General features: G+C 68.3%; 48 protein-coding genes, 1 tRNA gene, 17 pseudogenes and 1 other annotated feature (1 of these 67 only partly in view). Of the genes and pseudogenes, 39 read left to right on the top strand and 27 right to left on the bottom strand.

What is annotated here, in order from left to right:
- From ACQ86J_RS08460 to ACQ86J_RS08420, 9 genes and pseudogenes are all read left to right on the top strand, one after another.
- Window positions 1-1,234, top strand: a pseudogene (locus tag ACQ86J_RS08460) (ABC transporter substrate-binding protein) (it extends 352 nt beyond the left edge of the window).
- 211 nt (window positions 1,235-1,445) lie between these two features.
- Window positions 1,446-3,029, top strand: a complete 1,584-nt coding sequence (locus tag ACQ86J_RS08455; RefSeq protein ID WP_431270770.1) for a Na+/H+ antiporter — start codon at window positions 1,446-1,448, stop codon at window positions 3,027-3,029.
- A gap of 128 nt (window positions 3,030-3,157) precedes the next feature.
- A complete protein-coding gene (locus ACQ86J_RS08450) occupies window positions 3,158-3,451 on the top strand; it encodes a hypothetical protein (protein ID WP_431270769.1) in 294 nt (97 codons plus the stop codon).
- Window positions 3,448-3,942, top strand: coding sequence for an NAD(P)-dependent oxidoreductase (locus ACQ86J_RS08445; protein ID WP_431270768.1), 495 nt, complete (start codon window positions 3,448-3,450; stop codon window positions 3,940-3,942). Before ACQ86J_RS08450 ends, ACQ86J_RS08445 begins: the two co-directional genes overlap by 4 nt.
- Window positions 3,929-4,096 (top strand): hypothetical protein, encoded by a 168-nt coding sequence (locus tag ACQ86J_RS08440; protein ID WP_431270767.1) that lies wholly within the window; start codon window positions 3,929-3,931, stop codon window positions 4,094-4,096. The genes ACQ86J_RS08445 and ACQ86J_RS08440 overlap by 14 nt, the downstream gene beginning before the upstream one ends.
- Before the next feature lie 469 nt (window positions 4,097-4,565).
- On the top strand, window positions 4,566-6,179 hold the full coding sequence (locus ACQ86J_RS08435) for a Na+/H+ antiporter (protein WP_431270766.1): 1,614 nt from the start codon (window positions 4,566-4,568) through the stop codon (window positions 6,177-6,179).
- A gap of 173 nt (window positions 6,180-6,352) precedes the next feature.
- Window positions 6,353-7,581, top strand: a protein-coding gene (locus ACQ86J_RS08430; protein ID WP_431270273.1) for an IS3 family transposase whose coding sequence is annotated in 2 segments (ribosomal slippage) — window positions 6,353-6,644 and window positions 6,644-7,581 — 1,230 coding nt in all. Because the reading frame shifts where the segments join, the coding sequence is not laid out codon by codon here.
- Window positions 6,637-6,753: a sequence feature (AL1L pseudoknot), on the top strand. Its footprint overlaps the gene before it by 117 nt.
- A 185-nt stretch (window positions 7,582-7,766) precedes the next feature.
- Complete coding sequence (locus ACQ86J_RS08425; RefSeq protein ID WP_431270765.1) at window positions 7,767-7,973, top strand: hypothetical protein; 207 nt, start codon at window positions 7,767-7,769, stop codon at window positions 7,971-7,973.
- Between the two features lie 17 nt (window positions 7,974-7,990).
- Window positions 7,991-8,530 (top strand): septal ring lytic transglycosylase RlpA family protein, encoded by a 540-nt coding sequence (locus tag ACQ86J_RS08420; RefSeq protein ID WP_431270764.1) that lies wholly within the window; start codon window positions 7,991-7,993, stop codon window positions 8,528-8,530.
- 815 nt (window positions 8,531-9,345) lie between these two features.
- On the opposite strand, the gene ACQ86J_RS08415 is transcribed toward ACQ86J_RS08420, so the two are convergent.
- On the bottom strand, window positions 9,346-9,837 hold the full coding sequence (locus tag ACQ86J_RS08415; protein WP_431270763.1) for a hypothetical protein: 492 nt from the start codon (window positions 9,835-9,837) through the stop codon (window positions 9,346-9,348).
- A gap of 1,198 nt (window positions 9,838-11,035) precedes the next feature.
- Between ACQ86J_RS08415 and ACQ86J_RS08410 the strand changes: the two are divergent.
- Window positions 11,036-12,185 (top strand): annotated as a pseudogene (locus tag ACQ86J_RS08410) (IS3 family transposase).
- A 43-nt stretch (window positions 12,186-12,228) separates the two neighbouring features.
- Here the strand turns inward: ACQ86J_RS08410 and ACQ86J_RS08405 are convergent.
- Window positions 12,229-12,351: pseudogene (locus tag ACQ86J_RS08405) on the bottom strand (UvrD-helicase domain-containing protein); the annotation flags it as partial.
- 374 nt (window positions 12,352-12,725) lie between these two features.
- On the opposite strand from ACQ86J_RS08405, the pseudogene ACQ86J_RS08400 reads away from it, so the two are divergent.
- From ACQ86J_RS08400 to lpdA, 6 genes and pseudogenes are all read left to right on the top strand, one after another.
- A pseudogene (locus ACQ86J_RS08400) lies at window positions 12,726-12,902 on the top strand (hypothetical protein); the annotation flags it as partial.
- A 43-nt stretch (window positions 12,903-12,945) separates the two neighbouring features.
- Window positions 12,946-14,070 carry a thiamine pyrophosphate-dependent dehydrogenase E1 component subunit alpha gene (locus ACQ86J_RS08395; RefSeq protein WP_431270762.1) on the top strand — a complete coding sequence of 375 codons (1,125 nt, stop codon included), beginning with the start codon at window positions 12,946-12,948 and terminating at the stop codon, window positions 14,068-14,070.
- 2 nt (window positions 14,071-14,072) lie between these two features.
- Window positions 14,073-15,086 (top strand): alpha-ketoacid dehydrogenase subunit beta, encoded by a 1,014-nt coding sequence (locus tag ACQ86J_RS08390; protein ID WP_431270761.1) that lies wholly within the window; start codon window positions 14,073-14,075, stop codon window positions 15,084-15,086.
- 1 nt (window position 15,087) lies between these two features.
- Window positions 15,088-15,258, top strand: a pseudogene (locus ACQ86J_RS08385) (biotin/lipoyl-containing protein); the annotation flags it as partial.
- Window positions 15,259-15,454: 196 nt separating this feature from the next.
- The gene (locus ACQ86J_RS08380) at window positions 15,455-16,348 is read left to right on the top strand and encodes a dihydrolipoamide acetyltransferase family protein (protein WP_431270760.1); all 894 of its coding nucleotides are present in this window, start codon (window positions 15,455-15,457) and stop codon (window positions 16,346-16,348) included.
- A gap of 1 nt (window position 16,349) precedes the next feature.
- Window positions 16,350-17,747, top strand: coding sequence for a dihydrolipoyl dehydrogenase (lpdA, locus tag ACQ86J_RS08375; RefSeq protein ID WP_431270759.1), 1,398 nt, complete (start codon window positions 16,350-16,352; stop codon window positions 17,745-17,747).
- 170 nt (window positions 17,748-17,917) lie between these two features.
- Here lpdA and ACQ86J_RS08370 read toward each other — a convergent pair whose 3' ends face one another.
- Entirely contained in the window at window positions 17,918-18,550 is a 633-nt protein-coding gene (locus ACQ86J_RS08370) for a TetR/AcrR family transcriptional regulator (RefSeq protein WP_431270758.1), read from the bottom strand.
- Window positions 18,551-18,745: 195 nt separating this feature from the next.
- On the opposite strand from ACQ86J_RS08370, the gene ACQ86J_RS08365 reads away from it, so the two are divergent.
- From ACQ86J_RS08365 to ACQ86J_RS08350, 4 genes and pseudogenes are all read left to right on the top strand, one after another.
- Window positions 18,746-19,243 (top strand): (2Fe-2S)-binding protein, encoded by a 498-nt coding sequence (locus tag ACQ86J_RS08365; protein WP_431270757.1) that lies wholly within the window; start codon window positions 18,746-18,748, stop codon window positions 19,241-19,243.
- Window positions 19,240-20,295 (top strand): FAD binding domain-containing protein, encoded by a 1,056-nt coding sequence (locus ACQ86J_RS08360; protein ID WP_431270756.1) that lies wholly within the window; start codon window positions 19,240-19,242, stop codon window positions 20,293-20,295. Before ACQ86J_RS08365 ends, ACQ86J_RS08360 begins: the two co-directional genes overlap by 4 nt.
- A pseudogene (locus ACQ86J_RS08355) lies at window positions 20,288-21,715 on the top strand (xanthine dehydrogenase family protein molybdopterin-binding subunit); the annotation flags it as partial. The gene ACQ86J_RS08360 and the pseudogene ACQ86J_RS08355, both read left to right, overlap by 8 nt.
- Window positions 21,709-22,521 (top strand): xanthine dehydrogenase family protein molybdopterin-binding subunit, encoded by an 813-nt coding sequence (locus ACQ86J_RS08350; protein WP_431272336.1) that lies wholly within the window; start codon window positions 21,709-21,711, stop codon window positions 22,519-22,521. The pseudogene ACQ86J_RS08355 and the gene ACQ86J_RS08350, both read left to right, overlap by 7 nt.
- A 252-nt stretch (window positions 22,522-22,773) precedes the next feature.
- Here ACQ86J_RS08350 and ACQ86J_RS08345 read toward each other — a convergent pair.
- The 8 genes and pseudogenes from ACQ86J_RS08345 to ACQ86J_RS08310 form a co-directional block, all read right to left on the bottom strand.
- Window positions 22,774-23,922: pseudogene (locus ACQ86J_RS08345) on the bottom strand (IS3 family transposase).
- Between the two features lie 546 nt (window positions 23,923-24,468).
- Window positions 24,469-25,032: a Gfo/Idh/MocA family protein gene (locus ACQ86J_RS08340; protein ID WP_431270755.1), complete on the bottom strand. Its 564-nt coding sequence runs from the start codon at window positions 25,030-25,032 to the stop codon at window positions 24,469-24,471.
- Between the two features lie 119 nt (window positions 25,033-25,151).
- Window positions 25,152-25,400: pseudogene (locus ACQ86J_RS08335) on the bottom strand (Gfo/Idh/MocA family oxidoreductase); the annotation flags it as partial.
- Between the two features lie 92 nt (window positions 25,401-25,492).
- Entirely contained in the window at window positions 25,493-25,690 is a 198-nt protein-coding gene (locus ACQ86J_RS08330) for a hypothetical protein (protein ID WP_431270754.1), read from the bottom strand.
- Window positions 25,687-26,085: a zinc-binding dehydrogenase gene (locus ACQ86J_RS08325; RefSeq protein WP_431270753.1), complete on the bottom strand. Its 399-nt coding sequence runs from the start codon at window positions 26,083-26,085 to the stop codon at window positions 25,687-25,689. Before ACQ86J_RS08325 ends, ACQ86J_RS08330 begins: the two co-directional genes overlap by 4 nt.
- Window positions 26,086-26,139: 54 nt before the next feature.
- Window positions 26,140-26,304, bottom strand: a complete 165-nt coding sequence (locus ACQ86J_RS08320) for an alcohol dehydrogenase catalytic domain-containing protein (protein WP_431270752.1) — start codon at window positions 26,302-26,304, stop codon at window positions 26,140-26,142.
- 328 nt (window positions 26,305-26,632) lie between these two features.
- A complete protein-coding gene (locus ACQ86J_RS08315) occupies window positions 26,633-27,085 on the bottom strand; it encodes a DUF1206 domain-containing protein (RefSeq protein ID WP_431270751.1) in 453 nt (150 codons plus the stop codon).
- The gene (locus tag ACQ86J_RS08310) at window positions 27,082-27,426 is read right to left on the bottom strand and encodes a DUF1206 domain-containing protein (RefSeq protein ID WP_431270750.1); all 345 of its coding nucleotides are present in this window, start codon (window positions 27,424-27,426) and stop codon (window positions 27,082-27,084) included. Before ACQ86J_RS08310 ends, ACQ86J_RS08315 begins: the two co-directional genes overlap by 4 nt.
- Before the next feature lie 282 nt (window positions 27,427-27,708).
- On the opposite strand from ACQ86J_RS08310, the gene ACQ86J_RS08305 reads away from it, so the two are divergent.
- Window positions 27,709-28,134, top strand: coding sequence for a hypothetical protein (locus tag ACQ86J_RS08305; protein WP_431270749.1), 426 nt, complete (start codon window positions 27,709-27,711; stop codon window positions 28,132-28,134).
- On the opposite strand, the gene ACQ86J_RS08300 is transcribed toward ACQ86J_RS08305, so the two are convergent.
- The gene (locus ACQ86J_RS08300; protein ID WP_431270748.1) at window positions 28,131-28,367 is read right to left on the bottom strand and encodes a hypothetical protein; all 237 of its coding nucleotides are present in this window, start codon (window positions 28,365-28,367) and stop codon (window positions 28,131-28,133) included. The genes ACQ86J_RS08305 and ACQ86J_RS08300 overlap by 4 nt on opposite strands.
- Window positions 28,368-28,549: 182 nt before the next feature.
- Between ACQ86J_RS08300 and ACQ86J_RS08295 the strand changes: the two genes are divergently transcribed.
- The 3 genes from ACQ86J_RS08295 (at window position 28,550) to ACQ86J_RS08285 (ending at window position 29,609) form a co-directional block, all read left to right on the top strand.
- Complete coding sequence (locus ACQ86J_RS08295; RefSeq protein ID WP_431270747.1) at window positions 28,550-28,759, top strand: hypothetical protein; 210 nt, start codon at window positions 28,550-28,552, stop codon at window positions 28,757-28,759.
- 385 nt (window positions 28,760-29,144) lie between these two features.
- Window positions 29,145-29,303, top strand: a complete 159-nt coding sequence (locus ACQ86J_RS08290; protein WP_431270746.1) for a hypothetical protein — start codon at window positions 29,145-29,147, stop codon at window positions 29,301-29,303.
- Between the two features lie 57 nt (window positions 29,304-29,360).
- The gene (locus ACQ86J_RS08285; protein WP_431270745.1) at window positions 29,361-29,609 is read left to right on the top strand and encodes a dihydrofolate reductase family protein; all 249 of its coding nucleotides are present in this window, start codon (window positions 29,361-29,363) and stop codon (window positions 29,607-29,609) included.
- A gap of 392 nt (window positions 29,610-30,001) precedes the next feature.
- Here ACQ86J_RS08285 and ACQ86J_RS08280 read toward each other — a convergent pair whose 3' ends face one another.
- Window positions 30,002-31,090, bottom strand: a complete 1,089-nt coding sequence (locus ACQ86J_RS08280) for a methyltransferase (protein WP_431270744.1) — start codon at window positions 31,088-31,090, stop codon at window positions 30,002-30,004.
- Window positions 31,091-31,640: 550 nt separating this feature from the next.
- Here ACQ86J_RS08280 and ACQ86J_RS08275 point away from each other — a divergent pair.
- The gene (locus ACQ86J_RS08275; protein ID WP_431270743.1) at window positions 31,641-32,054 is read left to right on the top strand and encodes a cupin domain-containing protein; all 414 of its coding nucleotides are present in this window, start codon (window positions 31,641-31,643) and stop codon (window positions 32,052-32,054) included.
- Here ACQ86J_RS08275 and ACQ86J_RS08270 read toward each other — a convergent pair.
- Together ACQ86J_RS08270 and ACQ86J_RS08265 are read right to left on the bottom strand one after the other, a co-directional pair.
- Entirely contained in the window at window positions 31,946-32,554 is a 609-nt protein-coding gene (locus ACQ86J_RS08270; protein WP_431270742.1) for a DDE-type integrase/transposase/recombinase, read from the bottom strand. The genes ACQ86J_RS08275 and ACQ86J_RS08270 overlap by 109 nt on opposite strands.
- Before the next feature lie 1,125 nt (window positions 32,555-33,679).
- The gene (locus ACQ86J_RS08265) at window positions 33,680-33,961 is read right to left on the bottom strand and encodes an HU family DNA-binding protein (protein ID WP_431270741.1); all 282 of its coding nucleotides are present in this window, start codon (window positions 33,959-33,961) and stop codon (window positions 33,680-33,682) included.
- A gap of 236 nt (window positions 33,962-34,197) precedes the next feature.
- Between ACQ86J_RS08265 and ACQ86J_RS08260 the strand changes: the two genes are divergently transcribed.
- Entirely contained in the window at window positions 34,198-34,548 is a 351-nt protein-coding gene (locus tag ACQ86J_RS08260) for a helix-turn-helix domain-containing protein (RefSeq protein WP_431270740.1), read from the top strand.
- 62 nt (window positions 34,549-34,610) lie between these two features.
- Here the strand turns inward: ACQ86J_RS08260 and ACQ86J_RS08255 are convergent, their stop codons facing one another.
- From ACQ86J_RS08255 to ACQ86J_RS08230, 6 genes and pseudogenes are all read right to left on the bottom strand, one after another.
- A complete protein-coding gene (locus tag ACQ86J_RS08255; protein ID WP_431270739.1) occupies window positions 34,611-34,997 on the bottom strand; it encodes a hypothetical protein in 387 nt (128 codons plus the stop codon).
- Window positions 34,972-36,008, bottom strand: a pseudogene (dinB, locus tag ACQ86J_RS08250) (DNA polymerase IV). Before dinB ends, ACQ86J_RS08255 begins: the two are co-directional and overlap by 26 nt.
- Before the next feature lie 238 nt (window positions 36,009-36,246).
- A pseudogene (locus ACQ86J_RS08245) lies at window positions 36,247-36,612 on the bottom strand (SOS response-associated peptidase family protein); the annotation flags it as partial.
- 327 nt (window positions 36,613-36,939) lie between these two features.
- A pseudogene (locus tag ACQ86J_RS08240) lies at window positions 36,940-37,782 on the bottom strand (IS3 family transposase); the annotation flags it as partial.
- Window positions 37,758-37,979 carry a DUF6538 domain-containing protein gene (locus ACQ86J_RS08235; protein ID WP_431272335.1) on the bottom strand — a complete coding sequence of 74 codons (222 nt, stop codon included), beginning with the start codon at window positions 37,977-37,979 and terminating at the stop codon, window positions 37,758-37,760. The pseudogene ACQ86J_RS08240 and the gene ACQ86J_RS08235, both read right to left, overlap by 25 nt.
- 74 nt (window positions 37,980-38,053) lie before the next feature.
- Window positions 38,054-38,127 (bottom strand) — tRNA-Gln (locus tag ACQ86J_RS08230).
- Between the two features lie 214 nt (window positions 38,128-38,341).
- Between ACQ86J_RS08230 and ACQ86J_RS08225 the strand changes: the two genes are divergently transcribed.
- The 4 genes and pseudogenes from ACQ86J_RS08225 to guaB all read left to right on the top strand — a co-directional run bounded on the left by ACQ86J_RS08225 (window position 38,342) and on the right by guaB (window position 41,955).
- On the top strand, window positions 38,342-38,983 hold the full coding sequence (locus tag ACQ86J_RS08225; RefSeq protein WP_431270738.1) for a Ppx/GppA phosphatase family protein: 642 nt from the start codon (window positions 38,342-38,344) through the stop codon (window positions 38,981-38,983).
- Window positions 38,935-39,483: a Ppx/GppA phosphatase family protein gene (locus ACQ86J_RS08220; RefSeq protein ID WP_431270737.1), complete on the top strand. Its 549-nt coding sequence runs from the start codon at window positions 38,935-38,937 to the stop codon at window positions 39,481-39,483. Before ACQ86J_RS08225 ends, ACQ86J_RS08220 begins: the two co-directional genes overlap by 49 nt.
- A gap of 86 nt (window positions 39,484-39,569) precedes the next feature.
- Window positions 39,570-40,261 (top strand): annotated as a pseudogene (locus ACQ86J_RS08215) (RlmE family RNA methyltransferase).
- A gap of 207 nt (window positions 40,262-40,468) precedes the next feature.
- A pseudogene (gene guaB, locus ACQ86J_RS08210) lies at window positions 40,469-41,955 on the top strand (IMP dehydrogenase).
- A 37-nt stretch (window positions 41,956-41,992) separates the two neighbouring features.
- On the opposite strand, the gene ACQ86J_RS08205 reads toward guaB, so the two are convergent.
- From ACQ86J_RS08205 to ACQ86J_RS08190, 4 genes are all read right to left on the bottom strand, one after another.
- On the bottom strand, window positions 41,993-42,220 hold the full coding sequence (locus tag ACQ86J_RS08205) for a response regulator (protein WP_431270736.1): 228 nt from the start codon (window positions 42,218-42,220) through the stop codon (window positions 41,993-41,995).
- 5 nt (window positions 42,221-42,225) lie between these two features.
- Window positions 42,226-44,325, bottom strand: a complete 2,100-nt coding sequence (locus tag ACQ86J_RS08200) for an ATP-binding protein (protein ID WP_431270735.1) — start codon at window positions 44,323-44,325, stop codon at window positions 42,226-42,228.
- Window positions 44,325-44,693, bottom strand: a complete 369-nt coding sequence (locus ACQ86J_RS08195; protein WP_431270734.1) for a hypothetical protein — start codon at window positions 44,691-44,693, stop codon at window positions 44,325-44,327. Before ACQ86J_RS08195 ends, ACQ86J_RS08200 begins: the two co-directional genes overlap by 1 nt.
- Before the next feature lie 431 nt (window positions 44,694-45,124).
- On the bottom strand, window positions 45,125-45,910 hold the full coding sequence (locus tag ACQ86J_RS08190) for an SDR family NAD(P)-dependent oxidoreductase (protein ID WP_431270733.1): 786 nt from the start codon (window positions 45,908-45,910) through the stop codon (window positions 45,125-45,127).
- Window positions 45,911-46,125: 215 nt separating this feature from the next.
- On the opposite strand from ACQ86J_RS08190, the gene ACQ86J_RS08185 reads away from it, so the two are divergent.
- From ACQ86J_RS08185 to ACQ86J_RS08165, 5 genes and pseudogenes are all read left to right on the top strand, one after another.
- Window positions 46,126-46,704 (top strand): haloacid dehalogenase type II, encoded by a 579-nt coding sequence (locus tag ACQ86J_RS08185; RefSeq protein WP_431270732.1) that lies wholly within the window; start codon window positions 46,126-46,128, stop codon window positions 46,702-46,704.
- Window positions 46,701-48,034: pseudogene (locus ACQ86J_RS08180) on the top strand (RsmB/NOP family class I SAM-dependent RNA methyltransferase). Before ACQ86J_RS08185 ends, ACQ86J_RS08180 begins: the two are co-directional and overlap by 4 nt.
- A 122-nt stretch (window positions 48,035-48,156) precedes the next feature.
- The gene (locus tag ACQ86J_RS08175) at window positions 48,157-48,714 is read left to right on the top strand and encodes a GNAT family N-acetyltransferase (protein ID WP_431272334.1); all 558 of its coding nucleotides are present in this window, start codon (window positions 48,157-48,159) and stop codon (window positions 48,712-48,714) included.
- Window positions 48,711-50,286, top strand: a pseudogene (guaA, locus tag ACQ86J_RS08170) (glutamine-hydrolyzing GMP synthase). Before ACQ86J_RS08175 ends, guaA begins: the two are co-directional and overlap by 4 nt.
- Before the next feature lie 5 nt (window positions 50,287-50,291).
- Window positions 50,292-50,642, top strand: a complete 351-nt coding sequence (locus tag ACQ86J_RS08165; protein ID WP_431270731.1) for an ArsC family reductase — start codon at window positions 50,292-50,294, stop codon at window positions 50,640-50,642.
- A 258-nt stretch (window positions 50,643-50,900) separates the two neighbouring features.
- Here the strand turns inward: ACQ86J_RS08165 and ACQ86J_RS08160 are convergent, their stop codons facing one another.
- Window positions 50,901-51,422, bottom strand: coding sequence for a family 16 glycosylhydrolase (locus ACQ86J_RS08160; RefSeq protein WP_431270730.1), 522 nt, complete (start codon window positions 51,420-51,422; stop codon window positions 50,901-50,903).
- The gene (locus tag ACQ86J_RS08155; protein ID WP_431270729.1) at window positions 51,419-51,652 is read right to left on the bottom strand and encodes a hypothetical protein; all 234 of its coding nucleotides are present in this window, start codon (window positions 51,650-51,652) and stop codon (window positions 51,419-51,421) included. Before ACQ86J_RS08155 ends, ACQ86J_RS08160 begins: the two co-directional genes overlap by 4 nt.
- A gap of 485 nt (window positions 51,653-52,137) precedes the next feature.
- Here ACQ86J_RS08155 and ACQ86J_RS08150 point away from each other — a divergent pair, with 485 nt between their 5' ends.
- The 4 genes and pseudogenes from ACQ86J_RS08150 to ACQ86J_RS08135 form a co-directional block, all read left to right on the top strand.
- Window positions 52,138-52,383, top strand: a complete 246-nt coding sequence (locus ACQ86J_RS08150) for a transporter substrate-binding domain-containing protein (protein WP_431270728.1) — start codon at window positions 52,138-52,140, stop codon at window positions 52,381-52,383.
- A gap of 159 nt (window positions 52,384-52,542) precedes the next feature.
- The gene (locus tag ACQ86J_RS08145; RefSeq protein WP_431270727.1) at window positions 52,543-53,034 is read left to right on the top strand and encodes a hypothetical protein; all 492 of its coding nucleotides are present in this window, start codon (window positions 52,543-52,545) and stop codon (window positions 53,032-53,034) included.
- Window positions 53,035-53,224: 190 nt separating this feature from the next.
- Window positions 53,225-53,988 (top strand): annotated as a pseudogene (locus tag ACQ86J_RS08140) (ABC transporter substrate-binding protein); the annotation flags it as partial.
- A 68-nt stretch (window positions 53,989-54,056) separates the two neighbouring features.
- A pseudogene (locus tag ACQ86J_RS08135) lies at window positions 54,057-54,212 on the top strand (ABC transporter substrate-binding protein); the annotation flags it as partial.
- Window positions 54,213-54,473 lie beyond the last annotated feature (261 nt).

Genomic DNA, 54,473 nt, shown 5'->3' with positions numbered 1-54,473 from the left:
GCGACGCGTTCGGTGCATCGCTATTGGCTGCGACCGACGAGTTGTCCGCACCGGACGACCGCCAGATCCGCTTCCGGCTCAACAAGCCTTTTCCCACCTTGCCTCTGGCACTCGGCCGCGGCAGCAACACGATGTTGCCGGTCATGCCGGAACGGCTGGCCCGAACCCCAGGCTCGCAGCAGGTCACGGAGATGATCGGCAGCGGGCCCTACCGCTTCCTCGCTGATGAGCGGGTCGCCGGCTCCCGTGCCGTGTACCGGCGCAATGACTCCTATGTGCCGCGCGGCAACGGCGTGGCCAGTTTCACTGCCGGGCCGAAGCTGGCCCATCTTGACCGCATCGAGTGGCACATCATCCCTGATGCGGCCACCGCCGCTGCCGCGCTGCAGGCGGGGAGGTGGACTGGTGGGAACAGCCGACCTCTGACCTGCTGCCCATCCTCAAGCGCAACCGCGGCATCACTACGGAGATCATCGACCGTGCCGGCAATATCGGCTTCCTGCGTCTGAATAGCCTCCACCCGCCCTTTGACCGACCGGGCGTCAAGGCGGCGTTGCTCGGTGCGGTCGACCAGGCCGATTTCATGCAGGCCGTGGTTGGCACCGACCCCGGGATGTGGAAGCAGCCTGCGGGCGTCTTTACCCCGGGCACCCCATTGGCCACCTCGGCTGGGCTCGAAGTGTTCACCCGGCCGCGCGACTATGACCAAGTGAAGCGCGACCTCGCATCCGCCGGCTATCGCGGGGAGAAGGTGACCTTCATCGCGGCCACCGACTTCCCGGCGGTGAACGCGCTCTGCGAGGTCAGCGCCGACATGCTGCGCAAGTCGGGCATCAACCTGGATTACCAGGCGCTGGACTGGGGCAGCGTAACCACGCGGCGCAACAACCAGGAAACGCCTGACAAGGGCGGCTGGAACGCGCACTGCACCTATACGGCCGGCTACGACCTGCTGAACCCCGGCTCCAACCCGTCGCTGAACGCCGTCGGTCGCGGCGGCTTCGTCGGATGGCCGACTAATCCCAAGCTAGCATCGCTGCGGTCGGCCTGGTTCGACGCGACGGACCTCGCCGCCCAGCAGCACATCTGCGCCGAGATCCAAGGCGAGTTCCTGCGCGATCCACCCTACATCCCTCTCGGGCAGTTCTTCCAGGCGACCGCGTATCGCAGCATTGTCACCAGCATCCCGCGCGGTGCCTTCTCCCTATTCTGGGGCATTCGAAAAGCGGCGTAGTCCGGCGTCCGGCGAAGACCCACGGCCGTGACAGAATGCCGCTCGCTCGCCATGGCAGCCGATGCCGCCTGCACAGGCTGAGAGAAACCCGCATTCAACCCCGGCCTAATTTTTGTTCGGCACACAACCTTCGCATGCAAGACATGATGATTGACGGGGCACCGATCCTCGAGAAGATCCTGTCATCATTGGTCAAGCGGTTCGGCAAGGCATGCACCCGGTAGAGGTCTTCGAACTGGTCGTCGGCATGTTCCTGGCGGTCCTGGTCCTGCAATACGTGGCCCTCCGCTTGCGGCTTCCACCGGCAGTCGCCCTTCTGCTGGGCGGCGGCGCGCTGGCCTTCGTTCCGGGCCTGCCGACCGTCGAGCTCGACCCGGAACTGGTGCTGGTCATCTTCCTGCCGCCGCTCCTGATGGATGGCGCCTGGTTCACGGCACTGGCTCCGTTCCGCCGCCATCTCGGCGGCATCACCTCGCTCGCAGTCGGTGCAGTGCTGTTCACGGCAGCCGTCGTCGCCATGGCCGCAAAGCTGATCCTGCCGGAGCTTCCCTGGGCGGCCTGCGTCGCCTTGGGCGCCATTGTCTCACCGCCCGATGCCGTGTCGGCCAGGGCGGTCCTGCAACGCGTCAAGCTGCCGCGCCGGCTCGGCACCCTGCTGGAAGGCGAAAGCCTCCTCAACGACGCGACCGGGCTCGTGCTGTTCCGCTTCGCCGTGGCGGCCGCGGCTACCGGCACATTCAGCCTCGGCGAGGCGGTCGGCAGCTTCGCCGTTCTGGTCGGCGGCGGCGTCGCGGTCGGCGGCGCGATCGGCGCGGCCTGGGTCCTGCTGCTCCGCCGGCTTGGTGACGACCAGCTGATGATCGCCGCCTCCGTGCTGGTATGCTGGGCAAGCTATCTCGCCGGCGAGACACTGCACGGGTCGGGCGTCATCGCCACGGTGACGGCGGGGCTGGTCTGCGGCTGGTACCAGCACGTCATCCTGACGGCGAGCGTGCGGATCCGCGCGCTGTCGTTCTGGCAGGTGATGATCTCCCTGCTCGAGGCAGCCGTATTCATCCTGATCGGCCTGTCGCTGCGGGGCGTAATCGACCGTGTCGGCGGGTTCGGCGTCGTCATGGAGGACATGGCCTGGTCGGTCGCGGCGATCATCGCGGCCGTGACGCTCGCCCGCTTCGCCTGGATCTTCGGCTCGGACGCCGTCCTGGCTTTGCTGCGCCGGGCTGGCTGGCGAGGGGCGGAGCCACTCGGCCCGAGGGCCGCCTGCGTGATGAGCTGGGCGGGCATGCGCGGCGTGGTGACGCTCGCAGTGGCATTAAGCCTGCCCGAGACCATGCCGGGGCGCGACCTGATGCTGGTGACGGCCTTCGCCGTCATCTTGCTGACGGTGCTCGTGCAGGGCATGACGCTCGGTCTCGTCATACGCCTTGCCGGGCTGCGGGAGGACGAGCGCAGCAGGCCGTCGCTCGACCTCTTCGCCGCAGAGGTCGCCATGCTCAGGGCCCAGTTCGCCGCGGTCGAGCGGATGGCCTATGCCGCCGACGGTTCGCTGCTCCATCCCCGCCTGCTCGACAGCTATCGGCGGCGGGCGACGCTCTCGGCGGACTTCCTCGGCAGCCCGGAGGAACGCGCCCAGAGCATCGCATCCCACTACGATGTCATCCTGGGCGCGGTCGCGGCCGGGCGCGCCGAGCTCGTCCGCCTGCATCGGGCGCAGCAGATCGACGACGAGACGCTGCACGACCTGGAGCGTGACCTCGACCTCGAGGAGCTCATTGCCATTGCCGCGAAGGGCTGATCCATGTCCGTCGGATTGAGCGGCCGCTTGCTGCCGGACCAGCCCGCCGGAAGCTCCGTACGGCGCCCATTTTTGGTCAATGCCGACGGCAACGCGCTCAACTGCCGATGTGAGAAGGGGAAATTAGCATGGCGTTGCTGATCTACGGGCTTGATACGGACGAGATCGGCACAGGGCGGAGCTGGCGCGATACGCTCGCTGAGCTGCTGCCAGACCTGGAGGTCCGCGTTTTTCCCGAGGTCGGAGAGACGTCAGAGATCACCTATCTCGCCTTCATGCGGCCCGACTTCGACGCCATCCCGCCACTGCCCAATCTCCGGGCAATGTTCAGCCGCTCCGCCGGGGTCGAGTCCTTCATCAATCACCCCAATTGCCGAAGGCGCCGCTCGGCAAAATCGAGCCTGCGGGCGGCGACCCGATGATGACCGAGTATGTTGTCATGCACGTGCTCCGCCTTCATCGCGAGATGCCTCGCTACCAGGAGGCGCAAGCTACACGCGAATGGCTGCGCCGACCCATTGTCCGACCCGATCAGCGCCGCATCGGTTTTCTCGGCCTTGGGCTGATGGCCAAGGCGCCGGCGCTGGTGCTGAAGTCGCTCGGCTTCCCAGTGTCGGCGTGGACGCGAAATCCAAAGTCGGAGCCAGAGATCCCGATCTTCCATGGCCCGGACCAGCTGGAGCCATTCCTGCGCCAGACCGACATCGCCGTGTGCCTGTTGCCGCTGACGCGCGAGACCGAGGGCATCCTGTGTGCCCGCACCTTCGCCATGATGCCAAGGGGCGGAATGGTGATCAACATCGGTCGCGGCAGGCACGTCGTCGACGCCGACCTGATAGCCGCGCTCGATCTCGGGTCAGCTCTCCTACGCTGCGCTCGACGCGCTGCATCCGGAGCCTTTGCCGCCGGATAGCCTATTGTGGGCGCATCCGAGGGTGACCGTGATGCCGCATGTCGCCCGACGTCCGACAGTGCGCCAGCTCGTGGCCGAGATCGCCGCGAACATCAGCAGCCTCGAGACCGGCGGTGGGCTGCTCCAGGAGATCGACAAGACGCTGGGGTATTGACAGGGGCGGAACAATGGAGTCGCCCGCGCGATTACCCACCTCACTGTGGTCTGGGCCCAGCCACCGCTGCCACGTAGTGTCATGATGCCCTGCTTAGTTAAAGCCCATGCTATTGCCACTTAGCCGGTGATGCCCTCGGCCAGCGGCCCTGCTTGGTGGTCGAAATCCGGTTGGGCCCGAATGCAATCCACGTGGCGTCGTGTAGCGCCGGCCGCATCAGCCCGCCTTGGCTGATCGCGTTGGAGGTCCAGCTTCCCCCGGCACCAGCCTTGTCAGAGCCAACTTGGCGGATGCGCCTCGGCACGCTGACCACGCGCCTCACTTTCCCAGACCGACGAGCGTCGTCAGGCCCTGCGACCACCTGTCAGGGTGTTGCGAGGTCTAGTCGGGCCAGACAGGGGTCATTAGGGTCAGGGCTGGAACACAGCCATGGGTGCGCGGGCCATTGGAGACAATTACGATCGTTCTGGTGCTGCTGCTCGCGGTCGTCGTGAGTGGCTGGGTTTCCAGGGCCATCCCTTGGTCCATCCCGCGACCACTGGTGCAGATCGCGCTCGGCGGGATCGTAGGGCTGGTGTCCAACCTGCGAGTCGAGCTCGACCCAGAGGTCTTTTTCCTGCTGTTCCTGCCGCCGCTGCTCTTCCTGGACGGTTGGCGCATTCCCAAGGAGGAGATGCTGCGCGACGCGGCCGCCATCCTCGAACTCGCCTTGGGGCTTGTGGTCTTCACGGTGCTCGGGGTCGGCTTCTTCATCCATTGGATGGTGCCGGCCATGCCCCTGCCGGTGGCCTTCGCGCTGGCCGCGGTGCTGTCGCCGACCGACCCTATCGCGGTGTCCTCCATCGCCGCCCGGGTGCCGATCCCGAAGCGGCTGATGCACATCCTGGAAGGCGAGTCGCTCCTCAATGATGCGTCGGGGCTCGTGTGCCTGCGATTTGCGGTCGCCGCGGTGCTGACTGGCGGATTTTCGCTCTATGACGCGGCGCTGAGCTTCCTGTGGGTCGCGCTAGGCGGCATCGCGGTCGGGTTCGTCGCTACGTTGGTCATCTCCCGCCTTAAGCGATGGGTTGCGCAGCAGGTTGGCGAGGAGAGCGGAACGCAGATCATCATCAGCCTGCTCATCCCCTTCGGCTCCTACCTGCTGGCGGAGCATCTGCATTGTTCCGGCATCCTCGCCGCCGTCGCGGCGGGTGTCACCATGAGCTACGCCGACGCGCAGGCGCCCACCCTCGCCTCTACTCGCATAGAGCGGCACACGGTCTGGGACACGATCCAGTTCGCCGCCAACGGCATCATCTTTGTCCTGCTCGGCGAGCAGCTTCCGGGGATCCTGGCAAATGCGGCAAGGACGGTGCAGGTGACAGGGCACCACGAGCCGGAGTGGTTGGTCGTCTATGTCCTGGCGATCACCGTCGCCCTGGCGGCGCTGCGCCTAGCCTGGGTCTACGTCTCGCTCAACTTCACTATCTACCGGGCGAGCCTGCAAGGGCGGACGATGCAGCATCCGCCTTGGCAATTGGTGGTCGCGACCTCACTGGCGGGGGTGCGTGGTGCGATCACCCTGGCGGGTGTGCTGACCCTGCCGCTGACCCTATCCGACGGCACTCCCTTTCCTGCGCGCGATTTGGCCATCCTGCTTGCCATGGGCGTGATCATTCTCTCGCTGGTCGCGGCCAGCATCGGACTGCCGCTGCTTCTGCAGGGGCTGCAGATGCCGGCAGACCACAGCTATGCGGAAGAGGAGGACCGCGGGCGTGTTGCAGCCGCTCAGGCGGCGATCACGGCGGTCGAACGCGTGCAGCACGCGCTCGCCATGGGACGGACCGATGCGGACGTGACCGTCGCCGCAGCCGCGCGGATCATGGAGTTCTACCGCTCCCGCATAGACCATCGGAGCGGCGACGGCGAGGCTGCGGCGCTAGCCCGACGAAGCGAGACGGCAGAGCGGGACATGATGCTCGCGGCGCTGAAGGCCGAGCGGGGCGCTATCGCCGGGCTGCTGCGCCAGAAAAGGATTGGCAGCGAGACGGCGAAGCGACTGATGCGCGAAGCCGATCTCCTCGAGCTTCGCTTCGGTGGCTGAGAGCCTCGTTAGACTTGCGCCGGGCGAATACCTTCGCGCTCAGGCATCCTCGGCGACGCGGTAGACCGTGCAGGAGCCCCTGTCACCCTGCTTGTGCGGTCAACTTGCGCCAGCACGCTGAACTGAACCGTCCCGGGTTTGCCGGAGGCCTCAATCGTTGAGAGGATGGGGCAATGACCAAGAAGACGTCGAACCGCTATTCGCCTGAAGTCCGGCAGCGTGCGGTGCGGATGGTGCTGGACCATGGGGGCGACCACGCCTCTCAGTGGGCCGCGATTGGGTCGATCGCGGCCAAGATCGGCTGCACGGCCGAGGCGCTGCGGAAGTGGGTGCGGCAGGCCGAGCGCGATGCGGGCCAGAGGTCCGGAGCGTCGACGGAGGAGCGAGAGCGCATCAAGGGGCTGGAGCGCGAGGTCCGCGAGCTGCGGCAGGCCAATGAGATCCTACGCAAGGCTTCGGCGTATTTTGCGATGGCGGAGCTCGACCGCCGGTCGAAGCCATGATCACCTTCATCGACGATCACCGCGAGGTCTACGGTGTCGAGCCGATCTGCAGGATGCTGCGGATCGCTCCGTCGACCTACCATGCCCATGTCGCGCAGCGTGCTGATCCGACGCGGGCCTCGCCTCGAGCTCGGCAGGACCTGGTGCTCATGGCGCAGATCCGGCGGGTGCATGCGGCCAACTTCGGGGTCTACGGCGCCCGCAAGGTCTGGCGGCAGTTAGGCCGGGATGGCACCGCGATAGCCCGCTGCACGGTGGAACGCCTGATGCGGCGGATGGGGCTCTGTGGCGTTGTCCGCGGCAAAGAGACCAGGACCACGATCGCCGACAAGGCCTCGCCTTGCCCAGCGGACAAGGTGAACCGCCAGTTCCGGGCGCCGCACCCGAACGCCCTATGGGTGTCGGATTTCACCTACGTGGCGATCTGGCAGGGCTTCGTTTATGTGGCCTTCGTCATCGATGTGTTCGCCCGCCGCATCGTCGGCTGGCGGGTGTCGAGGACGGCACATGCGGACTTCGTCCTCGATGCCCTTGAGCAGGCGCTGCACGACCGCCGGCCGCTGAAGGGCGGGCTCATTCATCACAGCGACAGGGGCAGCCAATACGTTGCGATCCGCTACACCGAGCGCCTGCTCGAGGCCGGTATTGAACCCTCCGTCGGCAGCGTCGGCGACAGCTACGACAACGCGCTCGCCGAGACCGTCATCGGCCTGTTCAAGGCCGAGGTGATCCGCCGACGCGGCCCGTGGCACAACCTGGAGGCCGTCGAGTACGCCACCCTCGAGTGGGTGGACTGGTTCAACCACCGCCGTCTCCTCGAGCCGATCGGCAACATCCCGCCCGCCGAGGCCGAGGCGCGTTACTATGCCCGCCAGCAGGAGATTGCGGTGGCGGCCTGACTCAAGCTCATCGGCCTCCGGCAAACCCGGGACGGTTCAGTTCAAACCCCAATGCCGCAACTCTTGAGACCAGCAAAAGAATCCGCGGACGTTGTGTATGGCCCAGCCGGTACCGTCAGCTACCTGTGCGACGGTGTCGTCCTTGGGCTTGTACAGCGAGGTGGGCACCTGCTGCGCGCGCGCCCTTGCGGAAGGACTTCGAGGCCGAGCTGCTGACACTCCCGGCGGGCAAGCACGACGACCAAGTCGATGCGCTGGGGCTGGTTGGGCAGCTGCTGGACAAGATGACCAGGGGAACCGCGCGCAAGCCCGAGGCGAAGGAGCCGCGGGCCAGCTGGACGCGGCTGTTCGATCAGGAGGACCTCGGCGTCGCCGATTGGCGCATTGTCTGACGACAGGGGTGTTCACCATGGACCAACGACCGATGCTCGATGGTGAACAGGCAGGCTCACGACATTGCGGGGCGTTGCAGCCAACTTGGCCCCATCGCGTCTGGCGCCACGATCAGCGATTACGGAGGCGAGACATGCGGCGCATGCCGAAGCATGTGGTGGTGATAGTCACTGTGCTGCTGGCGGGTTCAGGACTGGTGTCGGTGGTGCAAGCGGAACCTGACGTGCAGCGTGGGAAGGGGTCATTCTACGACGCCGACCGGTTTGAAGGCCGCCCTATGGCCAATGGTGACCGCTTTGACCCGCAATCCAATGCAGCAGCCAGCAAGACCCTGCCGCTCGGCACCGTGGCCGATGTGACGAACCGCGAGACGGGCGAGACCCGCCGCGTGGTGATCGAGGACCGCGGGCCCTACGTGCAGGGGCGGTTCATCGACCTCTCGCCGAGGACGGCCGACGAGCTTGGCATGCGCCGCGACGGCGTGGCGCCGGTGGAGGTGAAGCCTGTCGGCCAGCTGCCGAACAAGGCGCGCGATGGCAAGGCGGGGACCGGGTAGCCAGCTTCCGCCATGCGCGACTAACCGGGTGACTACGCCATTGCCGCCACCGCCGCCGATGGACTGCATCACGATGCCGGAGGAGTGCAGACCAGAGGTCGCAATGCTGCCCGTGCTTGCCACCTCGACGCTGCCGCCGTTGCCGCCACCAGCGCCTGAGCCGCCGACGACGATGTTCAGGAGCGCGTTCGTTCGGCTCTTGCCAGTCGCATTGCCGCCGCCTCCAACGATGCTCTGCGCCAGGATGCCGGGGGAGTTGCTTCCGGTTGTAGTGATGGAGGAGACCGCAGCGCCGACGAGCCCGACGGGACCGCCGGTGCCACCGTTGCCGCCGCCGGCGTCCCACCCCCCGCTCTGGCCGCCCGTGCCGAAGGACTGCGCGAGGACGCCGGGGGAGTCCGCGCTGGTGGTGCTGACGCTTCCCCAATTCTCCACGTACACGCGTCCCGCCTCGGCGCACGTACCTGCTTGGCCGCCGCTGCCGCCGTTGCCAGCGCCGCCGCCATCGTTATTGGAGCCGCTAGCGTTGCTGCTGGTGCCCTGCTCGCTGGCGCCGCCCGTGGTGTTGGTGTAGAGCCCCACCGACAGCAGGGCTCCACTGTTCGGCACCCATGTCTGTGCCGCGTTCGGGTTGTTGGGCCCGCCGGTCATCGGGGTGTCCCGTGTGCCCGCCACGACGGTGCCGGCCGCCCTGCCGTCGCCGGAAGTGGTCACCGTCTTCTGATGGCCGCTGTAGCCGCCGACGCCGCCGGCACCGCCATCGGCCTGGATCACGGTGATCCCGCTGGCCGAGGTGCCGGGCTGCGTCGTGACGGTCAGGGTGCTGCCGTCGCCCCCCTACCGCCTTCGGCACCCGAATGGTCGGTGCCCGTGTAGGTCCAACCGGTTCCGCCCGCGCCGTCGGTGGTCTGGATGACGATCCCCCTGGCCGCGTAGGTGACGCCGGGGATGTTCACGTTCGCTGTCCCAACGGGGGTGCCGGGCGCGCCGGGGTACTGGTTGTTTGGGGCCGCGGGCGGCTGCACGACGTAGTCGCAAGCATCGCCTTCATAGGAGGCGCAGTCGTCCGCAGTCGCATCGCCTGCGGTGGAGAGCAGGACAAGCGGTACCGCGACGACCGTTGCGAGCGCCGTGCCAGCGCAGGAGGAGACCAGCCCTGCGCGAAGCGAAACCGCCGTGGACGAAAAGCTTGGCTGAACATCCTGCGCGGACCGCTCCGGCTCGTGCCTCCCGGCACAGGCCGAAGAGGAGGATCCGGAGATCATCCGGGAGGAGGCCCTGCGGGCTGAGCGGTTCAGGCGAAGCATGATGCGGTTCCCGAGATCGGTGTGGAACCGGGTATGCCTCCTGCCCCGACGGGTGGTCCTGAAAGAGCGCACAACAAGGACCGATCGTTCTCCGACACCGCACTCGGGCTATTTTTCGGAGCGGCACGCTGAGCTTGGCTATGCGCCAATCCTGCTGCAGGCGGTTTCGCCCTGGTGGTCGACAGGCGATGCGCAACAATCGCTTTATAAGATCTCGCCGGATGGCAGAGAACTGAGAACTCTACCGCCACAAGGTCGCACCGCGGCCCATGGGCCGTGGCCGCACTTAGCTACGCGGAGGAGCATCCCGGCCCACGCTCATTGCCTCCGCCATCACTGGGCGTGGCAGAGCGTCAGGGATCAAATCTCGGAGCTCGGCGCCTCCATAAGGCCGCCCATTCTGGCCGCCGTTGCGAGGCGTATCGCCATGTCGAAAGCTCGCTGGTGACGCTCGCGGTCTTGCTCTCGCCGGAGAAGCCAGAAGATCGGCTCCGTCCCACTGCCCCATCCGGGCCGGAGCTTTCCGACCTGACGCAATGCCTCGCGCGCGTCCTCAATCGGGCCGGCCTCTATCGCGGCGACGACCATTGTGCGGAAGCACAGCGCATAGTCGGGCACTTGTGCCGCGCACTGACGTAGTTCGTGTACGGCCTCCTCGGCCCGACCGCGCAGGAGGAGGACACGCCCGAGTACGGCATGGGCCAAAGGATGGCCGTGCCGATTCCGGGCGAGGGTCTCCCCGCAAAACGTCTTCGGCCTCCTTTGGGTAACTCGCCGACGTCAGCACCTCGGCGACGGTAATCCGTGCGCCCTTGCCCGCGACACGGTCCCCGTTCAATGCGAGACGGGCGGCGCTCACCTCCTCTTTCCACCGCTCCCCCAAGCCGAGCGTCAGGGAGAGCACGGCGAGAAAGAAGGGCGATTCCGGCCCCAATCTGATGGCGCGGCGCGCAAGCCGGATCGCCCGCTCGGCCAGTTCCGACGATGTGGGCCCGTCCCAACCGTGCACCATGGCCCGCGTCAGCGCGAGGGCGTGCCAGGCAGGAACTGGTGAGTACTCTGGATCGAGCGCTGCCGCGCGGATGAACGGCTCCCGTGCCGTTTCCAAGTCGACCCCGTTTCGGCACTGGAAGAGTGACCTTCCCCCGTAGAAGTAGTCCGTTGGTAAGGTAGTCCGGCGGCTACGGAGGAGGTTTGGATGGCGCCGAGGAAGGCGCACACGCCGGAGGAGATCGTCGCCAAGCTGCGGCAGGTCGAGGTTCTGGTAGGTCAGGGCAAGTCGGTGGCCGAGGCGGTCCGATCGATCGGGGTCACGGAGCCGAACTACTACCGCTGGCAGTCGGAGTACGGCGGCCTGAAGGTGGACCAGGTGAAGCGGTTGAAGGAGTTGGAACGCGAGAACGTCCGGCGGCGGTTGGAAGTCTCGGACCTGACGCTGGAGAAGGTCATTCTGAAGGAAGCCGCTTCAGGAGAATGGTGAGCCCTGCGCGGCGGTGGGCCTGTGTCGACCATGTGGTGCGCGAGCTCGGGGTGTCCGAGCGGCGGGCGTGCAAGGTGCTGGGGCAGCAGCGCTCGACGCAGCGGAAGGCGCCGCGCGGGGCAGGTGATGAGGCCCTGCTGACAGCTGACATCGTCGAACTGGCGACGCGCTACGGCCGGTATGGCTATTGCCGGATCACGGCGCTGCTGCGGGATGCGGGCTGGTCGGTGAACCGCAAGCGCGTCGAGCGGATCTGGCGACGCGAGGGGGTGAGGTGCCGCAGCGGCCGCCAAAGCGCGGCAGGCTGTGGCTGGCGGACGGCTCCTGCATCCGGCTGCGGCCGGAGCGGCCGAACCACGTCTGGGCCTGCGATTTTGTCGAGGACCGAACCCGGGACGGGCGGAAGTTCCGGATGCTATGCGTAGTCGACGAGTTCACCCGCGAGGCGCTGGCGATCCGCGTCGCACGCAAGCTCAGCGCACCGGACGTGATCGACATGCTGGCCGACCTGTTCCTGGCGCATGGGACGCCTGCGCATATCCGCTCAAACCAAGGGCCGGAGTTCATCGCCGAGGCGGTAGAGGTCTGGATCACCGCCATTGGCGCGAATGCGGCGTAGATCGAGAAGGCAAGCCGCTGGGAGAATGGCTAGGTTGAATTCTTCAACGGCAAGCTGCGCGACGAGCTGCTGAACGGCGAGCTGTTCAACACGCTCAGGGAAGCCCAGGTGCTGATTGAGGAATGACGGCAGCATTACAACCGGGTCAGGCCGCACGCGTCGCTGGGGTATCGCCCGCCCGCGCCGGAGACAGCGTCCATGACCAGGTCGCACCTCAGCTCGGGAGCGGCTGCAGCGGCGGTCCACTAGAATTCCACCCCGACCACTCAATGGGGGCCGGTCAGTCACGGGCGGCGACCCGCCGGGTCAGCGTCTCGGTCTTGCCGGAGCCGGCGCCGGCCAGCACCAGCAGCGGGGCCGGCGTGGTCGCGTCGGCGCGCTGCGCCGGGTTCAGGCAGGCAAGGTGGATGGACATTGGGGATACCGGAGCTTGGCTACAGCCGCGTGGCCTGGAGCGGTGTGGGCCGCTGGCAATCTTCTGGCTAGGGCAGGCGCGTCGAGCGCCTCAAAGGTTTTGGCAGTCCCGCCATGGCCCTCGCAGGCCATTAGGCGCGGTCGCACCGCGTGGTCCTCGCTCGGCAACCCGAGGAGGACGATCCGTTCGACCCGGCCAGCCCGCCGGTCTCGATAGCGAGGCAGAAGGCCAGAAGCTCAGCCGCCGCTTCAACAGGACTAGGGACAGCCGCATTGGCCAGGGCCAAGGCAAGATCGAGCGGGCCCATCGCGCCACTGCGCGGGCGTGACAAGCTGAACCCGTGACGTTTGGTCATTGCGGCGCATCTCGTTCCAATGCCGCTTACTGGTAGGGAACTCAAAACGGTCCGGCATGCTTTTCGTCGTTGCGGGCAGGGTCGGGCTTGGCAATTGGCGCTTCCAAAGCGCCGGAGACGGGAGCATGCGATGATCGGGCAAAAACCTCTGTCCCTGCATGTTCCGGAACCCGCGGTTCGGCCGGGCGACAAACCCGACTTCCACCACCTGTCGATTCCCCGGGCCGGCGCGGTCCGCCGTGCCGCCGATCGATGTTCCGGCGCACGAGATCCACGACCTCGCCTACTCCATCATTCGCGTGCTCGACCGCCAGGGCCAAGCGGTCGGACCATGGGCGCCTGCGCTGGATGCGGAGGCGCTGAAAGCCGGGCTGCGCGCCATGATGAAGACCCGCGCCTATGACGCGCGGATGATGATGGCGCAGCGTCAGGGCAAGACATCATTCTACATGCCCTGCACCGGCGAGGAGGCGGTGGCCTGCGGCTCCCAGACCGCACTCGAGAAGGGCGACATGGATTTTCCGACGTACCGCCAGCAAGGACTGCTGATCGCGCAGGACTGGTCCCTGGTCGATATGATGTGCCAAGTCTTCTCCAACGCGCAGGACCGCCTGCTTGGGCGGCAGCTGCCGGTACTCTATTCCGTGCGAGACGCCGGGTTCTTCTCCATCTCCGGCAACCTCGCCACGCAATACGTGCAGGCCGTGGGCTGGGCCATGGCCTCGGCGATCAGCGGCGACACCCGTGTCGCCGCGGCCTGGGTCGGCGAGGGCTCGACCGCCGAGAGCGACTTCCACGCGGCCCTGGTCTTCGCCTCGGTCTATCGGCCGCCGGTGATCCTCAACGTGGTCAACAACCAGTGGGCCATTTCCACCTTCCAGGGGGTGGCGGGCGGCGAGAACGCGCCCTTCGCGGCCCGCGCGCATGGCTATGGCATCCCCTCGCTGCGGGTCGACGGCAACGATTATCTCGCGGTGCACGCCGCGACCACCTGGGCGGTAGAGCGGGCGCGCCGCAACCTCGGCGCCACGCTGATCGAGTGGGTGACCTACCGGGCCGGCGCGCATTCCAGCTCGGACGATCCCTCCCGCTACCGGCCGAAGGAGGAGTCCGACGCTTGGCCGCTCGGTGACCCGATCGAGCGGCTAAAGAACCATTTGGTGGCGCTCGGCGCCTGGAGCGAGGCGCGGCAGACCCAGTTGCGCGCCGAGATCGAGGAGGAGGTGCTGGAGGCGGCGCGCGAGGCGGAGCGCCATGGCACCCTGCATGACGGCCCGAAACCCAGCGCCGCCACCATGTTCGAGGGCGTCTACAAGGAGATGCCTCGCCACCTGCGCGAGCAGCGCCAGGCGATGGGGATCTGAGCATGCCGCGCCGGACCATGGTGGAAGCGATCCGCGACGCGCTCGACGTGATGATGGGCCGCGACAGCCGCGTCGTCGTCTTCGGCGAGGACGTCGGCTATTTCGGCGGTGTGTTCCGCGCGACGGAGGGGCTGCAGCGCAAGTACGGGACGTCCCGCTGCTTCGATGCGCCAATCTCCGAAGGCGGCATCATCGGCGTCGCCGTCGGCATGGGCGCCTACGGCCTGCGTCCCGTCGCCGAGATCCAGTTCGCCGACTACATGTATCCCGGCTACGACCAGATCGTCTCCGAGGCGGCGCGGCTGCGCTACCGCTCGGCCGGCGAGTTCACCGCGCCCATGGTGGTGCGGATGCCCTGTGGCGGCGGCATCTTCGGCGGCCAGACCCACAGCCAGAGTCCCGAGGCGCTGTTCACCCATGTCTGCGGCCTGAAGACCGTCATCCCCTCCAATCCCCATGACGCCAAGGGCCTGCTGATCGCGGCGATCGAGGACGACGACCCGGTCATCTTCCTGGAGCCGAAGCGGGTCTACAATGGCCCCTTCAACGGGCATCACGACCAGCCCGTGGTGCCCTGGGCGCGGCATCCGCTCGGCGAGACGCCGGACGGGCACTACACCGTCCCGCTCGGCCAGGCCGCAGTGCGGCGGGAAGGCACGGCGGTCACGGTGCTCGCCTACGGCACCATGGTGCATGTGGCCGAGGCGGCGGCGGCCGAGACCGGCGTTGATGCAGAGATCATCGACCTGCGCACGCTGGTCCCGCTGGATGTCGAGGCAATCGAGCGGTCGGTGCGGAAGACCGGCCGCTGCGTGATCCTGCACGAGGCGACGCGCACCTCGGGCTTCGGCGCCGAGCTTTCGGCGCAGGTGCAGGAGCGCTGTTTCTACCACCTGGAGGCACCGATCCTGCGCGTCACCGGCTGGGACACGCCCTATCCGCACGCGCAGGAATGGGACTACTTCCCCGGCCCCGACCGCGTCGGCCGGGCGCTGCACGCCGTGCTGGAGGCCTGAGATGGGCACCCGCATGGTCAAGCTGCCAGATATTGGCGAGGGCGTCGCCGAGGCCGAACTGGTCGGCTGGCACGTCAAGGTCGGCGACGTGGTGCGGGAGGAACAGCCACTGGCCGAAGTGATGACTGACAAGGCAACGGTCGAGATTCCCTCCCCGGTCGCCGGCACCATCCTCGCTCTAGGCGGCGAGGTGGGCAGCACGCTGGCAGTGGGCGGGAAGCTCGTGCGGATCGAGATGCCCGGCCAGGAGGACGGCGCGGCGCCGCCGGTCCCGCGCCCGGCGGCGCCACCCCTGCGGCGCAGGAGCCGCCCGCGGCGGCACCCTCGCACCCGCCCCGCCGGAGCCCGCGCCGCCGCCGCGGCAGGGCGTGGCGCCGCGTCCGCCGGGCGAGCGGCCGATCGCCTCGCCGGCGGTGCGGCTGCGGGCGCGGGAGGCGGGGATCGACCTGCGCCAGCTGCGCGGCAGCGGCCCGGCCAGGCGCATCCGGCACGAGGATCTCGACGCGCTGCTGCGCGGTGGCGACGGCGGCGCCGCGCCGGCCCCGGCCGCGCGCGGCGCCGATACACGGGTTGAGGAGATCAAGGTGACCGGCCTGCGCCGCCGCATCGCCGAGCGGATGGCGGAGGCGACGCGGCGGGTCGCGCATTTCTCCTATGTCGAGGAGATCGACCTGACCGCGCTCGAGGAATTGCGCGCCGCGCTGAACGCCGGGGCGGCGGCGCGGCCCAAGCTGACACTGCTGCCCTTCCTGATGCTGGCCGTGGTCCGCGCCATCGCCGACTTCCCGCAGATGAACGCGCTCTACGACGATGAGGCCGGCATCATCCGGCGGCATGGCGGCGTGCATCTCGGCATCGCCACGCAGACGCCCTCCGGCCTGGTCGTGCCTGTCGTGCGCCATGCCGAGGCGCGCGACCTGTGGGACTGCGCGGCGGAGCTGAAGCGCCTGTCGGAGGCCGCGCGGACCGGGCAGGCGGCACGGGACGAGCTCGGCGGCTCGACCATCACCATCACCAGCCTCGGTGCGCTGGGCGGCATTGCCAGCACGCCGGTGGTCAACTGGCCGGAAGTGGCGATCATCGGCGTCAACCGGATGGCGGTGCGGCCGATGTGGATCGGCGGCGGCGTGGTGCCGCGCAAGATGATGAACCTGTCCTGCTCCTTCGACCACCGGGTCATCGACGGCTATGACGCGGCGGTCTTCGTCCAGCGCATCAAGGGCCTGCTGGAGCAGCCCGCGCGGATCTTCCTGGAGGGATGAGATGGGCGACCTGACCACCGGGCTTCTCGTCCTCGGCGGCGGCCCCGGCGGCTACAGTGCCGCGGCCCGGGCCGGGGAGCTCGGGATCGGCACCGTGCTGGTCGAGCAGGCCAGCCTCGGCGGCACCTGCCTGAATGTCGGCTGCATCCCGTCGAAGGCGCTGATCCACGTGGCCGCGGGATTCGGCCGCGCCGCCGAGCTGGCCCATGCCTCCCCCTTCGGCCTGCGGGCCGGGGCGCCGAGCCTCGACCTCGCCCAGGCGGTCGCCTGGAAGGACGGCATCGTCGGCCGGCTGAATGCGGGCGTCGCCACGCTGCTGAAGCAGGGCAGGGTGCGCACGGTGCAGGGGCGCGGCACCATGCTCGACGGCAAGACCTGCCGGGTCGAGACCGATACCGGGCCGCAGACCATCCGCGCCCGGCACGTGCTGTTGGCGACCGGCTCCGCGCCGATGCCGTTGCCGGCGCTGCCCTTCGGCGGCCGGGTGATCTCCTCGACCGAGGCGCTGTCGCTGCCGCGCGTGCCGGAGCGCTTGGCGGTGGTGGGCGCCGGCTATATCGGGCTCGAGCTCGGCATGGCCTTCGCCCGGCTCGGGGCCGCGGTCACGGTGGTGGAGGCCGCCGACCGCATCCTGCCTGGCTGGGATGCCGATCTCACGCGCCCCGTCCTGCGCGGGATGCAGCGCCTGGGGATCGAGGTGCTGACCGCCACCGAGGCGCGCGGCTTGGCCCCGGACGGCGCGGCGCTGCGGGTCGCCGCGGCCGACGGGGCGGAGCGCACGATCCCGGCCGAGGCCATCCTGGTCGCGGTCGGCCGCCGGCCCTGCACGACGGGCTTCGGGCTGGAAGCGCTGGATCTCGCGATGGACGGGCTGTTCATCCGCGTCGACGCGGGCTGCGCGACCTCGATGCGGGATGTCTGGGCGGTGGGCGACGTCGCGGGCGGGCCGATGCTGGCGCATCGCGCCATGGCGCAGGGCCGGATGGTGGCGGAGCTGGTGGCCGGACGGCGCCGCCGCTTCGAGCCGATGGCGATCCCGGCGATCTGCTTCACCAGCCCGGAGGTCGTCTCGGTCGGCCTGTCGCCGGCCGAGGCGCGCCAGGCCGGGCTGGCAATCCGGGTCGGCCAGTACCCCTTTTCCGCCAATGGCCGGGCGCTGACCGAAGCGGCGGAGGAGGGCTTCGTGCGCATCGTCGCGCGCACCGACACCCATCTGGTGCTCGGCATCCAGGCGGTCGGCGCCGGGGTCACAGAGTTGGTCGCGGGCTTTAGCTTGGCACTAGAGATGGGGGCCCGGCTGGAGGACATCGCCGGCACGATCCACGCGCACCCGACGCGGGGCGAGGCGTTCCACGAAGCCGCGCTCCGCGCCATTGGCCAGGCGCAACATACGGCATGAATGCCATATGCCCGTTCTTCCGGAGGTAGCCTTTGCGTGGTGCGGCCGCTGACCGGGTAAGGCGAGGTTATGGAGCGCGGCCGGCTGTCATCTCCTTCCAAGCCGATCCGATGGTTTGGAAGAAGATGACAGCCGACCGTGGGATGTTGGCCTAGGCACCAACGCCCGCGTCACTCGCACGAGCGATCTCCCGCCTCAAGTGGTTGGTGGTCGGGTGTCCCGCGCGACCGGGGTCGCAGCCCGTCTAGGAATATATCGACCAAGCGCATGACCTGCGTCTGCCAGCCCGGCCCGTCCTGCAAGTAGGAGAGCCCGACCACCGCGCGAAGCAGATCGTCGGGGCTGATGTCGGTACGGACCGCGCCGGCTTCCGCCGCCGGGCGGAGCAGCGTGCCAATCGCTTCCTGCAACCGGCCGCTGGTGTAACTCATGAGCTCCGGCGGCTTGTGCGCGGCCAGCGCCAGCGCTGCCGCCATGCCCTTCTTTGTCGCCACAAACTCCACCAGTGACCGCATCCAGCGTCGCAGGCCCTCGAGCGGAGGCGCCACGCCGACGAGCTGCACGGCATGGTCCGCAAGCTGTTCCACCTCCCGCCGGTAAACCGCCTCGTAGAGCGCCTCTCGCGTCGGGAAGTGGCGGTAAAGCGTCCCGATGCCCACGCCTGCCTGCCGGGCGACGGCCTCCAGCCCGGTCTCGGTGCCGCCCTGGCTAAACAGGGCCTTCGCCGCCTCCAACACGCGTTCACGATTCCGGATAGCGTCCGCCCTGGGCTTACGCTGGCTTCTGCCCTGCTCCTCGGTCATCGCCGGACACGGTCTCCCCACACAAAAAAACGGAGAAGGCCTCCGCTTGCTCCTTGTAAGCGGAGGTCAGCTCCGTATATCACACCGCGACGGCGCAACGGCCAGTCCCGCCGCCACCCGTATCCCGCCGCCGGCCAGCCTAGGGACCCTTGGCCGCGCAGCTTATCCGCACACCGCTGCCATCGGAGGCTCCGCATGAGCTTGTCGATTACCCTCACGATCAATCGCGTCCCGAAGACCCTTTGCCTCGACGATCCGCGCGTCACCCTGCTCGACCTGCTGCGAGAGCGGCTCGACCTCACCGGCACCAAGAAGGGCTGCGACCGAGGCCAGTGCGGCGCCTGCACCATCTTGGTGGACGGCCGCAGGGTGAACGCCTGCCTGGCGCTTGCGATCAGCCATGATGGGGCAGAGATCCTGACCATCGAGGGCCTCTCTGAGGGCGGGGTGCTGCACCCTGTGCAAGCCGCCTTCATCGCGCATGACGCCCTCCAGTGCGGCTTTTGTACGCCTGGCCAAATCATGAGCGCGGTCGGCCTGATTGAAGAGGGTCATGCCGGCGATGATCCGGAGCGCGTGCGGGAAGGGATGAGCGGCAATCTATGCCGCTGCGCTGCCTATCGCGGAATCACCGAGGCGGTGGTGGAAGCCACGCGCGCCATGGCCGGCACGAAGACGCAGGAGGCCGCATGAACCGCTTTGACTATGTTCGCCCCCGCACGGTCGCCGAAGCCGTTGCTGCGGGCGCTCAGCCCGGCAGCGCGTATCTCGCGGCCGGCACCAACCTACTAGACCTGATGAAGATCGGCGTGGCGCGCCCGGCGCGGCTGGTGGACCTGAACCACCTGCCGGGGCTGGCGGCCATCGAACACGCGCCGGACGGCGGCGTCAGGATCGGCGCGCAGGTGCGCAACGCCGACCTCGCCCACGAGCCGGACTTCGCGCGCCGCTTCCCGGCAGTGGCGGAAGCGTTGCTCTCCGGCGCCTCGGCGCAGCTCCGCAACGCTGCGACGGTGGGCGGTAATCTGCTGCAGCGGACCCGCTGCACCTATTTCCAGGACACCGCCAGCGCCTGTAACAAACGCGCCCCTGGAAGCGGCTGCGACGCGCGCGACGGCGAGAACCGGTTGCACGCCGTGCTCGGCTGGAGCGACGCCTGCATCGCCACCCATCCCTCTGATTTCTGCGTGCCGCTCGCAGCCTTCGAGGCGGTGGTGGAGATCGAGGGACCGGCCGGTCGCCGCGAGGTTCCGCTGCAAGACTTTCATCTGCTGCCCGGCAGCACTCCGGAGCGCGAAACGGTGCTCGCGCCAGGCGAGCTGATCGTCGCGCTACGCTTGCCGGCCGAGGCGGCGGGTTTCGCCGCGCATAGCCGTTACGTGAAGCTGCGGGAGCGCACCTCTTACGCCTTCGCCGTGGTCTCCGCGGCGGCTGGGCTGCGGATTGAGGACGGCCGGATCGCTGCGGCGCGGCTCGCGCTGGGCGGCGTCGCCGCCAAACCCTGGCGCGCGGAGGCAGCCGAGACGGCGCTGCTCGGCGCCGCACCCGAGGCAGACGCCTTCCGCCGCGCAGCAGAACTTGCCCTCGCGGAGGCGCGGCCCTCGGGTGAAAACATCTTCAAGATCGAGCTAGCGCGGCGCATCGTGGTGCGCGCCCTGACGCTCGCCGCGGCCGGCACGCCGGCGCGGCTGCCAGCGCTGCCGGCATCCTCCTTTGCCCCAATCCCGAGAGGCCTGCATGGTTGAGGTCAACCGCATGCGGCACGGCTCCAATGCCGGCCAGCCGATCACGCGCCGCGACGGCGTGCTGAAGGTGACGGGCACGGCCCGTTACGCTGCCGATAATCATCCGCCAGGGATGCTCTACGCCGTAGCCGCCGCGGCTCGCATTGCCCGCGGCCGCGTCGCCGCGCTAGACTTGGCGGCGGCCCGGGCGCATCCAGGCGTGGTCGAGGTGATGACGCCGGCCAACCGCCCCGCGCTCACCCTTCACCCGGACGATAAATCCGTCCCCTTCTCCTTCCGCATGGACCTGCTGCAGGACGACCGGGTGCGCTACGCCGGCCAGCCCGTCGCGGTGGTGATCGCCGATACGCTGGAGGCCGCGACGGAAGGCGCAGCGCTGCTCGCGCCCCGCTACGAGGCCGAGCCCGTCAATGTCACGCTCGACGCCCCCGGCGCCTTCGTGCCGGAGATGGTCGGTGTCGGCGACCCGGGCGAGCAGCATCATGGCGACGTGGAGGCCGGGCTGGCCGCGGCGGCGCGGCAGATCGAGGCGACCTACGAGACGCCGACGCAGTTCCACAACGCGATGGAGCCGCATGGAGTCGTCGCGGTCTGGGACGGCGACGCGCTCTCACTCGACATGCCGACGCAGGGCTTCGCGTTGACGCAGATGCGGCTCGCGGCCTTGTTCGGCGTCCGAGCGGAGGACATTCACATCCGCAGTCCCTTCATTGGCGGCGGCTTCGGCTCGAAGCTGCTGACAGGGCCGCAGGTGCTGGGCATCCTTGCGGCGCGCCTGGTCGGTCGGCCGGTAAAGCTCGTGCTGACGCGGGCGCAGATGTACGGCCCGGTGACCCACCGAGCACCGACGCGGCAAACGCTGCGCCTTGGTGCCGCGTCGGACGGGGCACTAACCGCACTGCATCACCATGTCCGCACCGCGACGAGCCGCTTCGACGACTTTCTCGAACCCTCGGCCGGCGTCAGCCACACGCTCTACGCCGCGCCGGCAATCGCGACGACCTACGACGCGGTGCGGCAGGACACCGGGACGCCCGGCTTCATGCGCGCCCCCGGCGAGGCGAGCGGCAGCCTGGCGTTGGAGAGCGCGATCGACGAGCTGGCGTCAGCCTGCGGCATGGATCCGTTGGAGTTCCGCCTGCGCAACTACGCCGAGGCGGAGCCGATCTCGGGTAAGCCTTTCTCCTCCAAGGCGCTGCGGGAGTGCTACGCGCAGGGCGCGGCGCGCTTCGGCTGGTCCGGCCGCCCGCTCACGCCGCGCAGCTTGAGAGATGCGGAGGGCAAGCTGGTCGGCTGGGGCCTCGGCACTGCGACTTTCCCGGCGATGATGTTCCAGGCCGAGGCGCGCGCGGTGATCCGGCGTGACGGCACCGGCGTGGTCGAGACCGGTGCACACGACATGGGGCAGGGCGCTTGGACGGCCTTCGCCCAAATCGCGGCGGAAAGCCTCGGCCTGGATGTAGGGCAGGTCGATTCCGCTCCGGCAGCTCCAACCTGCCGAATGCCGGCATCGCGGGCGGCTCCACGCATACCGCGACGGCCGGCAGCGCGATCCAAGCGGCGGGCGAGCAGGCAGTGGCGCGGCTGGCGGAACTCGCGCTGGCAGATCCACGCTCACCGCTCTTCGGTGCCGACAATGTCGGCGTCGTCGCGCGCAACGGCAGGCTGGTGCGGTGGGACGACGAGAGGCGCAGCGACAGTTTCGTCGAGATTCTTGACCGTGCCGGGCGGGAGATGGTGGAAGGCCGCGGCAGCGCCGCCGCGGATGCCGCGGCTGCGGAGCGCTACGCGATGCACGCGCATGGCGCGGTATTCGCGGAGGTCAAGGTGGACCCAGAGCTCGGTCAGGTCCGCGTCACGCGGCTGGTCGGCGCCTTCGCCGCAGGCCGGATCATCAACCCGCGCCTGGTGGAGAGCCAGTATTATGGCGGCATGATCTGGGGCGTGTCCTTCGCCCTGCACGAACGCGCCGTGCTGGACCGCCGCACCGGGCGCGTGATGAACGCCGATCTGGCCGAGTACCACGTGCCGGTGAACGCCGACATTCCCTCGGTCGAGGCCATCCTCATTGAGGAGGAGGATCCGCATGTGAATGCGCTCGGCGTGAAGGGCGTCGGCGAGATCGGCATCACCGGCACCGCCGGCGCGGTGGCGAATGCAGTCTGGCACGCGACCGGCGTGCGGGTCCGCCGCTTTCCGATCGCCATCGAGGAACTCCTCGGCTGAGCCGAGGGCGGGCCGAACCGGGGCATCCCGGTTCGGCCCGCTTCTGGGAGTGTTCCGCGTCCGTTGGCGCAGGCGAGCTGTCCATGCCCGGCCACAGGTCCGCTCCCCGCCTTTATGCGACCATGAGGTTGCGCTGCATCGGTGCATCTGAGCTGCGCCGTTCAGCAAACGCGGCGATCTCCAGAATTCCTCGCGTAGGCCCAGCCCATCACGCACGCCTGACCGGCCCCATTGAGTGGTCGGGGTGGGATTCTAGTGGACCGCCGCTGCAGCCGCTCCCGAGCTGAGGTGCGACCTGGTCATGGACGCTGTCTCCGGCGCGGGCGGGCGATACCCCAGCGACGCGTGCGGCCTGACCCGGTTGTAATGCTGCCGTCATTCCTCAATCAGCACCTGGGCTTCCCTGAGCGTGTTGAACAGCTCGCCGTTCAGCAGCTCGTCGCGCAGCTTGCCGTTGAAGAATTCAACCTAGCCATTCTCCCAGCGGCTTGCCTTCTCGATCTACGCCGCATTCGCGCCAATGGCGGTGATCCAGACCTCTACCGCCTCGGCGATGAACTCCGGCCCTTGGTTTGAGCGGATATGCGCAGGCGTCCCATGCGCCAGGAACAGGTCGGCCAGCATGTCGATCACGTCCGGTGCGCTGAGCTTGCGTGCGACGCGGATCGCCAGCGCCTCGCGGGTGAACTCGTCGACTACGCATAGCATCCGGAACTTCCGCCCGTCCCGGGTTCGGTCCTCGACAAAATCGCAGGCCCAGACGTGGTTCGGCCGCTCCGGCCGCAGCCGGATGCAGGAGCCGTCCGCCAGCCACAGCCTGCCGCGCTTTGGCGGCCGCTGCGGCACCTCACCCCTCGCGTCGCCAGATCCGCTCGACGCGCTTGCGGTTCACCGACCAGCCCGCATCCCGCAGCAGCGCCGTGATCCGGCAATAGCCATACCGGCCGTAGCGCGTCGCCAGTTCGACGATGTCAGCTGTCAGCAGGGCCTCATCACCTGCCCCGCGCGGCGCCTTCCGCTGCGTCGAGCGCTGCTGCCCCAGCACCTTGCACGCCCGCCGCTCGGACACCCCGAGCTCGCGCACCACATGGTCGACACAGGCCCACCGCCGCGCAGGGCTCACCATTCTCCTGAAGCGGCTTCCTTCAGAATGACCTTCTCCAGCGTCAGGTCCGAGACTTCCAACCGCCGCCGGACGTTCTCGCGTTCCAACTCCTTCAACCGCTTCACCTGGTCCACCTTCAGGCCGCCGTACTCCGACTGCCAGCGGTAGTAGTTCGGCTCCGTGACCCCGATCGATCGGACCGCCTCGGCCACCGACTTGCCCTGACCTACCAGAACCTCGACCTGCCGCAGCTTGGCGACGATCTCCTCCGGCGTGTGCGCCTTCCTCGGCGCCATCCAAACCTCCTCCGTAGCCGCCGGACTACCTTACCAACGGACTACTTCTACGGGGGAAGGTCAGCTGGAACCATGACATATCTGATCCGGCCGTCCTGCCGCGCCGGCTGTTTCGCTTTGCAACCGCACAGCGACTACCCCGTGTGCTTGAGCGTCCGTTCATGCCGGCCGATAGAAGTCGACTTGTTAGAACAAAGCGTCATCGAGCTTGAGACGGACTCCGTCGTGGACCCAGATTCGCCGGCCGAACGGTCCATGCAGCGCCACTGCCACATACCGATCGACGCTGACGCTCTCCAACTTGAGATCCAGCGTCGCGGCACTCGTTGATCACCGCCTTGATAGAATGGAAGGCGTTGTCCGGAGACTGATGCCGAAGCTCCACGCGCAGAGGCTCTGGCTTAGCCGTGCGGAGTGCGCAGGCGATTCGAAACGCGAGCTCCCGTAGCTCAGGCCTGATGAAGTGAGCCTCCGGGTATGCATCGCATCTTACATCAGGGCCGATGTGCCAGCCTGTTCCCGGTCGCCAAGCGGAAGTGTCATAGGCTAGCGCCCGTATAGGCGGTCCAACACGCCAGCAATCTCCACAAGCCGCTCCGCCGCGATGTCAAACCGGTCTCCATTGGCGAGCCGCCTCGCCCAGTCCGCTGCCGCACGTCCGCCCCACTCGTCTGGCGGTTCCGCCAGTCCGTCGCGCGCGGTGCCACGGTATCGCTCAGCGACAAAGTCATAGAAGGACCCATTCACATTACGCAACGCCGCGCCACCCTCTGTTCCAAAAAAGGACGCGGAGATGACCGCATCACACCCCGCTTGGAGGTGCCAGGAGCAGGCGAGCCGCACAACGGCGCCCGTGGACAGCTCCAGCGTCGCCACGGCGTAGTCCTCTACGCGGTCTGGTTCGAGACCGAGCGGTTCGCCGTCCCTGAACAATTTACTTGTGACATTACTGACGCTCGGGAAGTCCAGCGTCCATAGCGCGAGGTCGACCAGGTGAACACCAAGGTCCATGACGCAGCCGCCACCCGAAAGCGCGGGATCATAGAACCAGGGCTTGTCGGGGCCATAGGCGTTGTGGAAGACAAGGTCGACCGCATAGATGCGTCCCAACCCCCGGACTGAACGACCTCGCGGATGCGCTGCATCCCTTCCGTGAAGCGGTAAGAGAGATCGACAGCCAAGAGCCGGTCCGCCTTGCGGGCCGCATTGACCACGGCTCGTGCTTCCGCCGCTGTCCGCCCAAGTGGCTTCTGGCAGAACACTCCGGCGCCGCGCTCGAGCGCCCGGACGGACTGCTCCGCATGCAACGCGCTCGGTGTGGCGATCACGACTCCGTCTACCTGCTCGTCCAGGAGATCGTCCAGTGTAGCGACCAGCTTCGCTTCAGGCGCCAGCCGGTGAGCCTCTTTGGCCATCTCAAGCGAAGGTTCAGCGACGGCTGCGACCTCGATCGCGTTCGTCTCGAGAATAGCCTTCATCCTATGGCGGCCAATCCAGCCGACACCGAGAAAGCCGAGGCGCGGGCGCGCGAGGGCTGGCCGCTCCGGTAGCCTGTCGGTCGGGATCTGTGTCATTTAGGAATGACCAGCGCTTTGAGGAAGCCGTCCGGTCTGTCGCGCGTGGCGTCGAGAGCCTCCCCCAGCCGCTCTAGCGGGAAGCGGTGCGTGTAAAGCGGCGATGGATCGAGCCGGCCGGACGCGACGGCGTCTACAGCTTCGCGGATTCCTTGCACATAGACCTTCAGATCGCGCTCATGCGCATTGATCACGTCCAGGCCGCGCCAATTCCAAAGCCACATGTTGACCTGCCGCGGTCCGTCCTGGTGGTAGCCGGCGACAATGAGACGGCCGCGTTCCCGTGTCCAGCTCTCGCAGCGAGATCTAGAGGCCATTGCTTGCCAACGGCCTCGATAACGCGATCGCAAAGGCTGCCGCCGGTCAGCGCCTTCACCTGCCCGATGATTGCGTGATGGTCGTCCATCGGGATGGTCTCGGCCGCACCCATTTGCCTGGCCAGGTCGAGCGAGAACGGGCGCCGCGAGATGGCGATCACCCGCGCGCCGGCATCGGTGGCCAGTCGGGTGAGGATAGCGCCGAGGAAACCGATCCCAACGATGGCGACGGTCTGCCCCGCCTTGATCTCGCTTCTTCGAAAAATGTTCATGGCGCAGCCGAGGGGCTCGCCGGGGAAGGGGGACTCAGCCATTGAGCGCGGAAGTCAGATCACCGCCCCAGCGTCGGCTACATCATACTCTGCATAGCTGTTGTAGGAGAGGGCAGCGACCCGATCACCGACCGACAGCGCCCCCACAGCCTCCCCAACAGCGTCCACCACCCCCCAGCCCTCATGCCCGAGCGAGCCAGGTGCAGTGGGAAACTGCATCCACTCCGGTCCAGCCCAGGGGTGAGATTGGATGCACAGACGCCGCAGCCTTCCAGCCGGATGCGGACCTGCCCGGCCGCAGGCTGCGGGATCGCGACCTCCTCCATCCGCACTCGTCCTGGCCCGGTCAGGACCGCGGCCCGCATTGTCCCCACAGCACGCATCCTGCTCACCTCCTGCTCAACCACTCGTTCTGCACGATCGTCGCCCCGCGTAGCGGGACCTCATCTCCTGGGCCCAGAAGGAACACCGCAAGCCTTTCCGGGCTCCGCGAGAATACCGAAGGTTGCGAGGCACTTGCTGCCCGTGTCCTCTCATCGGCGATGCATCACGCCATGCGGGCTCTGGCTGCGCCGAGGACGCCGCGTTCGTCGGGCGTGTCGATACACCGGCATAGCGCCTTGGCGAATTCAAAGGTGCCGAAGGCTGCGAGGGTGGACGCCGCCAGTGCGCCACCAAGGCCGTGCGCCTCGCTAGGGTCTACTTCGTAGGCGGCGCGCATGAGGAAGCCACCGATGACCAGGAACACGACGGCGCGGGCGGCATGGCCCAGCCGGCCGAGAGGTATCACGCAGGTCGCTGTGGCTCGGTCGCAAGCAAGGTGCCGCGCGAAGGAGCCAGACCATGCCTTGTGCCCCATGCCGAGGTCTGCGCCGATGATCGCCAGACCGATGGCGGTGGCGAGCCAACGACCGGAGGGCTGCGCGAGCAACCACCGCGTCCAGCCGCGCGCCGACTGCGCCTCCCCGCCACCGGTTCCCAAGCCGAAAGGGAGGCTCATGGCGGACACACCAAGCCCAGTATTGGCAAGGGCGAAGACCATCTGACCAAAGCGGACGACCTAGCGCGCGGTGTGCGGCCAAGCCCGTCGGCGTCCAGGAGCGACTGAAAGACGCGCCAGAGAGCAAAACCGGACAGCCCAAGCGCCACGAGCAGGAGGAGAGCAGCGCCAAGGGGCTGGAAAAGCAGTGTCTGCAACGCGCCTTTCGTGCCCATCGCGCCGCCAACCTGACCACAGGTCGCGAGTAGGGCCAAGAAGCCGGTCAGTAGGTTCACAACACCACGGGCCACATATTCGAGGCGAGCGAACGGCTCCAGGCGGCTGCGGCGGGCGCCCAACATCGAACCAGATCCATCTGTGTACCGGCGAAGCCGAAACGGGGATGGTCCGGTTCGGTTCCGAGAGGTCAGGAGCTTTGGTCGAGCGAGGCGCCGTATGCTGCTGCCCTCACGAGCCTCTGTCATGCGGCTGGTCGAGGCAAAGCGGGCAGAGCACACCAGTCTTGGCTGACCGGCCTTCGTGGAGAGTGACCTCCAGCGGGGCTCGGCGCCAACGAGGGAGTGTTCAGTATCGCCTGGGACTCATCCGAATGAGCATGAGCAACTTCGTCGTCGCTGGAGGGAATGAAGCGGCTGGACCAGGATGGCGAGATGACGCCCGAGGTGCGGCATCGCACCAGTCGCTATCCTAACAAACGCGCCGAGTGGAATCGGCCGACACGGCGGCGAGAGCGGTACCTGCAGCGGTTCATGTCACCCGAACAGGCCCAGCGGTTCTTGTCATCCCACGCCATGATCTACGGCCATTTTCGTGCGCGGCGGCACCTGATGGCCGCAACACGGTACCGGCGCCCTCCGGGTGTGGCGGCAGAAGACGTGCGTTCAGACGGCAGCTTGAGGGCGAGGACAACTGCCCAGCCCGCTTCGGCGCGCACTCTGACCCAACAACTTGGCAAGGCCCGCTCAGCCATTCTCGGCTACGCGGTCGACCATATAGGAGCCCTTGGCACCCTGCTTGTGCGTCCGATCTGCTCCAGCACGCTGACCTAAAGGCCTGCGATTCTCGAGCGCAGCAAAAAGGCGCCGACGGCGTGTATGGCCCAGCCGGCACCGTCATCTACCTGTGCAACGATGGCGTCCTCGGGCCGGCCCAGCAAGGTGGGCACCTGCTGCGGCACGCGCCGTGGCGGAAGGATTTCGAGGCCGGGCTGCTGACCTCTCCGGCCGGCAACCATGACGATATGGTCGATACGCGGGCGCTGGTCGGACAGCTTGCTGGACAAGATGATTTGGCGGAGCGCGCGCAGATCCGAGGCCAAGGAGCCGACAGAAAGCTGGGCGAGGCTATTCGATCGGCAAGAATTCGGCGTCGCCGACTGGCGCATCGCCGACCACAAAGCTGCTCACCACCGACTAGAAGCCGTTGCTCGGTGGTGAACAGGTCGGGTTCGGCGCCGAGCCAGGAATGGTACTGCTCGGCGCCGATCAAACCTACATCTTTGAAGCGCTCAGTAGCGCGATCCGTACTGGTATGGCCGGCTGTGGCGCCAGGAGTGGCGGGGCGGTGGTGCATAGCGATGCCAGTGATGTCGCGGTGGCGGCACATAGTGCTGGTAATGATAACCTTGACCGGCATAACCACGTTGGTAGTGCACCGGCGTCACTTCCTGAGTGAAGCTCGCTGGCGACCTGTCGCGGAACGATGCCGCGGCCGCAGTGTCGGTCGTGGTACCGACCGTGAAGTATTCCGAGACCGAGAGCGGCTGCAACGAGAAGGCTACGCACCGTGTCCTCCTACTGGATGTCCGAGGAGGCATGGTGGCACCCAGGTGACGGCGTGATCGGGGCCGGATTGCCGCTGCATCAGGGCAGAATGTAACGCTGCGTACAGCCGCTTGGACGCCGCCTTTGTTGCCGTTGACGAAGGTGGGCTTGGTTCGCACAGGCGGCGCGAGGCGGGGACATTCGTCGTCGGTCAGTGCATAGCGGGACATTGGAGCGCTCTGCGGTGCTTGTTGACGGAATCGTCGAACAAGGGGGCGCTCGTAGGAGCGGAAAGCATGGGTTACACAGCCTGGCACTGCCACGTCGCCGGCTCGCCAGACGGCAAAATCACCCGCCCGGACGGGTCTGTCGATGACTGGTTGGCGACGGATGACCCAGCTGAAGACCTTGGGTTCGATGCCTTCCTCACCGGTGTCGACGCGATCCTGATGTGACCTGGGACGTACGACGCGGTTCGGCGCCTTGGCGATTGGCCGTATTCCGGCAAGCACATGGTAGTCCTGACGACCCGGTCGCTGGACGACCCGCCACCGACCGGGCTGGAAGCCCGCGCCGGCGACATATCCGAGATCGCCGCTGAACTCGAGGCCCAAGGATACTGCCGCATTTGGATCGAGGGCGGAGGCCGAGTGGTTCAGTCCCAAGTCGCGATCGGCAAGCTCGACGTGCACGAGCTAGCGATGATCTCTGTCATTCTGGGCAAGGGCATCCTGCTTTTCCAGTACGCGGGGGCGAGCTGAAGCTTCGGCTCGTCAAGGGTGAGGCCAATACAAAGGGCGCGGTACATCTCGTCTATGAGGGCATGGCCTGACCCGACCCAACACCGAGCCGACGTTGAAGACGGATGCTAATCGCCGGTCGACCGCGCCGTCACCCTCGCCACAGTTGCGTGGGTCCACGCACCCGAGCCCCTTGGCATCGACGCTTCTTGCTCGGTCAGCGCCCGGACGATCGCCGCGCAGTTCTGAGTATGAGCGATGTCCGGCTGTACCTCCATCGGCCTGCACCGGGCGCTGTTGTACAGGGACCGCGGAAGCTGCTCTTCGTTGGATGGATGGCGGAAAAGGAGGCCGAAAGAGTCCAAGGTCGACCCGTTGCAACACTTCGCAGCCCCGGACAGGGCTCCTCGTCGTCACGCGGCCGGCGCCGGCCGCCCAACGATGATACTTAGTGGCGAGTGGGTTGGGATGACCTCGACAAGGTCGAAGCCGCTGCTGTTCAGGAGCGCCTGAAACTCCTGAGCCGTGCGCTCCGAGGCGCCGTACTGCACGAGCATGTTCAGGTCGAAGGAATTGCCGCTCGGGTCCTGGTTGGGCGGCCCAACGACCCGTTCGATCGCGAGTAGCATCGCTGTCGCTGGCATGGCGCGGCGGCAACTGCGCAGGATCTCGGTCGCCTCGCATTCGCCCCAGTCGTGCAGGACGGACTTCATGATGTAGGCGTCCCCCGCACCGGGAACGGCTTGGAAGAAATCGCCCGCGGCGACTTGGCAGCGTTGCGCCAAGCCGGCCGAGGCAAAGACCCCCGCCGCCGTGGCGGTAACCTGCGGCTGGTCGAACAGGATGCCACGGGCTTCGGGACAGGCGAGCAAGATGGCTTTCAGCAGGTAGCCCTCGCCGCCGCCGACATCAACGATGCAGCCGAACCTGCCGAAGTCGTAGGCCTCCGTCACCGCCTGCGCCTCGGTGCGCGAGAGGGCCGTCATCGCGGCGTCGAACAGAGCCCGCTCCTCAGGATGTTGGTCGCGGTAGGTCCAGGCGTCCACCCCGCAGGTGAACCGGGTCACGCCTTCTCCGGTAAGAACGCCGTGCAGCAGGTTGCCCCACGACTGCCACATGCCGGGCGTCCCGATCCAGCGCGCGTAGTCGCGCCGCGAGCCCAGGGCATCGTCGGTGAGGCAGGTGCCGAACGGTGTGAGCGAGAAGCGCCGGCCCTCAGCCTCGTGGAAGACGCCGATCGCGGCCAGGGCTCGCAGCAGCCGGTAAAGCGACGCCGGATGTGCGCTGCAGGCCTGGGCCAAGGCGTCGCTCGGCTGCGGGCCATCCTTCAGGTGGTCCGCCACGCCGAGCGTGGCAGCGACGTGCAGAGCTTGAGAAACCTGATACCCGTTGATCAGTCGCATCAACTCGGCCGAGTGAGCGGTCGTGGTCCTGGCGTCCTTCAACGCAACCCCGCCGGAAATCCCGGTCGCGGCCGTCTCGTGGGACTGGTTGCCAACCATGGATCGTGCACTCCCTGGCGCGCCAGCGAAAGATGACGAAAGGCGCCTCGGTGGTCGACCCCCACATTGGGGTGCGGCAACTGCCCAGAAGGGTCGCCATCCTTGCACCCGGATCGTTCATACCGCATGCCGTCGCCAGGAGTCCGCTTTCCTCGCCTCGACAGGAGAGGTCAAAACGCCGCCCGCACCAGCACCCGCGCGACCGTCGTGTGAGTCCACGCACCCGCCCGTCCCTCGGCCCCCCTGTGCTCGGCCAGCGCCCGCGGAAGATGTGGTGTGCGGGTGCGAAGAGATGCCCTTTGTTTGGTGGGTAGTGCAGGAGGAGCGCGAAAGAAGTCGAGTTTGACCCAGAGCCAACCTTGCGTCCTTACGGCTCCGGCCAGCGGCGATTCCACAGCCGAAGGTCTACTTCCCAAGCCGCTGGGTCCGATGCCACACATGGTGTTGCAAAAAAAGAGGCGATCTCATACTTCGTTTGAAGCATCGCTTGTGCGGCGGGCCTTGAACCTTCCCAATGCATCGCCGGGAGAAGGTCAAGGGAGGAACAACGATGCTGACGCGACGGCTGTTCTCCGCGTGCTGGATTTGCAGCGCAGCAAGTCTGATAGCGTCCGAGGTCGAGGCGCAGCAAGCGCCGCAGGTCCAGAGCAAGGGGCTAACCCGCACAGTCCTGAACCAGACCGAGCTTCCTGGCGGTACCCATGTGGTCATCCAAGTCGTCGTCGAAGTGCCACCGAACTCGGATGTCGAGCGGCACGTGCACCCGGGGATTGAGACCGGCTATGTCATGGAGGGCACGGGAATGCTGTACCTCGAAGGACGAGACCCGATTGAGTTGAAGCCGGGCGTCGGCTTTCAGGTGCCGCAAGGGGTCCGCCACAGCGCCAAGAATGGGCCGACGGTTACGAAGATCACTGGCACCCTCACCGTCGAGAAGGGCAAGCCCGCCGCCTCGCCGGCATAGTGCGGGTCGAATGGTCTGAGGCAGCTTGGCCCGCTGCCTCGGGCTGCATATGCAGTAGTCCGCTCATGGTTTGTGACGGCATTGCCAAGTTGTTGGGCCAGACTGCGCGCCGAAGCGGGCTGGGCAGTTGTCCTCGCCCTCAAGCTGCCGTCTGAACGCACGTCTTCTGCCGCCACACCCGGAGGGCGCCGGTACCGTGTTGCGGCCATCAGGTGCCGCCGCGCACGGAAATGGCCGTTGATCATGGCGTGGGATGACAGGAACCGCTGGGCCTGTTCGGGTGACATGAACCGCTGCAGGTACCGCTCTCGTCGCCGCGTCGGCCGATGCCAACTCTCGGCGCGGTTGTTGAGGTAGCGACTGGTGCGATGCCGCACCTCGGGCAGGATCTCGCGCCGGGCCACGCCGTGTCTGGGCAGACCGTCGGTGACGAGGCGCCGGGGCTCGTACTTCCAGGCCGACGAGCCGCCGCTTGAAGAACTGCTTCGCGGCCGTCGCATTTCGCAGAATGATCTCGTGGGTGACTGCGATGCCCCGCTCGGACAGGATGAGCTCCACTTCGCGCTGGCTCAGGCCGAAGACGTGGTGGAGCCATACGGCGCGGCTGGCGATCTCAGCTGGAAAGCATCGGCCAGGGTAGAAGGCGGGCTCGGGCGTCATCTCGCCATCCTGGTCCAGCCGCTTCAGTCCCTCCAGCGACGACGGAGTTGCTCACGCCCTTACGCCACAGGCAGTGCCGTTCGACGTCCCGGGGCCCAGTGGCGCGGGAGCAAGGGATGTGATCGGGGCTGGTGCGTCCATTCTGTCTGGCGATTCCTCCAGACAAAGGCTGCTTACTGGCCGGTGCCGCCCGCGCAAGGAACGGCCGATCATGCGACCCCAGTCAACCATGCGAATATTGCAGGAACGGGTCACGATTGGACAGGCCGCCGGTCGGTTGCCACCGTCGGTTCAGCCTATCCTCCTCGCACCAACATCATGAGCCGCGGCTGTTCTTCGGAAGCCTCCAGTTTCTGGACGACTTCCTTTGCGCTCCTCGCGCCATGCCGTCCTCCTGCATGCGCTTGTACCTGAGCATCTCCGGGCAGGAGCACGGCACAGGATGTCAATGGCCCGCAGCGCCAGCCTTCGCCAGGCCGAGCCGTCGAGGTCGCCGGGTCAAGGCATTCGTCTGCGCGCAGGGTTGCCCCAAGGTCAGCGTCCTCACCGCAGGCGTTCAGGCGGCAAATTGACTTCAGCCACGCGCCAGGGGAAGGCGACGAGGATCCGTCTGTCATGGATGTCGCGATTCACCCTATTTTCCGGAATAATGCGCGGCCTTGATCACGCGCCCTGGCCCGCGTGCCGGCCGGCATGCTCCTGCCCTGCCTTGAGGCGGATTGCCCTCACGCGCCATGCCCATAGCCGTAGCTGTTGTGCCGAAGAGATGCCCGATCGCCTGGCGAGGTCTTCTCCAGATAAGCCTCGACGAGCAAAGGATACAGGCTCTGTCGTCGCTCGCGTGTGCGGCTCCGCAGTCGCGGCTAGGCAGGCCGAGAGGGGTCCGAGCCGGTCGGTCTTGGCGCAGAACTCGAGTGAGTGAATCTCGACCCTGCCGTGCTCCGGATGGGCGCCGCGTGACCGACCTATGACGCCCCGTTGAGCCGATCCTTCAGCGCCTTCGCCGGAGCGAACTTGGCCACCTTGGATGCGGCAATCTGGATTGCCGCACCGGTCTGCGGATTACGGCCTTCGCGCGCCGCGCGTTCGGTCGCGCTGAAGATCCCGAAGCCGTTCAGCCGCACTTCCTTGCCGGCGACGAGCTCGTCCGCTACGGCACTGAGCACGGCATCGATGGCCTTGGCGGCGTCCGCCTTCGAGAGGCCAGCTGCATCGGCGACATGGGATATCAGGTCGGCCTGGTTCATGGGTGATCTACTCTCGCTAGATGAGGATGCTCCGCTACAACCTGGTGGCCGGCGGAGCAAGCGTGGCGATCGAGCCCACCTCGAGATGCATGGAAGGCTTGCTTGCGCCGTCTACAAAAGTTGCCTACTAGACACAGTCTACTCAAATTACGCAAGGCAAAGCGAAGCAAGGCTGCGCGTGCGAGAAATCCAGGCTGCGGGATTCACGGCTGCAGCTGGGTTTGTCGCGGGCCGCGGTGGGCGAGCGGCTTGGCGTGACCGGTGCCGCGATCGGCCACTATGAAGCGGGCATCTGGAAGCCGTCTCCTGATCGGGCGGTGCAGCTGACAAAATTGCTTGGCATGCAGTCCGGCGATGTCGCCGCCTCTGAGCGCGGATCAGCCGGAAAGATCGTCGCTCGTTCTCGATCGATGCATGTGACAAGGGGAGCAAGTCGCGTGCGTGACGCCGTGGTGCGGCGCCAAGACGAAGCCTTAGTTCTCGTGGCACTCAGGGCCATGCCTGCTGCGAAGCACCGGGTGGTGGTGAAGCTGATCCTGGCTTACGGCAGCACGGGATTGCGCGCGGCGGTGAGCCGCCAGGATTAGTCCTGCCTGCTGTATTGCTTGCGTTGGCGATATCCGGAGCTGCGCATTCAGGCATATGCGGTTCATCGTGGTGCGTAGACGCATAGCAGGTCGACCAGACTTCCCAGCGGTCGCGGCTCCCGTGGGACGACAACAATCTGCTGATTGAAGGTGCAGATCTTCCGGATCAGTGGCGCCGCCGCATCGGCAGGAAGACTCGTGACCGTGGCAATGTCGCCGCTCTTGCACCCGGACCGCTGCAGATCGCCCGCAATCGCTTCGGGCGTATTGATCCTGGGCGAGACGGCGCAGGCGCCGAAAGCTGGACCGGTTGCTGCCGTCGAGAGTGCCAGGATGGTCAGCAGGCCAAGGACGCGGCGTATTGCCATACCATGGTCGATCCAGGTTTTCCGAAGAAGCACGTTGCGGTGGTGCCACGATTCGCTATACAATGAGCCGCAACTGCGCATCGGTGTCTGCTGCCTCCTTGTTCAGGGTGGAGAGCGTAACACCCAGCAGCCGGATCCCTGGGACCGGAAATAGCGGCTCAAGCAGCGCGAGGCTGAGCTGCTCCAGTTCGCCACGGCTGGAGACGGGGGCGGTTCCGGTCCTGCTCCGCGTGACCTGGCTGAAATCGGCATACTTGACCTTGAGCGTCACCGTCCGGCCGCGGATGCCGGCACCCTCGCAATACCTCCACACCTTGTCGATGATAGGCTGCAGCGCCGCGTGGGCGGCGTCCAGGGCGACCAGGTCAGTGGCGAAGGTGTTCTCGGCGCCGACCGACTTGCGGATCCGGTCTGGCCGGACCGGGCGCTCATCCACGCCGCGGGCGATCCAGTAGAAGTAGGCGCCAGCCTTTCCGAAATGCTGCTGCAGGAACGCCAAGCTTTGCGCCCGCAGGTCGAGACCGTTGTGGATCCCGAGCTGGTTCATCCGGGCCGAGGTGGCCGGACCGACGCCATGGGATTTGCCGACCGGAAGTGCCTCGACGAAGGCCGGCCCCATTCTTGGGGTGATGACGAACAGACCGTCAGGCTTGCGGTGGTCGGAGGCCAGCTTGGCCAGGAACTTGTTGTAGGAGATCCCAGCCGAGGCGGTCAGCGCCGTCTCGGCCTTGATGCTGGCCCGGATGCGCTGGGCGATCTCGGTCGCGGAAGCGATGCCCTGCCGGTTCTCGGTGACATCGAGGTAGGCCTCGTCGAGCGAGAGCGGCTCGATCAGAGGCGTGTGCTCGGCGAAGATCGCCCGGATCTGCAGCGACACCGCCTTGTAGACCTCGAAGCGCGGCGGCACGAAGACCAGCTCGGGACATTTTCGTCGGGCGGTGACCGAGGGCATGGCCGAGTGAACGCCGAACTTCCTTGCCTCGTAGCTCGCGGCGGCGACGACACCCGCTCGCGCGAGCCGCCGACCGCGACCGGCCTGCCGCGCAGTTCGGGATGGTCTCGCTGCTCGACCGAGGCATAGAACGCGTCCATGTCGATATGGATGATCTTTCGCGGCCGCACGGGCGCCGCCCCGGCACCCTGACCTTCCAGGGCGCTGGCGATCGGTGGCTGTTTGGGGTCTGCGTCGGACAAGGCTCCACCCTCCGGGCGCGGCGGGAGCCACGTCCTGCTGCTCACCACGGACCACGATGACCAGTGAGGCGTCCAGCAGCGGCCGTTGTAAAGCGAGGGCTTCCTCCTCCGGCGCGCTCATCCAGAGGTCGATCTCCTCCGGCGTGGTCAGGATGACCGGCATGGTTCTGTGGTGGATGGCGCCGACATCGCGGTTCGGGTCGGCGGTGAGGAAGGCATAGAGGTCGTTGGTCGTCTCGCCCTCCTCGACCTTCCGCACCGAGGTCCAGCGCGTCCAGATGCCGGCGAAGCAGGCCAGCGGCCGGCTCTTGTCGAAGGCGAACCAGACCGGCGGGCGCGTGCCGTCGGGCAGGACCTCGTGCGCTGAGAAGCTGGTGGAGGGTACGATGCAGCGGTGCTCGACGTCGAGCCAGCGCCGCCGGTGCGGCGACTTGACGTTGCAGAGATTGGTGACGCCCGGGTCGGACTTCTTGCCCTTCAGTGCGAGGGCCGGCGAGGGCATGCCCGAGCGGGCCATGGCCGCTTCGGTGAGTGCCAGCGTCATGGCGAGGTGGGGGCGCTGGTGTCGAACCCCTCGGCCGCGGCGAGCGTCTCAGCCCCATCTCGTGGCCCGGGCCCCAGCTGCCCTTGGCCAGCCGGGCCGTGACATCGTCAGAGAGGCCCATCGCCCTGCCGACCTCGCGGACGGCGCTGCGGGTGCGGGTGCGGTGGCGGATGACGGTGGCGCAGATCGCCGCCTGACCAGCCCCCATCGGGTGGTCCAGGTAAGATTTTTGTGGTCGACTGCCGCGGCTGCTCCTGAGCTGACCTGCAACCTGGCCATCGGGACCGTCTCCGGGGCGGGTGGTCGGTAGCCCAGCGACGAGTGCGGCCGCACCCAGTTGTTGTGCTGCCGCCATTCCCCGATCAGCACCTGGGCTTCCCGGAGCGTGTGGAGCGCCTCGCCGTTCAGCAGCCCGTCGCGCAGCTTGCCGCTGAAGGATGCGACGGAGCCATTCTCCCACGGGTTCGCCTTCTCGATCCATGCCGTCCTCGCGCCAATGCCGGCGATCAAGGCCTTCACCGCCTCGGCGATGAACTCCGGGCCCTGGTCCGAGCGGATGGGCGCGGGCGTCCCACGGGCCAGGAACAGCTCAGCCAGCACGTCGATCAGGTCCGCTGCGCTGAGCTTGCGCGCGACCCAGATCGCCAGTGCCCCGCGCGTGAACGCGTCGACTACGCAGAGCATCCGGAACTTGCGGCCGTCCCGGGTGCGGCCCTCGACGCAGTCGTAGGCCAAGACCTGGTTCGGCCGCTCAGGCCGCAGCCGGATGCAGGAGCCGTGCGCCAGCCAAAGCCTGCCACGTCTTGGCTGCCACTGCGGCACCTTCAGTCCCTGGCGCCGCCAGATCCGCTCTACTCGCTTGTGGTTCACAGACCGGCCCGCGTCCCGCGAGCATCGCCGTGATCCGCCGGTCGCCGTATCGGCCGTAGCGCTTCGCCAGCTCGACGATGCCCGCCGTCAAGCTCGGCTTCGTCATCCGCCGCGCAGGGCTTGCCATTTTCCCGACGCGGCTTCCTGCGGGATGACCTTCTCCAGTGTCAGGTCCGAGACCGCCTTCCGCAGCCGGGCGTTCTCCTGCTTCAGCCGCTTCACCTGGTCGACCTTCAGGCCGCCGCCCGCTGAACGCCAGCATCCGCTGCCTCGCTCACGGCACGACTCCACGCATCGGGGAACGCCCTGTCCAATGCCCTGGCGAGGTGTTCTGCTTCCCGGAAGTGACGGGTGCGGAGGCTGATCGCCACCTCGCTGCATATTCGGCCTGGGAGCCGCCGCCGATAGTAGAACACACCTCGCTTTCTTGCGATATGTGACCCGTGTGGGAGCATGACAAACATGGTGGGCCTCGCGTGAGCGGGCCAGACCGGGAAAGAATACTGGGATCAGGGAGTAGCTGGTGGGATGGCTGGGGGACCTGGATCTGAACCAAGACTGCCCGAGTCAGAGTCGGGAGTTCTACCGTTAAACTATCCCCCAGCAGGGACCCCACCGGCCTCTTCGGCGGCAGGGCGGGCTCACTACCACTTCGTCCGAGGGCCCGCAACCACCCCCCGTCGAAAGCGCTTGCCCCCCACCCCACATTACAGGACGATGTATGAAGTGGCGGCGTCATGGGTGGCGCAACCCGACGCGGTGCTGAAAAGGGAGACGGGCCAGCCAGCCCTGCGTGATGCCAGACGATACCGCAACATTGAGGCTGCCAGAGCCGCATGCTGAGCCGCATGGATCCGCCGCCGAGCGGCATCCCGGCTATGCGGCGCCTGCCTACGCGGCCCGCTGCGGGACCCCGTCCAGTGCCTATGCGGCGCTCGACCTAGGCACCAACAACTGCCGGCTGCTGGTCGGCGCCCCGGCCCATGCCGGCTTCCGCGTGGTCGACAGTTTCAGCCGCATCGTCCGGCTGGGGGAAGGCTTGGCCGCCACCGGCCGGCTGTCTGAAACCGCCATGGATCGCGCCGTCGCCGCGCTTGCCGCCTGCGCGGAAAAGCTGGCCCGCCGCCCGGTCCGGCACCTGCAGGCCGTGGCGACCGAGGCCTGCCGCCGTGCCACCAATGGCGCCGCCTTCCTCGCCCGGGTCGAGGCCGAGACCGGCCTGCGTCCCCGCATCATCTCGGCGCGGGAGGAGGCGGAACTGGCGATGGAATCCTGCTCCCCGCTGCTCGAGGAGCAGGACCGCCGGGCGCTGCTGTTCGACATCGGTGGCGGCAGCACCGAGATCGCCTGGATCCGGTCCCCGCCGGGGCGGCGCAGGCGGCTGGCCAGCACGGCTATGGCCCTTGTCAGGTGCCAGCCGAGCTCATCGGCTATGTCTCCATGCCGCTCGGCGTGGTGACGCTGGCGGAACGCGCCGGCGCCTCCTGCTTCACCGAGGAAGGCTTCCACGCGGTGGTGGACGAGGTGGCCGAGCATCTCCGCCGCTTCGATCGGGTGCATTGCATCGGTCAGGAGATCCGCGCCGGCGGCGTCCGGCTGATCGGCACCAGCGGCACCGTGACGACGCTGGCCGGGGTGGCCCTCGCCTTGCCGCGCTACCGCCGGCCGCTGGTCGATGGCCGCGTGCTGGATATCGAGGTCGCCGACCAGGCGCTGGGCGACCTCTTCGCGCTCGGCCGGGCCGGGCTGGCGGCGCATCCCTGCGTCGGACCCGAACGGGTCGATTTCGTCCTGCCCGGCTGCGCCGTCTATGCCGCCATCCGCAAGGTCTGGCCGGTGCCCACCCTGACGGTGGCCGATCGCGGCCTGCGGGAGGGCATGCTGCTGCGGATGATCCGCGCCGACCGCATTGCGCAGCGCGACGGCCGGGCCTACCTCGCCCGGCGACACGGCCCCTAAGCCCCGCCCGGGGCCGCGGCCGCAACCCATGCCGCCCGCCGTCCAAGGGCGCAGACCCACGGCGCGGACGAGGACCCGGACCATCCATGAAGGGACCACCCACCGGCGGGCGCAACGTCACCACGCGCCTGAAGACCGCCAAGGGGCGCAGCACCGCCAGCCAGAAGTGGCTTGAGCGGCAACTGAACGATCCCTATGTCCGCGCCGCCCAGGCGGCCGGCTACCGCTCGCGCGCCGCCTTCAAGCTGGTCGAGATCGACGACAAGCTGCGCCTGCTGAAGCCGCGCGGCCGGGTGGTCGATCTCGGCGCCGCGCCGGGCGGCTGGACCCAGGTGGCGCTGCAGCGGATCGGCGAGGCGGGGAAGGTGGTCGCCCTCGACCTGCTGGCGATGGACCCGATCCCCGGCGCGACCGTGCTGCAGGGCGACTTCCAGGATCCCGCGGCGGAGCAGGCGGTGCTGGCGGCGCTGGACGGCCAGGCCGACTTGGTGCTCTCCGACATGGCGCCCAACACCACCGGCCACAATGCCACCGACCACCTGCGCATCATCGCCCTGGCCGAGCTCGCGCTCGACTTCGCGCTGAAGGTGTCTCGCCCGGCGGCGCCTTCGTCGCCAAGGTCTTCCAGGGCGGGACGGAGAAGCAGCTGCTTGACCAGCTCAAGCAGCGCTTCGCCGTGGTGCGGCACGTCAAGCCGCCGGCCAGCCGCAAGGACAGCGCCGAGCTCTACGTGGTCGCCACCGGCTTCCGCCCGTCGCCGCCAGTGGCCGGCACATAGCCGCACCGCGCCGAGACCGCTTGCCGCGACCGCGCCCAAGGGTCTAAGGGGACGCGCCAAGGCAGCGGATCAGCCGCCCCGTCCCTGGCGCGATCCCCGCCCCAAGGGAGGGGGCGTCGCGCAGGTCGCGCCCGAGTGCGAAAGGTCCCCCATGGCCCCCGATTCCCCCCGGATGCCACCGCTCCCCAGGGCGGCCCGCAAGGCCGCATCCGCAGCAGCCTGATCGAGGAGGCCTATGCCTTCGACGACGTGCTGCTGGTGCCGGCCTATTCGGCCGTGCTGCCCAACCAGACCGACACGCGGACCCGGCTGACCCGCGAGATCGCCCTCAACATCCCGCTCGTCGCCGCGGCGATGGACACGGTGACCGAGGCGCCGATGGCGATCGCCATGGCCCAGGCGGGGGCATCGGCGTCATCCACAAGAACATGACGCCCGAGGAACAGGCCGCCCAGGTCCGCCGGGTCAAGAAATTCGAATCCGGCATGGTGGTGAACCCGGTCACCATCCATCCCGACCAGACCCTGGCGGATGTCCGCGCCATCCAGGACCAGCACCGCATCAGCGGCATCCCGGTGGTCGAGCGCGGCAAGCCGGGCGAGCCGGGCGGCCGCCTCGTCGGCATCATCACCAACCGCGACGTCCGCTTCGCCAGCGATCCCGGCACCCGGGTCTATGAGCTGATGACGCGGGACAACCTGGTGACCGCCACCGCCGACATCACCCCGGACCAGGCGCGGCACCTGCTGCACCGCCACCGGATCGAGAAGCTGGTGGTGGTGGACGAGGCCTTCCGCTGCATCGGCCTGATCACCGTCAAGGACATGGACAAGGCGCAGGCCCATCCAGATCCGGTGAAGGACGCGCTCGGCCGGCTGCGGGTCGCCGCCGCGACCGGCGTCGGCGAGGACGGCTTCCGCCGGGTCGAGGCGCTGATCGGCGCCGAGGTCGACGTCGTCGTGGTCGATACCGCGCATGGCCATTCCGGCGGCGTGCTGGCGGCGATCGAGCGTATCAAGCGGATGTCGAACGCGGTGCAGGTCGTCGCCGGCAACGTCGCGACCCCCGAAGGCGTCGAGGCGCTGATCGCCGCCGGCGCCGATGCGGTGAAGATCGGCATCGGCCCGGGCAGCATCTGCACCACCCGGATCGTCGCCGGGGTCGGCGTGCCGCAGCTGACCGCGGTGCTGGAGAGCGCCGCCGCGGCCCGCGCCCAGGGCGTGCCGGCCATCGCCGATGGCGGCATCCGCACCTCGGGCGACATCGCCAAGGCGATCGCCGCCGGCGCCGACTGCGTGATGATGGGCAGCCTGTTCGCCGGCACGGACGAGGCGCCGGGCGAGGTCTTCCTCTACCAGGGCCGCTCCTACAAATCCTATCGCGGCATGGGCTCGCTCGGCGCCATGGCCCGCGGCAGCGCCGACCGCTACTTCCAGCAGGAAGTGCAGGACACGCTGAAATCCGTCCCCGAGGGGATCGAGGGACGGGTCGGCTACAAGGGCCCGGTCGGCGCCGTGGTGCACCAGCTGGTCGGCGGCGTGCGCGCCGCCATGGGCTATACCGGCAACGCCACCGTCCCCGAGATGCAGCAGAACTGCCGCTTCCGCCGCATCACCGGCGCCGGCTTGCGCGAGAGCCACGTCCACGACGTGGCGATCACCCGGGAAGCGCCGAACTACCGGCTGGAGGGCTGAGGCCCCCGCACGGCCGGGCGCGCGGCCGGGTCCGCGATCAGTCGCGGACCAGCGCCTCCAGCTCGGCCAGCTTGGCCAGCAGCTCGGCCTTGCGGACCGGCTTGGCCAGGTAGTTGTCGAAGCCCGCCTTACGGTAATAAGCCTCGGCCCCGGTCATCGCATCGGCCGTCAGCGCCAGCACCGGCACCCGGCCGAGCCGCCCGGGCAGCGCGCGGATCTGCCGCGTCGCCTCGATCCCGTCCATCTCCGGCATCTGCACGTCCATCAGGATCAGGTCGATCCCCCCGCCGAGGCCTGGGCCACCGCCTCCACCCCGTTGGCCGCGAGGCGGACCCGGTAGCCGGCCTTCTTCAGCAGGCCGGTGACCACCAGCTGGTTCACCGGGATGTCCTCGGCCACCAGCACGGTCAGGCTGCCGGGCGCCTCCTCCGGAGCGGGCAGGGCCGGGGCGGCGGCCGGGGCGACCGGCTCGGCCCGGGTCAGGCGGGCCAGGCAGGCCAGCAGGTCGCCGCGGCGGACCGGCTTCTCGAGCGCCGCATCCACCAGCCCCTCCAGGCTGCGCCGCGATTCCGGCAGCCCGGCCGAGGTGACCAGCACCAGCTTCATCGCCTCCGCCCCCGGCATGGCGCGCAGCCGCCCCGCCAGCGTCAGGCCGGACATGCCCGGCATCATCTGGTCGAGCAGCACCACGTCGAACAACGGGCCCTCGGCGATCGACCGCTCCACCGCCGCCATCGCCGCCAGGGCATCCGCCGCCTCCTCCACCTGGAAACCGAGTGCGGCGAGCTGGCGGGTGAAGACCTCCCGGTTCAGCGGAATGTCGTCAACCACCAGGATGCGGAGCGCCCGGCGCCAGGCATAGGGCAGGGCAGGGGCCGGGGCGACCGGCGCCCGGGCCGGCAGCAGCCGCACGGCGAACCAGAAGCGGGAGCCCCGGCCGGTGGCGCTTTCCAGGCCGATCTGCCCGCCCATCAGCTGGACCAGCTGCTTGCTGATGGCGAGGCCGAGGCCGGTGCCGCCGTATTGCCGGGTGATCGAGCTGTCGGCCTGGCTGGATTTGTCGAACAGCCTGGCCTGCACCTCGGGCGCGATGCCGATGCCGGTGTCGCGCACCTCGAACCGCACCGCGCCGGCCTCCGGCGTGCCCGCGGCCTCCGGCACCGCCTGCAGCGCGACCGAGCCGGTGGCGGTGAACTTCACCGCGTTGCTCAGCAGGTTCAGCAGCACCTGGCGCAGCCGGGTCGGGTCGCCACGCATGTGCACCGGCAGGGCAGGATCGACGAAGACCGAGACGTCGATCTGCTTCTCGGCGGCCTGCGGGGCCAGCAGGGCGGCGCAGTCCTCGACCAGCGCGACCAGGTCGAAATCCACCTCCTCCAGCTCGACCCGCCCGGCCTCCAGCTTCGAGATGTCGAGGATGTCGTTGATCACGGTCAGCAGCGCATCGGCGGAATCCCGTGTCAGCATCGCATACTTGCGCTGCTCCTCGGTCAGCACGGTCTCCAGCAGCAGGGCGTTCATGCCCATGATGCCGTTCATCGGCGTGCGGATCTCGTGGCTCATATTGGCCAGGAAGTCGGTCTTGGCGCGGCTCGCCGCCTCCACCTCGCGCATCGCCACGCGGAGCCCCGCATTGGCCTGCTCGGCAACCCGCCAGGCGGCGGAGACCTCGGCCAGCATCGTCTCCCGTCGCGCCAGCATGCGGGCGAGCAGGATGCTGAGCCCGAGCAGCAGCAGGGCGGCCGGGACGACGATGGCGACCGTCCAGCGGGCGGCGCGGGTCCAGTCGCCGAGCACGGTCGCATCGGTGATGGTGACGTTGGCGACCAGCGGGTAGTCGTCCAGCCGGCGCGGCGAGACGAGGCGCAGCCCGGACTGGCCGCCGACCAGCCGCTCGCCGTCGGTCAGCCGCACGCCGGCCATCACGCCGGGCTTCAGCACGTCGCGGAACACCGCCTGGTTGGCGAAGGAGCGGCCGAGCGCGCCGTCGGGCAGCGGCTCCCGCGCCAGCAGGATGCCATCGGCACGGAACAGCGAGATGGCATAGTCCGGCCCGGCGGCGATGGCCTTGTAGAACTGCATGAAGAAGTCGCTGCGGATGCCGGTGATCACCACGCCGATCGGCGCGCCCTCGGCGTTGCGGAGCTGGCGGGCGAGGTAGAAGACCGTGCTGCCGGTGCCGCGGTTGGGCACCGGGGCGGAGAGGGTGACGCCCTCGAAGCCCGGCTGGATCGCCGCCTGGAAGTAGTCCCGGTCGGCCAGGTTGATCGGCGGCGCCGGCCAGCTGCGGGTGAAATTCACGATGTCGCCGTTCGGGGCGATGATGCTGGCGACGTCGATCTGCGGCGCGCCGTTCACCGCGCTCCGCATCAGCTCCCAGGAATCCGTGGCTGCCGAGCCGGGCGCGGAGCTGTTCGGGGGGTGTCGAGCCGGGCCTCGTCCACCTCCCGCTGGATCGAGCGGAGGACGAGGTCGGCGCCGCGGATGGTCTGGTTGGCGTGCTCGGCGAGGATGGTGGTGAAGCCGGCGGCGCGGATTTTCCAGTCCTCGATCGCCGCCTCCCGGGCGCGCCAGAGCGCGACGGCGCCGCCGCAGAGGATCAGCAGGCTGAGCAGGATCCCGCCGGCGAGCAGGCCACGGCTGCGGACCGGCCAGCGGATGCGGTGCGGCGGGGCGGCAGGGGGCGGGCCGGGCTGCGGCTGGGCGGCGGGATGCGGCAAGGTAGGGTTACACACCATCGGGGGAAACTCACCCTCAGGTATAGGCGACAATCCTGCCGCTTCGTAACCGACGATTTACAAAGTGACCCGGGTTCTGAGCGCGGGCAGTGGCCGGCCGCTTCGGCTTGCCTGCCGGCGGCGACTTGTGATAGGATTATAGTCTTTGGCTCTTTGGCAGCCGAATCCCTCCCGCCTCCTCCCGCCGGCGGGGCGTGGCGCCCTTCGGCCCGGCTGGCGCTTTGTCCGAAACCGGCGCGGCCGCAGCCTGCCTCAGGCGCTCAAACCCTGAATTCCTCAAATCACCTGGGCTGCAGGGCAGGCCATCCGCCGGTTTCCCGCCTTCCGGCCGGACGCCGCCTCAAACAATTTGAAGGAATTTCAGGCTTGAGGCCGCCCAATTCCGAAATCCCCGCCAGGGACCTCCGGGCCCCGGCGGGGATGCGGCCTGCTCAGGGCTGCATGTGGCTGCCGCCGGAGACCGTCATGTTCTCCCCGGTGATGTAGACCGCGCCGTTCGAGAGCAGGAAGCAGATCAGCGGCGCGACTTCGGATGGCTGCGCGTAGCGGCCCATCGGGATGCGCGACATGGTCGCTTCGGCGAATTTGTCGGACCGGATCACCTCGGTCATCGGCGTCACCACCGTGCCGAAGCCGACCGAGTTGCAGCGGATGCCATAGCGCGCCCATTCCCGCGCCCCGGTCATGGTCATGCCGAACAGCCCGGCCTTGGCCGCCGAGTAGTTCACCTGGCCGATCGAGCCCCGCTTGCCGGCGGTGGACGAGATGTTGACGATCGCTCCGGTGGTGCCGGTCGGCTGCGGCAGGTCGGCCTTGGCGCGGTCGATCATGTGCCGCCCGACCGCCTGCATCATCAGGTAGCAGCCGGTCAGGTTGACATCGATCACCGCCTGCCACTGCTGCATGGTCATCTTGGCGAACATCGCCGGGCGGGTGATGCCGGCATTGTTGACCAGCCCGTGCACCGCGCCGAAGCGCTTGACCGCCTGCTCGACGCAGGACTCGCCGAAGCCTTCCTCGGCGACGTTGCCGAGCACGGGCAGGGTGCGGTCCTGGTCCATCTCGGCGGCGGTGGCCTTCAGCGTCTCAGGGTTGCGCTCGACCATCACCGCATTGCCGCCGAGGCCGACGACGAGGTCCGAGATCGCCCGGCCGATGCCCTGGCCGGCGCCGGTGACGACGATGGTGCGGCCCGTCAGGGCCATCGGGTTCTGCATGGTTTCCTCCGCTTCTTCTGGCCGGCGCAGTCTGCCCAAGCCGCGGCGGAAGGGGCCAGCCACCGGGCATGCCGCCTTTCCGCCGCGGATGCGCTACAGGGTGCCGATCACCGGAGGACCCCGATGCCGCAGCCGAAAGCCGCGATCTTCGACGCCTATGGCACGCTGCTCGATGTCCATGCCGCGGTCGGCCGCCATGCCGCCCGGCTGGGGGCGTGTGCCGGGGCCGTCTCCGCGCTCTGGCGGGCCAAGCAGAGATCGAATGGAGCTGGATCCTCTCCGCCACCGGCGCCTACGAGCCCTTCTGGACGCTGACCGGGAAGGCGCTCGACCACGCGCTGGCGGTGCATGGCGTGGCCGACCCGGCGCTGCGGGCCGATCTGCTGGCCGCCTACCGCGAGCTGGACGCCTATCCGGAGGCAGCGCCGATGCTGTCGCGCCTGCGCGCCCGGGGCATACCGACCGCCATCCTGTCGAACGGCTCGCCCGAGATGCTGGCCGCCTCGGTCGCCGCTGGCGGGCTCGGGCCGCTGCTGGACGACGTGCTGTCGGTGCATCCGCTGCGCTGCTTCAAGCCGGATGCGCGGGTCTATGCGCTCGCCACCGCCCGTTTCGCCTGCCAGCCGCACGAGGTCGCCTTCGTCTCCTCCAATCCCTGGGACGCCTATGGTGCGCAGCGCTTCGGCTTCCGGGTCTTCTGGGTGAACCGCTCGGGCGGGCCGGCCGAATACTGGCTCGACCAGACCGCCACCATCCTGCCCGACCTCGCCGCCCTGCCGGAGCGCCTCGCATGACCCCCGCCGCCCGCCTGGCCGCCGCGATCGAGCTGCTGGAGGCGCTGGAGGCGCAGCCGCGCCGGCCCGCGGACGCCATCGCCAACGACTTCTTCCGCGCCCGGCGCTTCATCGGTGGCGGCGACCGCCGCGCCATCGCCGACCGCGCCTGGGGCGTGGTCCGGCAGCGGATGCGGCTCGACTGGTGGCTGGCCTGGGCCAAGTGCCGGCCGACCGGCCGGATGCTGGTGGCGGCCGAGCTGCTGCTGGCCGAGGGCCAGCCGGTCGAGGCCGTGCTGCGCGCCTACCCCGGCGGGCAATACGCCGCCGAGCCGCTGAACGTGCTGGAGGAGCGGCTGCTGCGGACCCTGGCCCACCACCGCGAGACGGCGGCCGGCGTCGTCACCGGCCTCGTGCATCCCGACATGCCGGAGGAGGTCCGACTGAACCTGCCTTCCTGGGTGCTGCCCGGCTTCCGCGCCCGCTTCGGCGACCGGCTGGCCGAGGAGGCGGCGGCGATGGAGCAGCCGGCGCCGCTCGACCTCCGCGCCAACCTGCTGAAGACGACGCGGGAGGCGGCGGCGGCCGTGCTCGCCGCCGAGGGGTTCGAGACGGAGCCGACCCGCTGGTCGCCCTGGGGCCTCCGGCTGCCCTCCCGCCGCCCGGTCACCGCGACCAAGGCCTTCAGCGACGGGCTGATCGAGGTGCAGGACGAGGGCAGCCAGCTGATCGCCCTGCTGACCGATGCCCGGCCTGGGCTGCGGGTGGCCGATCTCTGCGCCGGGGCAGGGGGCAAGACCCTGGCGTTGGCGGCGACCATGCGGAACAAGGGCCGCATCACCGCCTGCGACGTCAATGCGCCGCGGCTGGAAGGGGCGGTTCGCCGGCTCCGCCGCGCCGGGGTCGACAATGCCGAGCGGCATCTGTTCGAGCCCGGCGACCGTTGGGCGAAGCGGCGGGCCGGGCAGTTCGACCGGGTCCTCGTCGATGCACCTTGCACGGGTACAGGTACGTGGCGGCGCAACCCTGACGCTCGGCTGCGCACCGGTTCCCAGGATCTCGCCGAGCTCCGCGCCAAACAGGGTGAAATTCTGGATATCGCTGCGGAACTGGTGCGGGCCGGTGGGCGTCTGGTCTACGCTACCTGTTCATTGCTGCCCGAGGAGGATGAGGACCAGGTGTCCGGCTTCCTCGACCGCCACCCCGACTTCGCGCCGCTGCCCCTGGCCGAGGCCTGGGCCGCGGCGGGCATGGAGGGGGATGCGCCGGCCGGGGAAAGTATCTGGTCACCAGCCCGGCGCAGCATGGGACGGACGGCTTCTTCGCCGCCGTATTGCAACGACGGCCCTGACGCAGGGGCCGAGCCTGGGAAGGGAAGCGTGCAGCATGATCTGCATCCGCCGCGCCCGCGCAGCCGACGCCGAAGCCATCGGCGCCGTGCATGTGTCGACCTGGCGCACGGCCTATGCCGGCGTGCTTCCCGACGGCTACCTGGCCGAGCTTTCGCCGCTGCGGCATGCCGCAGGCTATGAGCAGGCGATCACCGACCGCCGGCATGGCCACGCGGTCTTCGTCGCCGTCGCCTCGGGCGCCGATGCGCCGGCGGGCACGGCGGGCGAGGGCAGCACCGTCATCGGCTTCGTCTCCGGCGGCCGGGCCCGGCGGGACTGGCTGGCCCAGGGCGAGGTCGAGACCCTCTACCTGATGGACGACTACCGCGACCGCGGCATCGGCAGGCGGCTGATGCGGGCGATGTCGGCGCACCTGGCGGCGGTGGGCTGCCGGTCGGTCATGCTCTGGGTGCTGCAGGAAAACCCCACCCGCTGGTTCTACCAGCACCTGCACGGCCGCCCGGCGGCGCGGGAGACGATCCGCTTCGCCGGCCAGGCGATGCAGCAGCTTGGCCTTCGTCTGGGACCCGATCGAGACCCTGCTGGCAGCGACCGCACCGGCGCCGGAAGGCTGATGCGACGGGGCAGGGCGCGGGCAATGCTTGCCCGGCTCGCGGCACTGTGCTGGAAGGCCGCATGAACGCCCCCGCCCCCTCCGCCGCCCGGCACGACCGCATCCTCATCCTCGACTTCGGCAGCCAGGTCACCCAGCTGATCGCCCGGCGGCTGCGGGAGACCGGGGTCTATTGCGAGATCTGGCCCTTCACCGCTTCCGGCGACCGGATTCGCGGATTCGCGCCGAAGGGGATCATCCTCTCGGGCGGCCCGGCCAGCGTGACCGAGGGCGCCTCGCCCCGCGCGCCCGACTATGTCTTCGAGAGCGGGCTGCCGGTGCTTGGGATCTGCTACGGGCAGCAGACCCTGGCGACGCAGCTCGGCGGCACGGTGGAGGGCGGCCACCCCGCCGAGTTCGGCCGCGCCCATGTCGACGTCACCGGCGAATGCGCCATCACCCAGGGCATCTGGGCCAAGGGGGCGCGCGAGCAGGTCTGGATGAGCCATGGCGACCGGATCACCCGGCTGCCCCAGGGCTTCCGCGTGGTGGCGAGCAGCGAGGGCGCGCCCTTCGCGCTGATCGCCGACGACAAGCGGCACTACTACGGCACCATGTTCCACCCGGAAGTGGTGCACACGCCGCATGGCGGCGCCCTGCTGAAGAATTTCACCCAGCTCGTCTGCGGCTGCCGCGGCGACTGGACCATGGGCGCCTTCCGCACCGAGGCGATCGCCCGCATCCGCGCCCAGGTCGGCAGCGGGCGCGTCATCTGCGGCCTCTCGGGCGGCGTCGATTCCAGCGTGGCGGCGGTGCTGCTGCACGAGGCGATCGGCGACCAGCTGACCTGCATCTATGTCGACCACGGGCTGATGCGGGCCGGCGAGGTCCGAGCAGGTGGTGAAGACCTTCCGCGACCGCTTCAACATCCGGCTCGTCCACCGCGACGCCTCGGAGCTCTTCCTCGGCCAGCTCTCGGGCGTCACCGACCCCGAGATCAAGCGGAAGACCATCGGCCGGCTCTTCATCGAGGTCTTCGAGGAGGAGCAGCAGAAGCTCGGCGGCGCCGACTTCCTCGCCCAGGGCACGCTCTACCCGGACGTGATCGAGAGCGTCTCGGCGACCGGCGGGCCGAGCGTCACGATCAAGAGCCACCACAATGTCGGCGGCCTGCCCGCCCATATGCGCATGCAGCTGGTGGAGCCGCTGCGCGAGCTGTTCAAGGACGAGGTCCGCGTGCTCGGCCGCGAGCTCGGCATGCCGGAGGAGATCGTCGGCCGGCATCCCTTCCCGGGCCCGGGCCTCGCCATCCGCATCCCCGGCGAGGTGACGCGGGAGAAGGCCGACATCCTGCGCCGCGCGGACACGATCTACCTCGAGGAGATCCGCAACGCCGGCCTGTATGACGCGATCTGGCAGGCCTTCACCGTGCTGCTGCCGGTGCGCACCGTGGGCGTGATGGGCGATGGCCGCACCTATCAGCAAGCCTGCGCACTGCGGGCGGTGACCAGCACGGACGGCATGACGGCCGATGTCTATCCTTTCGACATCGGCTTCCTGACCCGCGTGGCCAACCGCATCGTCAATGAGGTGCGCGGCATCAACCGTGTGACTTACGACATCACCAGCAAGCCGCCGGGGACGATCGAGTGGGAGTGACGGCGATGCCCGTCACCCTCCATGGCATCAAAGCCTGCGACACGATGAAGAAGGCGCGGGCCTGGCTGGAGGCGACCGGCATCGCCTACGCCTTCCACGACTACAAGACCCATGGCATCGATGAGGCCACCCTGCGTCGCTGGCTGGGCCAGGTGGGGTGGGAGGCGCTGCTCAACCGCGCCGGCACCACCTTTCGCAAGCTGCCCGAGGCGGCGCGGGATGGACTGGACGAGGCCAGGGCGATCGAGCTCATGCTGGCCCAGCCCTCGATGATCAAGCGCCCGGTGCTGGAGATGGATGGCGCCGTGCTGGTCGGCTTCAGGCCGGAGCTCTACGCCGCGCGCTTCGGCCGCTGACCCTGCGCGCCACACCCGGCCGGGCCTGAGGCGCGGCAGCAGGCACCGGACGCGCGGGCCGGCGTGGAGGGAACGCGGCAGCCCGGCATCGAGCGGACTGGCGCGGCGTTGGCGACACTCCTCTCCCGCCCAGGGGCGTGCCGGGTGTCCGGGCGCGCGTCGCCGCCGCCTGCCCTACCCTGAGCAGACGTGAGGCATCCAAGCGCGCGGCCTGGTTGAGGCGGGCCGCGCGCGAGGATCCCGGAACGGGCGTGGATGTCAGCCGGTGCGGATCAGACGAAGTCCCACCAGCGCATCTCGGCGGGCCACATCCAGCCGGGCAGGCCCTCGTACTGGCTGTAGTCGTGCGAGGCGCTGGCCTGGGCAACGTCGCCGGTGTCGAGCACGACCTCGGCGCTGCTGCCGAGCGCCGCCCGTCGTCACCTCGGCCTGCACCGCGCCGCCGCCGCCACCGCCGGACGGCGAGTAGGAGATGTCGTAGACGGTGATCGAGGTGCCGCCGCCGCGGTTCATGATCGAGAAGACTTCGTTGATGCCGCCATGGTCGAAGTCGCGGCTGACATTGTCGGAGAAGCCGCCGTAGGACTGGCCGTCGACCAGGAAGGTGACTTTGCCGGGCTGCCAATCGAGCGTGTAGGTGTGCACCTTCGATTCGTCGAGGCCGTTGTAGAAGATCGAGCCATAGACGTCGTTGCCGCCGCCATTGTAGTTGCATCGTGCCGTAGGCCCGGCCGTTGATGAACTCCGCCAGGTCCATCTCCGGCCCCGGCCACTTGTCATTGCCCGGCCATAGCAGCGCGGCGGGGCCGGCGGCGTGGCCGCTCATCGACGCGGTGATGCTGTAGGTGCCGTAGCCATGGCCGGCGGCGGAGACCCCAAGGGTTCTCCATAATTCCGCTATTGCCGCTGATCGTCACCTGGCCGCGCACGCTGGTGTCGATGCCATTGCCCCAGGTGTGGCTGAGGGCGCCGACCCCGTTGTTGAAGCTCTCTGAGAAATAGCTGCTCATTAAACCCGGTCTCCCGCGTTGAGGTCGTGTTCTGGGTGGGGGAGCCCGCGTCGCACCTTGGGCGCGCACTCGGGCCGCGGCCGGGGACCCAACGTCCTCGTACCCCCCTGACTTGCGTCACGCGCCGGCGGAAGCGCCGGCGGCAATGTCGGGTTACCCTGCGTCACACTCGCAGTGCAAGGATTGAAGATAATATACGTTTCGTAGGCAAAAATGTGAAAGCAGCCTGACACCTCGGCTTTTGCATGGTCATTCTCGCTATAAAACTTGTCGGAAATGATCTTGCGCCGCGCGCTAAGCGGCGGCGAAGCTTGGCTTCGGACCATGCGGGTCCACGCGGGGGGAATGAGCGTGATGTATCAGCTGGCCGGGCGCTTCCGGATTGGCGCTGCTCGGAATCGTCGCCGCCACGATGTCCACCGTCGCCCAGCCGGCGCCGGACACCATCGCCGCCATCCGCGCCCGCGGCCAACTGTCCTGCGGGCGTGTCGATCAACGCGGTCGGCTTCGCGCTGCCGGATGCGCGCGGCAATTACGCCGGGCTCGATGTCGATGCCTGCCGGGCCGTCGCCGCCGCGGTGCTCGGCGATGCGGACAAGGTGCGCTTCGTCCCAACCACCACACAGGTACGCTTCACCGCCCTGCAGTCGGGCGAGATCGACCTGCTGGTCCGCAACACGACCTGGTCGATGGGGCGCGAGGTGCGCTCGGCCTCGCCTTCGCCTCGGTGAATTTCTATGATGGCCAGGGCTTCATGGTGAAGCAGTCGCTCGGCGTGAAATCGGCGAAACAGCTGGATGGCGCGACGGTCTGCGTGCAGCCGGGCACGACGACCGAGCTGAACCTCGCGGACTACTTCCGTGCCAACGGGATGCGCATGGACACCGGTGGTGATCGAGCAGCCGGAGGAGATCCGCCAGGCCTTCATCAGCGGCCGCTGCGACGCCTATACCAACGACGCCTCCTCGCTCGCCTCCTTCCGCGCCAGCCAGGGCAAGGAAGGCGAGCAATACCTCCTGCTGCCGGAGATCATCTCGAAGGAACCGTTGGGCGCGGTGGTGCGCAAGGGCGACTGGCGCTGGTTCGACGTGGTGCGCTGGAGCCATTTCGCCATGGTGACGGCCGAGGAGCTGGGCATCACCAGCAAGAACATCGACAGCTTCATGGCCAGCACCAACCCGGACGTGCAGCGGCTGCTCGGCAAGTCCGGCGATTTCGGCCGCGCGATGGGTCTCGACAACGACTGGGCGGTGCGGATCATCCGCCAGGTCGGCAATTTCGAGGAAAGCTGGGAGCGCAACATCACCCCGATGGGCGTGCCGCGCGGCATCAACGCCCTCTGGACCAAGGGCGGACTGCAATATGCGCCGCCGATCCGCTAGACCGGAGTTTGCCTGACCGTACCAGGCCAGCGCCGCTCCGGCCTTGCTGGAGCCGGCGCTTCACGCCCTGAGTGTTTCCACCCAGGGCGATCGCGGGCTAGCGCACACACCTATGGCTTGACGCGGCGGGCCGCCGCACCCGAGGCTTCCCCGGTCAGGCCGGCAAAGACCGGCCGATCGGGAGGTCCCCATGCATCGCTTGTTCGCGGCGGCCATCACGGCTGCCTTGCTCGCCAGCGCACCGGCATCGGCACAGCGCGTGCTCACGATCGGCGCGCAGACGCCGCCCAGCGCGCTCGATCCGCACTACCACAACACGCAGAACAACAACCAGATCGCCCGCATGGTGTTCGAGCCGTTGTTCGAGCTGGACAACAAGGTCCGCTTCCAGCCGCGCCTGGCGCGCAGCATGCGGCCGCTCGACGACCTGACCTGGGAGGTGAAGCTCAACACCGCCGCCCGCTTCCATGACGGCACACCCTTCGCGGCGGAGGATGTCGCCTTCACCTTCGCCCGCGTGCCCACCGTGCCGAACAGCCCGGCGCTCTTCACCTCGGCCGTGCGCAGCATCTCGGCGGTCGAGGTGGTGGACGCGGAGACGATCCTGCTGCGGACGCGCGAGCCGAACCCGATGATGCGCTTCGACATGGCGTCGCCGGTCATCCTCTCGCGGAAGATCCACGGCCCCAATCCGCAGACCGCCGACTTCAACAGCGGCAGGCTGATGATCGGCACCGGCCCCTACCGTCATGTCGACTACCGCCAGGGCGAGCGGCTGAGCTGGCCCGCAACATGGACTGGTATGGCCCGGTCGAGCCCTGGGATCGCGTGGTCTACCGCTTCATCCCGCAGGCGGGGTCCCGCACCGCGGCGCTGCTGGCAGGCGAAGTGGACCTGATCGACTACGTCCCCGTGCAGGACGTGCCGCGGCTGCAGCAGGATCCGCGCTTCGCGGTCTTCCAGATCGACAGCATCACCTTCGTCTACCTGGCACCGGATGCGATGCGGGATCCTCTCCCTTCATGGTGGACAGGCAGGGCAAGCTGCTTCCGGCCAACCCGCTGGCAGACCGGCGGGTGCGGGAGGCGCTGTCCCTCGCCATACCGCGCCAGCAGATCGCCGACCGCCTCTACAGCGGCCTCGCCTCGCCGGCCGACCAGTTCGCCGCTCCGGGAGCGGAGCATCGGCTGGAAGGAAGCGGGCCACTGCCCTTCGATCCGGCGCGCGGCCGGGCGCTGCCTGGCGGAAGCGGGCTACCCCCAGGGATTCCGGATGACCATCCACGGGCCAAACGGATTCTTCCCCTCGGACGACAACCTGCTGCAGGCGATCGCTCAGGGCTTTTCGCGCATCGGCGTCGATGCACAGGTGCAGACCCTGCCGCCGGCGACGCTCTTCACCCGGGCGACCAACCGCGACTTCTCGATGTTCATGACCTA

Origin of the sequence: Dankookia sp. P2, assembly GCF_050632255.1 — a bacterium.
In the GTDB taxonomy this organism is placed as follows: Bacteria; Pseudomonadota; Alphaproteobacteria; order Acetobacterales; family Acetobacteraceae; genus Paracraurococcus.
Note: the sequence above shows the minus strand (reverse complement) of the source record. Positions and strands in the feature narration are given on the sequence as shown.

What these genes read in the sequence shown, in the direction of transcription:
- ACQ86J_RS08455 (WP_431270770.1), top strand. Translation starts at nt 1,446, where the DNA reads ATGCACCCGGTAGAGGTCTTCGAACTGGTCGTCGGCATGTTCCTGGCG.
- ACQ86J_RS08450 (WP_431270769.1), top strand. Translation starts at nt 3,158, where the DNA reads ATGGCGTTGCTGATCTACGGGCTTGATACGGACGAGATCGGCACAGGG.
- ACQ86J_RS08445 (WP_431270768.1), top strand. Translation starts at nt 3,448, where the DNA reads ATGATGACCGAGTATGTTGTCATGCACGTGCTCCGCCTTCATCGCGAG.
- ACQ86J_RS08420 (WP_431270764.1), top strand. Translation starts at nt 7,991, where the DNA reads ATGGACCAACGACCGATGCTCGATGGTGAACAGGCAGGCTCACGACAT.
- ACQ86J_RS08415 (WP_431270763.1), bottom strand. Translation starts at nt 9,837, where the DNA reads ATGCTTCGCCTGAACCGCTCAGCCCGCAGGGCCTCCTCCCGGATGATC.
- ACQ86J_RS08390 (WP_431270761.1), top strand. Translation starts at nt 14,073, where the DNA reads ATGCCGCGCCGGACCATGGTGGAAGCGATCCGCGACGCGCTCGACGTG.
- lpdA (WP_431270759.1), top strand. Translation starts at nt 16,350, where the DNA reads ATGGGCGACCTGACCACCGGGCTTCTCGTCCTCGGCGGCGGCCCCGGC.
- ACQ86J_RS08370 (WP_431270758.1), bottom strand. Translation starts at nt 18,550, where the DNA reads ATGACCGAGGAGCAGGGCAGAAGCCAGCGTAAGCCCAGGGCGGACGCT.
- ACQ86J_RS08365 (WP_431270757.1), top strand. Translation starts at nt 18,746, where the DNA reads ATGAGCTTGTCGATTACCCTCACGATCAATCGCGTCCCGAAGACCCTT.
- ACQ86J_RS08360 (WP_431270756.1), top strand. Translation starts at nt 19,240, where the DNA reads ATGAACCGCTTTGACTATGTTCGCCCCCGCACGGTCGCCGAAGCCGTT.
- ACQ86J_RS08325 (WP_431270753.1), bottom strand. Translation starts at nt 26,085, where the DNA reads ATGAACATTTTTCGAAGAAGCGAGATCAAGGCGGGGCAGACCGTCGCC.
- ACQ86J_RS08320 (WP_431270752.1), bottom strand. Translation starts at nt 26,304, where the DNA reads ATGCAGTTTCCCACTGCACCTGGCTCGCTCGGGCATGAGGGCTGGGGG.
- ACQ86J_RS08315 (WP_431270751.1), bottom strand. Translation starts at nt 27,085, where the DNA reads ATGAGCCTCCCTTTCGGCTTGGGAACCGGTGGCGGGGAGGCGCAGTCG.
- ACQ86J_RS08310 (WP_431270750.1), bottom strand. Translation starts at nt 27,426, where the DNA reads ATGTTGGGCGCCCGCCGCAGCCGCCTGGAGCCGTTCGCTCGCCTCGAA.
- ACQ86J_RS08305 (WP_431270749.1), top strand. Translation starts at nt 27,709, where the DNA reads ATGAAGCGGCTGGACCAGGATGGCGAGATGACGCCCGAGGTGCGGCAT.
- ACQ86J_RS08295 (WP_431270747.1), top strand. Translation starts at nt 28,550, where the DNA reads ATGGTACTGCTCGGCGCCGATCAAACCTACATCTTTGAAGCGCTCAGT.
- ACQ86J_RS08290 (WP_431270746.1), top strand. Translation starts at nt 29,145, where the DNA reads ATGGGTTACACAGCCTGGCACTGCCACGTCGCCGGCTCGCCAGACGGC.
- ACQ86J_RS08285 (WP_431270745.1), top strand. Translation starts at nt 29,361, where the DNA reads ATGGTAGTCCTGACGACCCGGTCGCTGGACGACCCGCCACCGACCGGG.
- ACQ86J_RS08280 (WP_431270744.1), bottom strand. Translation starts at nt 31,090, where the DNA reads ATGGTTGGCAACCAGTCCCACGAGACGGCCGCGACCGGGATTTCCGGC.
- ACQ86J_RS08275 (WP_431270743.1), top strand. Translation starts at nt 31,641, where the DNA reads ATGCTGACGCGACGGCTGTTCTCCGCGTGCTGGATTTGCAGCGCAGCA.
- ACQ86J_RS08270 (WP_431270742.1), bottom strand. Translation starts at nt 32,554, where the DNA reads ATGCGACGGCCGCGAAGCAGTTCTTCAAGCGGCGGCTCGTCGGCCTGG.
- ACQ86J_RS08265 (WP_431270741.1), bottom strand. Translation starts at nt 33,961, where the DNA reads ATGAACCAGGCCGACCTGATATCCCATGTCGCCGATGCAGCTGGCCTC.
- ACQ86J_RS08255 (WP_431270739.1), bottom strand. Translation starts at nt 34,997, where the DNA reads ATGCGCAGTTGCGGCTCATTGTATAGCGAATCGTGGCACCACCGCAAC.
- ACQ86J_RS08235 (WP_431272335.1), bottom strand. Translation starts at nt 37,979, where the DNA reads ATGCTCCCACACGGGTCACATATCGCAAGAAAGCGAGGTGTGTTCTAC.
- ACQ86J_RS08205 (WP_431270736.1), bottom strand. Translation starts at nt 42,220, where the DNA reads ATGGACGTGCAGATGCCGGAGATGGACGGGATCGAGGCGACGCGGCAG.
- ACQ86J_RS08200 (WP_431270735.1), bottom strand. Translation starts at nt 44,325, where the DNA reads ATGCGGAGCGCGGTGAACGGCGCGCCGCAGATCGACGTCGCCAGCATC.
- ACQ86J_RS08195 (WP_431270734.1), bottom strand. Translation starts at nt 44,693, where the DNA reads ATGGTGTGTAACCCTACCTTGCCGCATCCCGCCGCCCAGCCGCAGCCC.
- ACQ86J_RS08190 (WP_431270733.1), bottom strand. Translation starts at nt 45,910, where the DNA reads ATGCAGAACCCGATGGCCCTGACGGGCCGCACCATCGTCGTCACCGGC.
- ACQ86J_RS08165 (WP_431270731.1), top strand. Translation starts at nt 50,292, where the DNA reads ATGCCCGTCACCCTCCATGGCATCAAAGCCTGCGACACGATGAAGAAG.
- ACQ86J_RS08160 (WP_431270730.1), bottom strand. Translation starts at nt 51,422, where the DNA reads ATGACAAGTGGCCGGGGCCGGAGATGGACCTGGCGGAGTTCATCAACG.
- ACQ86J_RS08155 (WP_431270729.1), bottom strand. Translation starts at nt 51,652, where the DNA reads ATGAGCAGCTATTTCTCAGAGAGCTTCAACAACGGGGTCGGCGCCCTC.